The 57,014-nt window shown below is 66.1% G+C and carries 50 protein-coding genes (1 of these 50 running past the window's edge); 25 read left to right on the forward strand and 25 right to left on the reverse strand.

Annotated features, from left to right (window positions below):
* Both ASG87_RS03320 and ASG87_RS03325 read left to right on the forward strand, forming a co-directional pair.
* Window positions 1-1,492: YadA family autotransporter adhesin (locus ASG87_RS03320; protein WP_200948980.1), on the forward strand; the 1,492-nt coding region annotated here is incomplete at its 5' end.
* Window positions 1,493-1,630: 138 nt separating this feature from the next.
* Window positions 1,631-2,464: an OmpA family protein gene (locus ASG87_RS03325; protein WP_056000815.1), complete on the forward strand. Its 834-nt coding sequence runs from the start codon at window positions 1,631-1,633 to the stop codon at window positions 2,462-2,464.
* 328 nt (window positions 2,465-2,792) lie between these two features.
* Here the strand turns inward: ASG87_RS03325 and gap are convergent, their stop codons facing one another.
* Entirely contained in the window at window positions 2,793-3,797 is a 1,005-nt protein-coding gene (gene gap, locus ASG87_RS03330) for a type I glyceraldehyde-3-phosphate dehydrogenase (protein ID WP_056000818.1), read from the reverse strand.
* Between the two features lie 97 nt (window positions 3,798-3,894).
* Window positions 3,895-4,215 carry a metalloregulator ArsR/SmtB family transcription factor gene (locus tag ASG87_RS03335; RefSeq protein WP_056000821.1) on the reverse strand — a complete coding sequence of 107 codons (321 nt, stop codon included), beginning with the start codon at window positions 4,213-4,215 and terminating at the stop codon, window positions 3,895-3,897.
* A 74-nt stretch (window positions 4,216-4,289) separates the two neighbouring features.
* On the opposite strand from ASG87_RS03335, the gene ASG87_RS03340 reads away from it, so the two are divergent.
* From ASG87_RS03340 to ASG87_RS03370, 7 genes are all read left to right on the forward strand, one after another.
* Window positions 4,290-5,168: an MBL fold metallo-hydrolase gene (locus tag ASG87_RS03340; protein ID WP_056000824.1), complete on the forward strand. Its 879-nt coding sequence runs from the start codon at window positions 4,290-4,292 to the stop codon at window positions 5,166-5,168.
* On the forward strand, window positions 5,054-5,590 hold the full coding sequence (locus ASG87_RS03345; protein WP_326937875.1) for a YeeE/YedE thiosulfate transporter family protein: 537 nt from the start codon (window positions 5,054-5,056) through the stop codon (window positions 5,588-5,590). Before ASG87_RS03340 ends, ASG87_RS03345 begins: the two co-directional genes overlap by 115 nt.
* Window positions 5,587-6,000 carry a DUF6691 family protein gene (locus ASG87_RS03350; RefSeq protein WP_056000830.1) on the forward strand — a complete coding sequence of 138 codons (414 nt, stop codon included), beginning with the start codon at window positions 5,587-5,589 and terminating at the stop codon, window positions 5,998-6,000. The genes ASG87_RS03345 and ASG87_RS03350 overlap by 4 nt, the downstream gene beginning before the upstream one ends.
* Window positions 6,001-6,048: 48 nt before the next feature.
* Window positions 6,049-6,876: a S1/P1 nuclease gene (locus ASG87_RS03355; protein WP_056000833.1), complete on the forward strand. Its 828-nt coding sequence runs from the start codon at window positions 6,049-6,051 to the stop codon at window positions 6,874-6,876.
* Window positions 6,877-7,202: 326 nt separating this feature from the next.
* The gene (gene pyk, locus ASG87_RS03360) at window positions 7,203-8,678 is read left to right on the forward strand and encodes a pyruvate kinase (protein ID WP_056000835.1); all 1,476 of its coding nucleotides are present in this window, start codon (window positions 7,203-7,205) and stop codon (window positions 8,676-8,678) included.
* Between the two features lie 75 nt (window positions 8,679-8,753).
* Window positions 8,754-9,197: an energy transducer TonB gene (locus ASG87_RS03365; protein ID WP_056000837.1), complete on the forward strand. Its 444-nt coding sequence runs from the start codon at window positions 8,754-8,756 to the stop codon at window positions 9,195-9,197.
* Window positions 9,198-9,333: 136 nt separating this feature from the next.
* Entirely contained in the window at window positions 9,334-10,338 is a 1,005-nt protein-coding gene (locus ASG87_RS03370; RefSeq protein WP_056000840.1) for a class I fructose-bisphosphate aldolase, read from the forward strand.
* Window positions 10,339-10,466: 128 nt separating this feature from the next.
* Here ASG87_RS03370 and ASG87_RS03375 read toward each other — a convergent pair whose 3' ends face one another.
* From ASG87_RS03375 to ASG87_RS03385, 3 genes are all read right to left on the reverse strand, one after another.
* The gene (locus ASG87_RS03375; RefSeq protein WP_235499556.1) at window positions 10,467-11,051 is read right to left on the reverse strand and encodes a porin family protein; all 585 of its coding nucleotides are present in this window, start codon (window positions 11,049-11,051) and stop codon (window positions 10,467-10,469) included.
* Between the two features lie 188 nt (window positions 11,052-11,239).
* Entirely contained in the window at window positions 11,240-11,833 is a 594-nt protein-coding gene (locus ASG87_RS03380) for a porin family protein (protein WP_056000843.1), read from the reverse strand.
* A gap of 203 nt (window positions 11,834-12,036) precedes the next feature.
* Window positions 12,037-12,798, reverse strand: a complete 762-nt coding sequence (locus ASG87_RS03385) for an outer membrane beta-barrel protein (RefSeq protein ID WP_056000845.1) — start codon at window positions 12,796-12,798, stop codon at window positions 12,037-12,039.
* 292 nt (window positions 12,799-13,090) lie between these two features.
* Here ASG87_RS03385 and tkt point away from each other — a divergent pair, with 292 nt between their 5' ends.
* The gene (gene tkt / locus ASG87_RS03390) at window positions 13,091-15,100 is read left to right on the forward strand and encodes a transketolase (protein WP_056000847.1); all 2,010 of its coding nucleotides are present in this window, start codon (window positions 13,091-13,093) and stop codon (window positions 15,098-15,100) included.
* A gap of 153 nt (window positions 15,101-15,253) precedes the next feature.
* Here tkt and ASG87_RS03395 read toward each other — a convergent pair whose 3' ends face one another.
* Together ASG87_RS03395 and ASG87_RS03400 are read right to left on the reverse strand one after the other, a co-directional pair.
* Entirely contained in the window at window positions 15,254-15,892 is a 639-nt protein-coding gene (locus ASG87_RS03395) for an HAD hydrolase-like protein (RefSeq protein WP_056000850.1), read from the reverse strand.
* Window positions 15,892-17,070 (reverse strand): phosphoglycerate kinase, encoded by a 1,179-nt coding sequence (locus ASG87_RS03400; RefSeq protein ID WP_056000853.1) that lies wholly within the window; start codon window positions 17,068-17,070, stop codon window positions 15,892-15,894. Before ASG87_RS03400 ends, ASG87_RS03395 begins: the two co-directional genes overlap by 1 nt.
* Window positions 17,071-17,213: 143 nt before the next feature.
* On the opposite strand from ASG87_RS03400, the gene maiA reads away from it, so the two are divergent.
* The gene (maiA, locus tag ASG87_RS03405; RefSeq protein WP_056000856.1) at window positions 17,214-17,882 is read left to right on the forward strand and encodes a maleylacetoacetate isomerase; all 669 of its coding nucleotides are present in this window, start codon (window positions 17,214-17,216) and stop codon (window positions 17,880-17,882) included.
* Between the two features lie 82 nt (window positions 17,883-17,964).
* Here the strand turns inward: maiA and ASG87_RS03410 are convergent, their stop codons facing one another.
* Window positions 17,965-19,083, reverse strand: coding sequence for a PilT/PilU family type 4a pilus ATPase (locus ASG87_RS03410; RefSeq protein ID WP_056000859.1), 1,119 nt, complete (start codon window positions 19,081-19,083; stop codon window positions 17,965-17,967).
* A gap of 83 nt (window positions 19,084-19,166) precedes the next feature.
* Between ASG87_RS03410 and ASG87_RS03415 the strand changes: the two genes are divergently transcribed.
* From ASG87_RS03415 to ASG87_RS03440, 6 genes are all read left to right on the forward strand, one after another.
* Window positions 19,167-19,748 carry a DUF4398 domain-containing protein gene (locus ASG87_RS03415; RefSeq protein WP_157510865.1) on the forward strand — a complete coding sequence of 194 codons (582 nt, stop codon included), beginning with the start codon at window positions 19,167-19,169 and terminating at the stop codon, window positions 19,746-19,748.
* Window positions 19,745-20,395, forward strand: coding sequence for a hypothetical protein (locus ASG87_RS03420; protein ID WP_056000862.1), 651 nt, complete (start codon window positions 19,745-19,747; stop codon window positions 20,393-20,395). Before ASG87_RS03415 ends, ASG87_RS03420 begins: the two co-directional genes overlap by 4 nt.
* A gap of 332 nt (window positions 20,396-20,727) precedes the next feature.
* A complete protein-coding gene (locus tag ASG87_RS03425; protein WP_056000865.1) occupies window positions 20,728-20,955 on the forward strand; it encodes a YdcH family protein in 228 nt (75 codons plus the stop codon).
* 164 nt (window positions 20,956-21,119) lie between these two features.
* On the forward strand, window positions 21,120-22,490 hold the full coding sequence (locus ASG87_RS03430) for a pyridoxal-phosphate dependent enzyme (RefSeq protein WP_056000867.1): 1,371 nt from the start codon (window positions 21,120-21,122) through the stop codon (window positions 22,488-22,490).
* A gap of 123 nt (window positions 22,491-22,613) precedes the next feature.
* Window positions 22,614-24,443 (forward strand): glutamine--fructose-6-phosphate transaminase (isomerizing), encoded by a 1,830-nt coding sequence (gene glmS / locus ASG87_RS03435; protein WP_056000870.1) that lies wholly within the window; start codon window positions 22,614-22,616, stop codon window positions 24,441-24,443.
* A 248-nt stretch (window positions 24,444-24,691) separates the two neighbouring features.
* Complete coding sequence (locus ASG87_RS03440; RefSeq protein WP_056000873.1) at window positions 24,692-25,042, forward strand: hypothetical protein; 351 nt, start codon at window positions 24,692-24,694, stop codon at window positions 25,040-25,042.
* 111 nt (window positions 25,043-25,153) lie between these two features.
* Here the strand turns inward: ASG87_RS03440 and ASG87_RS03445 are convergent, their stop codons facing one another.
* The 5 genes from ASG87_RS03445 to rfbB are packed head-to-tail and all read right to left on the reverse strand — an operon-like array spanning window position 25,154 to window position 29,993.
* Window positions 25,154-26,566 carry a mannose-1-phosphate guanylyltransferase/mannose-6-phosphate isomerase gene (locus tag ASG87_RS03445; RefSeq protein ID WP_056000876.1) on the reverse strand — a complete coding sequence of 471 codons (1,413 nt, stop codon included), beginning with the start codon at window positions 26,564-26,566 and terminating at the stop codon, window positions 25,154-25,156.
* Between the two features lie 4 nt (window positions 26,567-26,570).
* Window positions 26,571-27,506 carry a dTDP-4-dehydrorhamnose reductase gene (gene rfbD / locus ASG87_RS03450; protein WP_056000881.1) on the reverse strand — a complete coding sequence of 312 codons (936 nt, stop codon included), beginning with the start codon at window positions 27,504-27,506 and terminating at the stop codon, window positions 26,571-26,573.
* On the reverse strand, window positions 27,503-28,060 hold the full coding sequence (gene rfbC / locus ASG87_RS03455; RefSeq protein WP_056000885.1) for a dTDP-4-dehydrorhamnose 3,5-epimerase: 558 nt from the start codon (window positions 28,058-28,060) through the stop codon (window positions 27,503-27,505). The genes rfbD and rfbC overlap by 4 nt, the downstream gene beginning before the upstream one ends.
* Complete coding sequence (gene rfbA / locus ASG87_RS03460; RefSeq protein WP_056000888.1) at window positions 28,057-28,947, reverse strand: glucose-1-phosphate thymidylyltransferase RfbA; 891 nt, start codon at window positions 28,945-28,947, stop codon at window positions 28,057-28,059. The genes rfbC and rfbA overlap by 4 nt, the downstream gene beginning before the upstream one ends.
* Window positions 28,944-29,993: a dTDP-glucose 4,6-dehydratase gene (rfbB, locus tag ASG87_RS03465; protein ID WP_056000891.1), complete on the reverse strand. Its 1,050-nt coding sequence runs from the start codon at window positions 29,991-29,993 to the stop codon at window positions 28,944-28,946. Before rfbB ends, rfbA begins: the two co-directional genes overlap by 4 nt.
* A 175-nt stretch (window positions 29,994-30,168) precedes the next feature.
* Between rfbB and ASG87_RS03470 the strand changes: the two genes are divergently transcribed.
* The 5 genes from ASG87_RS03470 to ASG87_RS03490 all read left to right on the forward strand — a co-directional run bounded on the left by ASG87_RS03470 (window position 30,169) and on the right by ASG87_RS03490 (window position 37,550).
* Entirely contained in the window at window positions 30,169-31,341 is a 1,173-nt protein-coding gene (locus ASG87_RS03470) for a cystathionine gamma-synthase (RefSeq protein WP_056000894.1), read from the forward strand.
* Window positions 31,342-31,410: 69 nt separating this feature from the next.
* Window positions 31,411-32,238 carry an ABC transporter permease gene (locus ASG87_RS03475; RefSeq protein WP_056000897.1) on the forward strand — a complete coding sequence of 276 codons (828 nt, stop codon included), beginning with the start codon at window positions 31,411-31,413 and terminating at the stop codon, window positions 32,236-32,238.
* On the forward strand, window positions 32,228-33,556 hold the full coding sequence (locus tag ASG87_RS03480; RefSeq protein WP_056000899.1) for an ABC transporter ATP-binding protein: 1,329 nt from the start codon (window positions 32,228-32,230) through the stop codon (window positions 33,554-33,556). The genes ASG87_RS03475 and ASG87_RS03480 overlap by 11 nt, the downstream gene beginning before the upstream one ends.
* Entirely contained in the window at window positions 33,553-35,691 is a 2,139-nt protein-coding gene (locus ASG87_RS03485) for a glycosyltransferase (RefSeq protein ID WP_056000902.1), read from the forward strand. The genes ASG87_RS03480 and ASG87_RS03485 overlap by 4 nt, the downstream gene beginning before the upstream one ends.
* A 5-nt stretch (window positions 35,692-35,696) precedes the next feature.
* Window positions 35,697-37,550, forward strand: a complete 1,854-nt coding sequence (locus ASG87_RS03490) for a hypothetical protein (protein ID WP_056000905.1) — start codon at window positions 35,697-35,699, stop codon at window positions 37,548-37,550.
* Window positions 37,551-37,594: 44 nt separating this feature from the next.
* Here the strand turns inward: ASG87_RS03490 and ASG87_RS19120 are convergent, their stop codons facing one another.
* From ASG87_RS19120 to galE, 3 genes are read right to left on the reverse strand one after another with little or no spacing between them, the layout of a single operon-like run.
* The gene (locus tag ASG87_RS19120; RefSeq protein WP_162258310.1) at window positions 37,595-39,043 is read right to left on the reverse strand and encodes a glycosyltransferase family 4 protein; all 1,449 of its coding nucleotides are present in this window, start codon (window positions 39,041-39,043) and stop codon (window positions 37,595-37,597) included.
* Window positions 39,040-39,795 (reverse strand): glycosyltransferase, encoded by a 756-nt coding sequence (locus tag ASG87_RS03510; RefSeq protein ID WP_056000917.1) that lies wholly within the window; start codon window positions 39,793-39,795, stop codon window positions 39,040-39,042. The genes ASG87_RS19120 and ASG87_RS03510 overlap by 4 nt, the downstream gene beginning before the upstream one ends.
* Before the next feature lie 5 nt (window positions 39,796-39,800).
* A complete protein-coding gene (gene galE, locus ASG87_RS03515) occupies window positions 39,801-40,820 on the reverse strand; it encodes a UDP-glucose 4-epimerase GalE (protein WP_056000920.1) in 1,020 nt (339 codons plus the stop codon).
* 508 nt (window positions 40,821-41,328) lie between these two features.
* On the opposite strand from galE, the gene ASG87_RS03520 reads away from it, so the two are divergent.
* Window positions 41,329-43,923 (forward strand): LTA synthase family protein, encoded by a 2,595-nt coding sequence (locus ASG87_RS03520; protein WP_157510866.1) that lies wholly within the window; start codon window positions 41,329-41,331, stop codon window positions 43,921-43,923.
* A gap of 190 nt (window positions 43,924-44,113) precedes the next feature.
* On the opposite strand, the gene ASG87_RS19800 is transcribed toward ASG87_RS03520, so the two are convergent.
* The 9 genes from ASG87_RS19800 to ASG87_RS03560 form a co-directional block, all read right to left on the reverse strand.
* Entirely contained in the window at window positions 44,114-45,895 is a 1,782-nt protein-coding gene (locus ASG87_RS19800; protein WP_157510867.1) for a hypothetical protein, read from the reverse strand.
* A gap of 130 nt (window positions 45,896-46,025) precedes the next feature.
* Window positions 46,026-47,156: a dTDP-4-amino-4,6-dideoxygalactose transaminase gene (gene rffA / locus ASG87_RS03525; RefSeq protein WP_056001161.1), complete on the reverse strand. Its 1,131-nt coding sequence runs from the start codon at window positions 47,154-47,156 to the stop codon at window positions 46,026-46,028.
* A 31-nt stretch (window positions 47,157-47,187) separates the two neighbouring features.
* Window positions 47,188-47,562, reverse strand: a complete 375-nt coding sequence (locus ASG87_RS03530) for an EamA family transporter (RefSeq protein ID WP_082582727.1) — start codon at window positions 47,560-47,562, stop codon at window positions 47,188-47,190.
* Window positions 47,559-48,323: a GNAT family N-acetyltransferase gene (locus ASG87_RS03535; protein WP_056000926.1), complete on the reverse strand. Its 765-nt coding sequence runs from the start codon at window positions 48,321-48,323 to the stop codon at window positions 47,559-47,561. Before ASG87_RS03535 ends, ASG87_RS03530 begins: the two co-directional genes overlap by 4 nt.
* 1 nt (window position 48,324) lies before the next feature.
* A complete protein-coding gene (locus tag ASG87_RS03540; RefSeq protein ID WP_082582728.1) occupies window positions 48,325-49,314 on the reverse strand; it encodes a glycosyltransferase family 2 protein in 990 nt (329 codons plus the stop codon).
* On the reverse strand, window positions 49,314-50,255 hold the full coding sequence (locus ASG87_RS03545) for an FAD-binding protein (RefSeq protein WP_056000930.1): 942 nt from the start codon (window positions 50,253-50,255) through the stop codon (window positions 49,314-49,316). Before ASG87_RS03545 ends, ASG87_RS03540 begins: the two co-directional genes overlap by 1 nt.
* A 106-nt stretch (window positions 50,256-50,361) precedes the next feature.
* Window positions 50,362-51,108, reverse strand: coding sequence for an electron transfer flavoprotein subunit beta/FixA family protein (locus ASG87_RS03550; RefSeq protein WP_056000933.1), 747 nt, complete (start codon window positions 51,106-51,108; stop codon window positions 50,362-50,364).
* Window positions 51,109-51,214: 106 nt separating this feature from the next.
* Window positions 51,215-53,284 (reverse strand): glycosyltransferase, encoded by a 2,070-nt coding sequence (locus ASG87_RS03555; RefSeq protein WP_056000936.1) that lies wholly within the window; start codon window positions 53,282-53,284, stop codon window positions 51,215-51,217.
* A 76-nt stretch (window positions 53,285-53,360) separates the two neighbouring features.
* Entirely contained in the window at window positions 53,361-54,962 is a 1,602-nt protein-coding gene (locus tag ASG87_RS03560; protein WP_056000939.1) for an electron transfer flavoprotein-ubiquinone oxidoreductase, read from the reverse strand.
* Between the two features lie 171 nt (window positions 54,963-55,133).
* On the opposite strand from ASG87_RS03560, the gene ASG87_RS03565 reads away from it, so the two are divergent.
* Together ASG87_RS03565 and ASG87_RS03570 are read left to right on the forward strand one after the other, a co-directional pair.
* The gene (locus ASG87_RS03565) at window positions 55,134-56,534 is read left to right on the forward strand and encodes an amidase (RefSeq protein ID WP_056000942.1); all 1,401 of its coding nucleotides are present in this window, start codon (window positions 55,134-55,136) and stop codon (window positions 56,532-56,534) included.
* Between the two features lie 107 nt (window positions 56,535-56,641).
* Window positions 56,642-57,014 carry the 5' portion of a methyltransferase domain-containing protein gene (locus tag ASG87_RS03570; RefSeq protein WP_056000945.1) on the forward strand. The gene runs 209 nt beyond the window's last position, so 373 of the gene's 582 nt are visible here — the first part of the coding sequence; the start codon lies at window positions 56,642-56,644; its stop codon lies beyond the right edge, outside the window.

Below are 57,014 nucleotides of genomic sequence, written 5' to 3' on the forward strand. Positions count from 1 at the left end.
CGACGGCCTGGACAACCTAGCGGTGAAGTACGACGACGCCAGCAAGGGCAAGGTCACCCTGGGCGGTGCCGGCGGCACCGTGGTCACCAACGTCAAGGACGGCGACGTCTCCGACGGCAGCACCGATGCGGTGAACGGCAGCCAGCTTTACGCCGTGCAGGCGCAGGTGAACCAGAACGCCACCAACATCACCCTGCTGGACGGCCGCGTCACCAGCATCGAGGGCAGCATCAGCAACATCAACAACGGCAGCGTGGGCATGTTCCAGGTCAGCCAGGACCACAACACGCCGCCGCCGGCGCCGACCGGGCGCAACTCGGCGGCGGGCGGCGCCGGTGCGCAGGCGTCGGGCGACGACAGCGTGGCCGTCGGCAACGACAGCAAGGCCGCGGGCAAGGGCGGCACCGCGCTGGGCAACGCTGCCGAGGCGCGCAAGGACGGCGACGTGGCGCTCGGCGCCGGCGCGGTGGCCGACCGCGGCGCGGAGAGCTACACCGGCAAGTATTCCGGCGCGCAGAACGACAGCGTCGGCACCGTGTCGGTGGGCAATGCCGGGACCGGCGAGACGCGCACCGTGAGCAACGTGGCCGACGGCAAGGAGGCCACCGACGCGGTGAACCTGCGCCAGCTCGACGGTGCCGTGGCCGAATCGAAGAGCTACACCGACAGCCGCATCGGCGACGTGGTCAACAACATCAACAACGGCGCCACCGGCATGTTCCAGGTGAGCCAGGACCACAACGCCCCGGCGCCGAAGGCTGGCGGCAAGAACTCGGTGGCGGGCGGTTCCGGCGCGGAGGCGTCGGGCGACAACGGCACCGCGCTGGGCAACGACACGCTCGCTTCCGGTACCGGCAGCACGGCGGTGGGCAACGGCGCCCATGCGACCGGCGACAACAGCGTGGCGCTCGGCGCCGGCTCGGTGGCCGACCGCGCGGACAGCGTGTCGGTGGGGTCGGCCGGGCACGAGCGGCAGGTCACCAACGTGGCGGCCGGCACCCAGTCCACCGATGCGGTCAACGTGGGCCAGCTCAAGGCGGCGCAGGCGGGCAGCGTGCAGTACGACACCGGCACCGACGGCAGCGTCGACTACGCCAACGTCACGCTGAACCGCGGCGGCGCGGCCAGCACCCTGCACAACGTCGCCGCCGGTACGGCGCCGACCGACGCGGCCAACGTGGCCCAGTTGCGCGACGGGCTGCAGGAAACCCGCAACTGGGCGCGCGACTACGCCGACCAGCGCTTCCGCCAGGTCGGCCGCAACGCCAACGCGGGCGTGGCCTCGGCGATGGCGATGGCCGGCCTGCCGCAGGCGTACGAGCCGGGCAAGAGCATGGCTTCGGTGGCGGCCAGCAGCTTCCGCGGCGAGTCCAGCCTGGCGGTCGGCGTATCGACCATCTCCGAGAGCGGCCGCTGGGTCTACAAGCTCACCGGCTCGACCAACTCGCGCGGCGACGGCGGCGTGACGGTCGGCGCCGGCATGCAGTGGTAAGCCCGTAGCCAGTCTGTCGCCGTCCGCACGCTGCATGTCACCCCGAGATCGCACGTCGTGCGGGCGGCGGCACCCCCATTGCGGCATGGCAGCGGGCTTGATCGCCCGGCTGCCTGCCTCCGAATCGAGGAGTACGAAATGAAGATTGCCCTTGGAAAGACGATCCTGCTGTCGCTGGGCATGGCCGGCCTCGCCGCCTGCGCCAACGTGAGCCGCGGCATCGCCGCCGACGGCCGCGGCGCGGACGAGCTGCGCTGGCCGGCGCCGGAAGACACCACGCCGATGCACCGCGACGGCACCTGGCCCACACTCGCCAGCGTGCGGCAGGTGCAGGCGGGCCAGAGCAAGGACCAGGTGAGGGCGCTGATCGGTGCGCCGCACTTCAGCGAAGGCGTGTTCGGCGTGCGCGAATGGAACTACCTGTTCCACCTGCGCGACGGGCAGGCCGGCACGGCGACGGTGTGCCAGTTCAAGGTGCTGTTCGACGAGCACCGGCTGGCGCAGAGCTTCCACTGGAAGCCGGAGACCTGCGCCGCGCTGCTGGAGCCGCCGGCGCCCGCAGCACCGGTCGCACCGGCGCCCGCGGCCGGCGTCGAGCGCCGCAGCCTGTCCGCCGATGCGCTGTTCGCGTTCGACCGCTCCGGCCTGGCCGACATCCGCCCGGAAGGCCGCCTCCAGCTCGACCGGCTGGCCCGCGAGCTGCAGTCGCGCGAGGCCGGCGGCACGATCGCGGTGATCGGCCATGCCGACCGGCTCGGCAGCGCCGACTACAACCAGGCGCTGTCGCAGCGGCGCGCCGACACGGTGCGCGCGTACCTGGTGGACAAGGGCGTCGCGGCGGACGCGATCACCGCCGAAGGCCGCGGCAGCAGCGAGCCGGTGGCCGAGTGCGGCATGACCGCCCGCGCCGCGCTGATCGCCTGCCTGGCACCGGACCGGCGGGTGGAGATCGTGGTCGGCCCGCGTTCCTGAGCGGCTTCGCCACGGCAGGGAACCGCTCCCTGCCGTGGTGGTCGTCGGGCTCGATCCGCCGGTAATCGCCGGCGGGCTTTCTCTCTCCTGCTTGCGGGTCGGGCCGTCGCCGCAACATCGCCCCGCTTCCCTTCGTCGCCTTTGCATGCCGACGACAGAAGCGGCGATGCGGGGCGGTGCCGGTTCGCCCGGGCGGGGGCAAGGCGCCTGCTGCACGCAGGAACACCCTGGACCGTTCCGGTCCTCCCGCTCCGCTCCGCAGGCCGGCGGCGGAGCCAAAAAAAACCGCGCCATGGGCGCGGTTTTTTCATCCTGGAAGCGCGACGGCTCAGCCGGCCGCGACCACCCGGACCATCTCCAGGCACTTGTTGGAGTAGCCCCACTCGTTGTCGTACCAGCTCACCAGCTTGACGAAGGTGCCGTCCAGCGCGATGCCGGCATCGGCGTCGAACACCGAGGTGCAGGTCTCGCCGCGGAAGTCGGTGGCCACCACCTTGTCCTCGGTATAGCCGAGGATGCCCTTCAGCGCGCCTTCGCTCTGCGCCTTCATCTCCGCGCAGATCTCGGCGTAGGTCGCGTCCTTCTCCAGCTCGACCGTGAGGTCGACCACGGACACGTCCGAGGTCGGCACGCGGAAGCTCATGCCGGTGAGCTTCTTGTTGAGCTCGGGGATCACCACGCCCACCGCCTTGGCCGCGCCGGTGGAGGAGGGGATGATGTTCTCCAGGATGCCGCGGCCGCCGCGCCAGTCCTTGTTGCTCGGGCCGTCGACGGTCTTCTGCGTCGCGGTGGCGGCGTGCACGGTGGTCATCAGGCCGCGCTTGATGCCCCACTTGTCGTGCATCACCTTGGCGATCGGCGCGAGGCAGTTGGTGGTGCAACTGGCGTTGGAGATGATCGCCTCACCTTTGTAGGTCTTGTCGTTGACACCGTAGACGAACATCGGCGTGTCGTCCTTCGACGGCGCGGACAGGATCACTTTCTTCGCGCCCGCATCGAGGTGCTTCTGCGCGGTGGCCTTGTCCAGGAACAGGCCGGTGGATTCGATCACCACGTCGGCGTTCACTTCGTTCCACTTCAGGTTGGCCGGATCGCGTTCCTGGGTCAGGCGGATGGTCTTGCCGTTGACCACCAGGTGGCCGCCCTCGACCTTCACGTCGCCCTTGAAGCGGCCGTGCACCGAGTCGTAGCGCAGCATGTAGGCCAGGTAGTCCGGCTCCAGCAGGTCGTTGATCGCCACGATCTCGATGTCGTTGCCGAAGTTCTGCACGGCTGCGCGCAGCACGTTGCGGCCGATGCGGCCAAAACCGTTGATGCCGACCTTGATGGTCATGGGACAGCGTCCTCCAAAGCGTTGGGGAAACGGCCGCGGCGCGGCCGGCCAAATCGCGATTTTACAGGCAAACCCGCGGCGCCGCAGGAGCCGCTGCTCAGCGCTTCCGGCGCGGCGCGCAGTAGATGCCGTGCAGCGTATCCATCAGCGCGCGCACCGGGCCGTCGGCCAGCCGGTAGTGGACCGCCTGCGCCTCGCGCCGGGTGGCGACCAGGCCGTGCGCGCGCAGCCGCGCCAGATGCTGCGACAGCGCGGACTGGCCCAGTTCCACGCGCTCCTGCAGCGCGCCCACCGACAGCTCGCCCTCGGCCAGGTGGCACAGGATCAGCAGGCGCTGTTCGTTGGCAAGCGCCTTCAGCAGGGCGGCCGCTTCGCCGGCGTGGGCGCGCATGCGGGCGGGATCGGTCGGGTTCCTCATGCGGACATTATGCCGTAGCTTGCTAAATTAGCAATTTCTAATATAGTGCGCCCATCGTCCAGCGGTGAAACGCCATGCCTGCCGAAGTCGCCTCCTTCTTCCACTCGCCCACCTCGACCTGGACCCATGTGGTCAGCGATCCATCCAGCGGCGCGGCGGCGGTGATCGATCCGGTGCTGGACTTCGATCCCGCCAGCGGGCGGCTGGGCACCGAGGCGGCGCGGCAGGTGCTCGACCACCTGCAGGCGCGGCGGCTGGACCTGCGCTGGATCCTGGAGACGCACGCCCATGCCGACCACCTCACCGCGGCGGCCTGGCTGCGCGAGCAGACCGGCGTGCCGGTGGCGATCGGCCGCGGCATCGTCCAGGTGCAGTCCACTTTCAAGCGTCTGCTCGGGTTGGGCGACGGGTTTCGCGCCGACGGCTCGCCGTTCGACCGCCTGCTCGACGACGGCGAGCGGCTGCCGCTGGGGGCGCTCGAAGTGCAGGCGATGGCAACGCCGGGACACACGCCGGACGGCATGAGCTATCGCGTGGGCGACGCGGTGTTCATCGGCGACACGCTGTTCGCGCCGGCGGCCGGCAGCGCCCGCTGCGACTTCCCCGGCGGCGACGCCGCCATGCTGTATGCCTCGGTGCGCCGACTGTACGCGCTGCCGCCGGAGACCCGCGTGTTCCTCTGCCACGATTACCCGCCGGCCGGCGCCGAGCCGCGCGCGGAGGTGCCGCTGGCCGAGCAGATGCAGGCGAACATCCATCTGGCCGCGGGTGTGGACGAGGCCGGCTTCGTCGCCATGCGCGAGCGCCGCGACGCCACGCTCGCCGCGCCGCGTCTGCTGTGGCCGGCGCTGCAGGTGAACATCCGCGCCGGACAGTTGCCGCCGCCCGACGCCGAGGGCCGGCGCTTCCTCAAGCTGCCGCTGGATGCCGCCGCGCTGGGGCCGCTCGCATGAGCCAGTTCACGCCGTGGAGCGCGCTCGCCGGGGGCGTGCTGATCGGTGCGGCTTCGCTGTGGCTGCTGGCCGCGCTGGGGCGCATCGCCGGGGTCAGCGGCATCGTCGCCGGACTGCTGCCGCCGCGCACCGGCGACTGGGCGTGGCGGCTGGCCTTCGTGCTCGGCCTGCCGCTTGGCGCGGCGTTGTGGCAGTGGTACGGGCCGCTCGACGTGGCCGGCCACGCGCCGGCCTGGCGGCTCGCGCTGGCCGGCCTGCTGGTGGGCTTCGGCACCCGGCTGGGCGGCGGTTGCACCAGTGGGCACGGCGTATGCGGCGTGGCGCGGCTGTCGCCACGCTCGCTGGCGGCGGTGGCGGTGTTCATGGCGACCGCCATGCTCACCGTGGCGCTGCTGCGGCATGGGCCGGGAGCCGTGCCGTGAGGCGCGCGCTTGCCGCGCTGCTGGCCGGTGTGGCGTTCGGGCTTGGCCTGGCAATGTCGGGCATGGCCGATCCTCGCAAGGTGCTCGGCTTCCTCGACGTGGCGGGCGACTGGGATCCGAGCCTGCTGCTGGTGATGGCCGGTGCGGTCGGCGTCTACGCGCTTCTCTGGCGGCGACTGACGCAGCGTCCACGGCCATGGCTGGAGACGCAGTTCCGGCTGCCAGGGGCGCGCCGCATCGATGCGCGCCTGCTCGGCGGCGCGGCGCTGTTCGGCGCCGGCTGGGGCCTCGCCGGCTACTGCCCGGGGCCGGCGCTGGCAGGCCTCGGGCTGGGCAACGCCGACCTGCGCTGGCTGTTGCCGGCCCTGCTGCTCGGCGTGTGGCTGGCCGGACGCGTGCCGGCGCGCTGAGCGGAGCGTGTGGCAGACTGCGTGGCCTTCCCGCACCGGAACCCCGTCATGCTCCCGTTCCGCCGCCTGCTGACCGTCGCGCTCGCCGGCTTCGCCATCGCGCCCGCCGCCCATGCCTGGGGACCGCTCGGCCACAGCATCGTCGCCGAGCTGGCGCAGCGGCACCTGAACCCGGCCGCCGAGGCCGAAGTGGAGCATCTGCTGGCGCCCGAACACACCACGCACCTGGCCGACGTCGCCAGCTGGCCGGACCAGATCCAGGACGATCCGGCGCTGGCGGCGCTGTGGAAGCAGACCCGTGCGCTACACTACATCGACTTCTTGCACGGCGACTGCGACTACGTGCCGCCGCGCGACTGCAGGGGCGGCAAGTGCGTGGTGGCCGGCCTCGACCATTACGTGCAGATCCTCGCCGACCGCGGCCAGCCCGACGCCGCGCGCCGCGAGGCGCTGAAGTTCGTGGTGCACTTCGTCGGCGACGTGCACCAGCCGCTGCACGCGGGCAGCCGCGACGACAAGGGCGGCAACACCTACCAGGTGCAGTTCCGGGGCAAGGGCAGCAACCTGCACAAGGTGTGGGATTCCGGCCTGCTCTCCACCCGCGGCCTGGACTGGCGCGGCTATGCCGCCGAGCTGGATGCGCGCGGTCCCGTGCCGCTGCCGCCGCCGATCGCGCCGCTGGACAACGCCTATGCGCAGTGGGCGGAAGAATCCTGCCGCATCACCGTCGCGCCGGGCTTCTATCCCGACGGCCACGTGATCGGCCAGGCCTACGTCGACGCCGAGCTGCCCGTCGCCGAGCGGCGCCTGCGCGAGGCGGGACGGCGCCTGGCCGAGGTGCTCAACCTCGCGCTGGAGGCACCTCGGCAGCCTTGAGGAATGCGCCGCCGTCCGAATTTATTGCATTGCGGCATGCCAGTCGCAGTGCGGATGGCCCGGTCCGGCGGCGCCGTCCGCCGGCGACGGCGCGGATGCGCCAGTCCATCCTCGGCGCGGCCGTGCAGCAGACCAATATGCGATGTCTGGACTGCCGTCGAACAGACCAGTGCTCCGCCGTATCCCGGCGATGTACGCACGCGGACCATACCACTGCGCCAGTCCGCGACCGTTCCGCGAGCAGTCCACTTGCGCCAGCGGCGGCAGGCGAAACACGCGGGCCCGCTACCCCTGGCGCGGCCGTCCGGTTCTGCTAGTTTGGAAGGATGACTACCGAAACTGTGATGCGCCGCACCAAGATCGTCGCCACCCTGGGCCCCGCTACCGATGCGCCGGGCATGCTCGAGAAGATCCTCGCCGAAGGCGTGGACGTGGTCCGCCTCAACCTGTCGCACGGCCAGCCGGACGACCACCGCGCCCGCGCCAACGCCGTGCGCGACGCGGCGGCCAAGGTCGGCCGCGAGGTCGGCATCCTGGCCGACCTGCAGGGGCCGAAGATCCGCATCGAGAAGTTCGCCAACGGGCCGGTGGAACTGCGCGAGGGCGACGCCTTCGTGCTCGACTGCGCCCCGGGCGCGCCGGCGGGCGACGCCTCGCGGGTCGGGGTGAGCTACCACGACCTGCCGCGCGACGTGGCGGCCGGCGACGTGCTGCTGCTGGACGACGGCCTGGTCGCACTGACCGTGCTGGCCGTGGTCGGCGCCGAGGTGCGCTGCCAGGTGCTGGTCGGCGGACGCCTGTCCGACCGCAAGGGGCTCAACCGGCAGGGCGGCGGCCTGTCCGTTTCCGCGCTGTCGGACAAGGACCGGGCCGACATCCAGCTCGCCGCCGAGATCGGCGCCGACTTCCTGGCGGTGTCGTTCGTGCGCTCGGCCGCAGACATGGACGAGGCGCGCCGGCTGCTGCACGAGGCCGGCGGCAATGCCGCGCTGGTGGCGAAGATCGAGCGCGCCGACGCGATCCCGGTGCTGGGCGAGATCATCGACGCCTCCGACGTGGTGATGGTGGCGCGCGGCGACCTGGGCGTGGAGATCGGCGACGCCGAGCTGCCCGGCCTGCAGAAGAAGATCATCCGCGAGGCGGTGCAGCGCAACCGCGCGGTGATCACCGCCACGCAGATGCTGCAGTCGATGGTGCGCTCGCCGATCCCGACCCGCGCCGAGGTGCTGGACGTGGCCAATGCGGTGATCGACGGCACCGACGCGGTGATGCTGTCGGAGGAATCCGCCGCCGGTGCGCACCCGGACAAGGCGGTGGCGGCGCTGCGCCGCATCTGCCTGGGCGCCGAGCGCCAGTTCGAGCCGAAGGAAGACCTGAGCGCCGGCGCGCACCAGTTCGACCGTACCGACCAGGCGATCGCGCTGGCCGCGATGCTGCTGGCCAGCGAGCTGGGCCTGCGCGCCATCGTGGCGCTGACCGAGTCAGGCGCCACCGCGCAATGGCTGTCGCGCTACCGCAGCGCGGTGCCGATCTACGCGCTGTCGCCGTTCGCCGGCTCGCGCCGGCGCATGCTGCTGCTGCGCGACGTGCAGCCGGTGGCGTTCAGCCACGGCGAGACGCAGAGCATGGCCGCCTCCACGCGCGCGGCGGTGCGGTTGCTGTTCGACCAGGGCCGGCTGGTGGAGGGCGACCGGGTGGTGATCACCTACGGCGACCGGGTCGGCCACGTCGGCGGCACCAACACCCTCAAGCTGCTCTCGGTCGAGGCGGGCGGCATGGTGGAGAGCCTGCGCGACCTGTAGGCGGCGTTTCACCTGCCGGCCGCGCGCGACGGGATTACACTGGCGACCGGTCACCAATACCTGCCGGAGATTCCGATGAACGCCTTCCGCACCGTTCGCATCCCCCTGCTGCTCGGCCTGGGGCTGGCCTGCGCCGTGCCGGCGCTGGCGCAGTCCGCGCACCGCCTCGGCCCGCAGCGGATCAACGGCTACTGGATCCTGATCAACCACAACGTCGCCGTGGACGTGCCCAACGGCGGCCGCAACATGAACAAGCCCGGCTGCGCCTCGGTCAGCTACACCATCGGCTCGGACGGCGTGCCACGCGACATCAAGGTGGAAAAGGTGGTGCCGGCCGGCGACTTCGGCCAGATCGCGGCGAGCGCCGTGGCCAACTTCCGTTACGGTCCCTCGCTCACCAACCGCGCCAGCGAGCCGGTTTCCACGTACTACATCGTGCCGTTCAACTCGCCGGACCAGGGCGAGGGCCAGCAGCAGTTGATGGCCCCATGCAGGCTGCCCGGCTACGACGAGGGCTGAACCGGCCCGCGGCGGCCCCCGGGCGACCCGGGGGGCGATCCGGCTATAATCGCCCGCTTTGAGCCTTGCCGGCCCCGGTTTCCGGGGCGGCGTCATCCTTTGCGCGGCCACGCCGCCCCGACTGCACGGAGTCGTCATGAGCATTGAAGATCTGGAAAGCATCGCCCTGGCGATGGTCGCGCCCGGCAAGGGCATCATCGCGATCGATGAGTCGACCAACACCATCAGGAAGCGCTTCGAGGCGGTCGGCATCGAGAACACCGAGGAGAACCGCCGCGCCTACCGCGAGCTGCTGCTGACCACGCCGGGCCTGAACGAGCACATCTCCGGCGCGATCCTGTTCGACGAAACCCTGCGCCAGTCCACCAAGGACGGCGTGCGCTTCGCCGACTACATGAAGAAGAACGGCATGATCCCGGGCATCAAGGTCGACAAGGGCCCGGTGCCGCTGGCCGGCTTCCCGGGCGACGTGGTCACCGAAGGTTTGGACGGGCTGCGCGAGCGCCTGCAGGAATACGCCAAGCTTGGCGCGCAGTTCGCCAAGTGGCGCGCGGTGATCAACATCTCCGAGGACAACCCCAGCTCCACCGCGATCGAGGCGAACTGCCACGCGCTGGCGCGCTACGCCGCGCTGTGCCAGGAAGCGGGCCTGGTGCCGATGGTCGAGCCGGAAGTGATCATGGACGGCGACCACACCATCGAGGTCAGCTACGAAGTGCACGAGGCCGTGCTGCGCAGCCTGTTCAACGCGCTGTACGAGCAGAACGTGATGCTCGAGGGCACCATCCTGAAGTCCAGCATGGTGATCCCGGGCAAGGACTGCGACGAGCAGGCCGAGGTCGAGGAAGTCGCCGACGCCACCGTGCGCGTGCTCAAGGCCACCGTGCCGGCCTCGCTGCCGGGCATCGTGTTCCTCTCCGGCGGCCAGACCGACGAGCAGAGCACCGCCCACCTCAACGCGATGAACCGCATCGGCCCGCATCCGTGGCCGCTGTCGTTCTCCTACGGCCGCGCCATGCAGCAGGCCGCGCTGAAGCTGTGGTCGAAGGACATGAAGGGCAACGTCGCCGAGGCGCAGAAGACCGTCGCCGCCCGCGCCAAGGACAACGGCCTTGCCGCGCTGGGCCAGTGGAACGGCTGAGTTTCGCGGCATCCGCCTCGGCATGAGGCATGCGAAAACGGGCGCCGCGAGGCGCCCGTTTTTCGTTTCCCGCCGGATGCCGGTGGCATTGCGGTCCCGGCGACCGCCGCGCAGGCTGCACGCGATCGTCAGAAACGGTACTCGGCATTGACGGCGAAGATCCGTGTGCCGATGTCGTAGTCGTCCTTGTCGATTTTGTAGTAGTCGAAGCTGGCGCCCACGCTCCAGTGGCGGTCGATGTCGTAGCCCGTGCCCACGCCGGCGTACCAGCCTATCGATTGTTCGCTGCCTCTGAAGGTTTCGGTGCTGCCGTCGTCGTAGGCGACCCCGGCCTTGGCGCGCAACTTCCATAGGAAGGCTCCGCTGCGGGTGGAGACGTACCAGTGCCGGGTCGGGTTGAAGTGGCCGTTGAGGCCCAGGGTCCAGCCGTCGCCGGAAAGCTTCGCCCGGTCGCCGTAGCCGCCCTTGGCGTCGACGCTGCCCAGGTCGGTATAGCCGACCTCGAAGCCGAGGATGCGCTGGTCGTGGTATCCGGCATTGATCATGTAGGCGGTGCCGGCCTCGGTGCCCGAGCCGTAGCCGTCCACCGAGGCCTTGTAATGGGCGCTGCCGACGCCTGCGTTGACGAACCAGCCGTTTGGCTTCTTTGCCATTGCCGACGTGGTTGCGAGCATGCCGGCTCCGGCCAGCATCAGCGCCGGAAGTGTCTTCATCATCATCTGCTTCCCCTGTGCCCATCTTTTGGAGCGGCTTCCGGCGAGAAGGGAAGCCGTGTGGTCCGCCTTCATGGCGGCGCGCCATTCTACGGGGAGCGATAGCGGCAGGAGACAAAAACGGACGCCTGAAGGCGTCCGTTTTTGTAGGCATATACCCCGACGTCGTGTAGGGGTTCGCTGACTACTTAGAAGCGGTATTCCGCGCTGACCGAGACCATGTCGGTGCTCAGGTCCACCCGGTTCTTCTTGGCGTTGTAGTAGTCGTAGTTCAGGCCGAGGCTGACGTTGTTGCTGAAGTCGTAGCCCACGCCCGCGCCGGCGTACCAGCTGGTGTCGTCCAGGCCCTTGCGGATCGGGTTCTCGTTGTTGCTGAGGCCGTGGCCCTTCCAGCCGTAGATGCCGCCGCGCGCGCTCACGTACCAGTTCGGATCGAGATTGAAGTGGCCGTTCACGCCGGCGGTCCAGCCGTGCAACTGCGACTTGCCCTTGTCCACCACGTCCTTGCTGTTGAAGACGTTCTTGACGTGGATGTTGCCCAGGTCGTTGTAGCCGGCCTCGACGCCCAGCGCGACCGACGGGTTCACCGCCCAGCGGTAGCCGCCGTTGATGCCGTAGCCCGTGTCGTGGCCGTCGTACGGGCCCTTGTCGATCGAGGTGCGGCCGACGTTGCCGTTGATGAACCAGCCGTCGTTGTGGGTCGGCGCGCTCTGCGCGAACGCGGCGGGGACGGCCAGCAGGCTGGCGGAAGCGAAGGCAAGGGCGAGCAAAGACTTCTTCATGGAGTTTCTCCTGTTATGGATGCGGCGGATCTGCCTCGGGGCAGGCGTTGTGATCCGCCAATGGACGCAGGGGGTTTGTGCGTCACGGTTACTCAGATGCTGGCGGGCGGGAAAGGTTTCAATACCGGCCAGTACACCATTAAGCATGCGTTAAAAAACCATGGCGGCGGGTATGCCGCCCATGGCGATGGCGCGGGACGGCCTCAGAAGCGGTATTCGCCCGTGAGCGAGACGATGCCGGTGGAGCGCTTGAAGTCCGCGCGGGTTTCGCCGGTGTCGTCGTTGCGCACCTTGCCGGCGTTGGCGTGGAAGTAGTCGTACTGCACGCCTACGCCGAAGTGCTCGTTGACGTCCCAGCCGGTGCCGATGCCGGCGTACCAGCTGCCGCGACCGGCGCGGCCGCCGCTGCTCAGGTGCAGGTCCTGGCCCACGCTGTTGTTGTAGTTGCGGTTGTTGTCGTTGGCGCGGAAGTAGCCGCCGTGGAAACCCATGTACCACTGCGGCATCAGGTTGATGCGGCCGTTCACGCCGACCAGCCAGCCGCGCAGCGCGTTCTCCTGCTTCCTCTGGTTGACGTCGTTCGAGTTGAAGACGTTCTTGACCCGGAAGTTGCCCAGGTCGGTATAGCCGGCCTCCAGGCCGAGGCCGAGGTCCTGGCCCACTTTCCAGCGATAGCCGCCGATCAGGCCGTAGCCGGTGCGGCGGCCGCGTTCGCCATGCAGGAAATTGAAGCCGCTGGCATTGCTGCCGAAGCCGCCGTTGCTATTGCCGTTGGTGCGGCCGACGTTGGCGCCGATGAACCAGTTGCCGCTGCCGACCGGCTGGCTGGGCTGGAGATTGCCGCCGGCCGCCCGGGTGTCGGACACCGGCGTGGCTGCGGTGGTGTCGGCGAGCGCTGCCTGGGGCTGCTCGGCCGGGGCCGCAGCGGGGGAGGTCGCCTGGCTGTCCTGTGCGAAGGCGGGCACGGAGCACAAACCGGCGGAAGCGAAAGCAAGGGCAAATAGCGTCTTTTTCATGGGGATTCTCCGCTTATGACATCAGACCGGCCGCAGGCTGGGGAGGCACTGCGGCGATCACGCACGGGGAAATGCGCCCGGCCATTGAACGGGGCTGAGCCTGAAGCCTGCCGATATCCCCTTCCGGAAAATTAAGGTCGAATTAATGTCGCTGCCCCGGGCGACATGCCCCCGGAGCGCGACAGCGGGTCGGGGAATCGGCGACAATCAACGCTTTGCCCAGCCTTTCGGAGATGCACCGATGACCACCCGCCGCGAACTCGCCAACGCCGTGCGCGCCCTCGCCATGGACGCCGTGGAGGCGGCCAAGTCCGGCCATCCGGGCATGCCGATGGGCATGGCCGACATCGCCGAAGTGCTGTGGAACGACTTCCTGCGCTTCAATCCGGCCAACCCGAAGTGGTTCAACCGCGACCGCTTCGTGCTCTCCAACGGCCACGGCTCGATGCTGCAGTATGCGCTGCTGCACCTGACCGGCTTCGACCTGCCGATGGAGCAGCTCAAGCGCTTCCGCCAACTGCATTCGAAGACCGCCGGCCACCCGGAAGCCAGCGAGACGCCCGGGGTGGAAACCACCACCGGCCCGCTCGGCCAGGGCCTGGCCAATGCGGTCGGCTTCGCGCTCGCCGAGAAGGTGCTGGCGGCGCATTTCAACCGTCCCGGCCACGACGTGGTCGACCACCACACCTACGTGCTCCTGGGCGACGGCTGCCTGATGGAGGGCATCTCGCACGAAGTCGCCTCGCTGGCCGGCACCTGGCAGCTCGGCAAGCTGGTGGCGATCTACGACGACAACGGCATCTCGATCGACGGCGAGGTGCACGGCTGGTTCACCGACGACACCCCGGCGCGCTTCGAGGCGTACGGCTGGAACGTGATCCGCGGGGTGGACGGGCACGATGCCGACGCCGTGAAGAAGGCGATTGCCGCCGCCACCGCGCAGAACGACAAGCCCACCCTGATCTGCGCCAGGACCATCATCGGCTTCGGCGCGCCGCACAAGCAGGGCAAGGAAGAGAGCCACGGCGCACCGCTGGGCAAGGACGAGATCGCCGCGGCGCGCGAGCGGTTGGGCTGGCACTACCCGCCGTTCGAGATCCCCGCCGACATCTACGCCGGCTGGGACCACAGAAAGGCGGGCGCCGCCGCCGAGCAGGACTGGAACGACGCCTTCGCGGACTACGCCGCCGCGCATCCGGAGCTGGCCGCCGAATTCAAGCGTCGCATCGCCGGCGAGTTGCCGTCCGACTGGGCCGGGAAGTCGCAGGCGTACATCGCCAGGCTGCAGGCCGAAGGGCCGGAAGTGGCTTCGCGCAAGGCTTCGCAGATGACGCTGGACGCGTTCGGCCCGCTGCTGCCGGAACTGATCGGCGGCTCGGCCGACCTGGCCGGCTCCAACCTCACCAAGTGGAAGGGCAGCCTCGACGCCGGCAACGGCAACAGCGCCGACGGCAAGGGCAACTACGTCTACTACGGCGTGCGCGAGTTCGGCATGACCGCGATCGCCAACGGCCTGGCCCTGCACGGCGGCTTCATTCCGTACGACGCCACCTTCCTGGTGTTCTCCGACTATGCGCGCAACGCGGTGCGCATGAGCGCGCTGATCCCGGCCCACGCCATCCACGTCTACACGCACGACTCGATCGGCCTGGGCGAGGACGGCCCGACCCACCAGCCGGTGGAGCACCTGGCCTCGCTGCGCTACATCCCGAACAACCAGGTGTGGCGCCCGTGCGACGCGGTGGAGTCGGCCGTGTCGTGGAAGGCGGCGATCGAGCGCAGGGGCAACCCGGCCTGCCTGGTGTTCTCGCGGCAGAACCTCAAGCACCAGCAGCGCAGCGAACGGCAGGTCGCCGACATCGCGCGCGGCGCCTATGTGCTGTCCGATCCGCTGGACACGAAGTTCCAGGCGATCCTGATCGCCACCGGCTCGGAAGTGGAACTGGCGATGGAAGCGGCGCGCACCCTGGCCCAGCAGGGCATGGCCGTGCGCGTGGTGTCGATGCCGTGCACCGAGGTGTTCGATGCGCAGCCGCTGGAATACCGCGAAGGCGTGCTGCCCGGCTGGTGCCGCGCCCGCGTCGCGGTGGAGGCGGCCACCGCCGACTTCTGGCGCAAGTACGTGGGCCTGGACGGCGAGGTGGTCGGCATGACCGGCTTCGGCGCCTCGGCACCCGCGCCGCAACTGTTCGAGCACTTCGGCTTCACCGTGGCGCACGTGGTCGACGCGGTGAAGCGCGTGGTCGGCTGATTGCCTGTCGCCCGGATGGGAAAGGAGCCGCGGCACGCCGCGGCTCTTTTTTTGCCTGCGCCTGCGTCGCCATGCGCCGACGCTCTCCCGCCGTTCGGAGAAAGTGGCTGGCGCGGCGGGGAACGACAGTCTGACCGATGGCCCGTGGGCGCGTCAGGTAGCGAGCCAGCCTGCCAGTTCGCCAGGGGTGGCGGCGATCGCGCTGGCGCCGGCGCGCTCCAGCTCCTCGCGGCTGCCGAAGCCCCACAGCACGCCGATGCCGCGCACGCGGTTGGCCACCGCGCCGTCGATGTCGAAATGGCGGTCGCCGACCATGACCGCCTGCTCCGGCGCGACGCCGAAATCCGCCAGCGCCGCGGCGATCATCGTGGCCTTCTCGCTGTGCGGGCTGGCCGGGTCGGGGCCGTACAGGCGGCTGAAGGCGCCGCCGAACGGCAGGTGGTCGAGGATCGGCCGGGCGTGCCGCTCGGGCTTGCTGGTGACCACTGCCAGCGTGTGGCCGGCGTCGCCCAGCCGCCCGATCATCGCCTCGATGCCTGGGTAGACGGCGTGCTCGTGCCAGCCGTGGGTGTCGAAGCGCTCGTGGTAGTACGCCACCGCCGCCTCGACCCGGACCGCATCGTGGTCCAGCAGCGGCGCGAAGCTGTGCCGCAGCGGCGGGCCGATCCAGCGCCGCAGTTCCTCGTGCGCCGGCGCCGGCACGTCCAGCCGCGCCAGCGCGTGCGCCACGCAGGCGGTGATGCCGCGCTCGGAGTCGATCAGGGTGCCGTCGAGGTCGAACAGGCAGAGCATTACTTGGCCGCGCGCGCCTTGAGGGCGGTGACGGCCGGCAGTTCCTTGCCCTCGAGGAATTCGAGGAAGGCGCCGCCGCCGGTGGAGATGTAGGAGACGCCGTCGGCGATGCCGTACTTGTCTACCGCAGCCAGGGTGTCGCCGCCGCCGGCGATCGAGAACGCGTCCGAGGCGGCGATCGCGCGGGCCAGCGTCTCGGTGCCCTGGCCGAAGGCGTCGAACTCGAACACGCCGACCGGGCCGTTCCACACCACCGTGCCGGCCCTGGCGATCAGCTCGGCGTAGTGCTTGGCCGTCTCCGGCCCGATGTCCAGGATCATCTCGCCGTCCTTGACCTGGTCGACCGGCTTTACCGTGGCCGGCGCGTGCGCGGAGAACTCCGGCGCGACCACCACGTCCACCGGCACCGGCACTTCGGCGCCGCGGCGCCGGGCCTCGGCCATCACCTTTTTCGCGGCCTCGACCAGGTCCGGCTCGTACAGCGAATTGCCCACCGAGTGGCCCATTGCCGCGATGAAGGTGTTGGCGATGCCGCCGCCCACGATCAGCTGGTCCACCTTGCCGATCAGGTTGTCGAGCAGGGTCAGCTTGGTGGAGACCTTGGAGCCGGCCACGATCGCCAGCAGCGGATGCGCCGGATGCTCCAGCGCCTTGCCCAGCGCGTCCAGCTCGTTGCACAGCAGCGGGCCGGCCGCGGCCACCGGAGCGTACTTGATCACGCCGTGGGTGGACGCCTGCGCGCGGTGCGCGGTGCCGAAGGCGTCCATCACGAAGATGTCGCACAGCGCGGCGTACCGCTTCGCCAGCGCCTCGTCGTCCTTGCCCTCGCCGACGTTCATGCGGCAGTTTTCCAGCACCACCACCTCGCCGTCGGCCACCTCGACGCCGCCGAGGTAGTCGGCCACCAGCCGCACCGGCTTGCCCAGCTTGTCGCCCAGCCACTGCGCCACCGGCGCCAGCGAGGATTCGGCGTCGAACTGGCCTTCCTTCGGGCGGCCCAGGTGCGACAGCACCATCACCCGGGCGCCGGCGTCGCGCGCGGCCCGGATCGTGGGCAGCGCGGCGTCCAGGCGCTGGGTGGAGGTGATGTGGCCGTTCTCGATCGGCACGTTCAGGTCTTCGCGGATCAGCACGCGCTTGCCGCGCAGGTCGAGATCGCTCATGCGGATGACGGACACGACGGAACTCCTAGGTTTCATGGGTGCGGGCGCCCGATGGCGCGAACCGCGCATTGTCCCGCCCGCCCGACGGCGATGCAAACCGCGGCGACGGGTATCCTAGGCGGCCACGTTCCGGTTTCCCCGCATGAGGACCTAAGGTCATGGCCCAGGATCTGGTGTTGTACGGCTACTGGCGATCCAGCGCCGCCTATCGCGTGCGCATCGCCCTGAACCTGAAAGGGCTGGCCTACGAATCGCGCCCGGTGCACCTTGTCCGCGACGGCGGCGAGCAGCATGCGCCGGGCTATCGGGCGCTGAATCCGCAGGAGCTGGTGCCCTGCCTGGTCGATGGCGGGCAGGCGCTGACCCAGTCCCTGGCGATCATGGAGTACCTGGACGAGACGCGGCCCGCGCCCTCGCTGCTGCCCGGCGACGCGGCCGGACGCGCCCGCGTCCGTGCGCTGGCGCAGCTCGTCGCGTGCGACGTCCATCCCTTGGGCAACCTGCGCGTGCTGCAGTACATCGGTGCGACGTTCCAGGCCGACGATGCCGCCAAGGGCGCCTGGTCGCGGCATTGGATCGCCGAAGGCTTCAAGGCGCTGGAGGCGATGCTGGCCGGCCACCCGGCGACGGGGCGGTTCTGCCACGGCGACACGCCTACCCTGGCCGATGCCTGCCTGGTACCGCAGGCCTACAACGCGGTGCGCTGGAAGCTGCCGATGGACGACTATCCGACGATCCGGCGCATCCTGGCCGCCTGCGACGAGCTGGAAGCCTTCCGCCGGGCCGCGCCGGAAGCGCAGCCGGACGCTCCGGCCGCGGAAGCGTAGGGTCTCTGGCGGAGCCTGCCGCTCGGCGGCTCCGCCTCGTTGTCCGGTCGGGATCGAAAGGTTCGGGGATCGAAACGCCGGATCAGAAGCCCAGGCCGTACGGGTCGTTGCCCGCCAGCTCGGCGCTGTCGGCGTTCGAGCCGCCCTCGGACAGGCGGATCTTCAGGGCCAGGCCGTCGCGCGAGTCGGCCTTGCTCAGCGCCTCCTCCAGCTCGATGCGGCCTTCCTTGTAGAGCCGGTACAGCGACTGGTCGAAGGTGCGCATGCCTTCCTGCAGGCTGCGGTCCATCGCCTCCTTCACCTCGTGGATCTGGCCGCGGCGGATCATGTCGCGGATCAGCGGCGTGTTCAGCAGCACTTCGGTCGCCGGCAGGCGGCGGCCGTCCTTGCCGATCACCAGGCGCTGGCTGATCACCGCGCGCAGGTTCAGCGCGAGGTTCATCAGCACGTTCTTGTGCGCCGACTCGGGGAAGAAGTTGAGGATGCGCTCCAGCGTCTGGTCGGCGTTGTTGGAGTGCAGGGTGGCCAGGCACAGGTGGCCGGTCTCGGAGAAGGCGATCGCCGCCTCCATCGTGTCGGTGTCGCGGATCTCGCCGATCATGATCACGTCCGGCGCCTCGCGCATCGCGTTCTTCAGCGCCTCGTGGTAGCTGTGGGTGTCCAGGCCCACCTCGCGCTGGTTGACGATCGACTTCTTGTGGCGGTGCAGGTACTCGATCGGGTCCTCGATGGTGAGGATGTGGCCGGGCGAGTTGGAGTTGCGCTGGTCGAGCATCGCCGCCAGCGTGGTCGACTTGCCCGAGCCGGTGGCGCCGACCACCAGGATCAGCCCGCGCGGCTCCATGATCAGCTCGCGGAAGATCGGCGGCAACTGCAACTGCTCGATGCTGGGGATCTCGCTCTTGATCGCGCGGATCACCATGCCCACCTCGCCGCGCTGCTTGAACACGTTGATGCGGAAGCGGCCGGCCTCCTTCACCGCCAGCGCCATGTTCAGCTCCAGGTCGCGCTCGAACTGCGGCACCTGGCCCTCGTCCATCAGGGAATACGCGATCTTCTTGACCATGCCGCCGGGCAGGCCGGTGTTGCCCAGCGGGTAGAGCTTGCCCTCGACCTTGATGTTCACCGGGGCGCCGGTGGTCAGGAACATGTCCGACGCGCCCTTGTCTACCATCAGCTTGAGGAAGTAACCGATATCCACGTAAGACCCCTGAATCTAAGCGCGTTGCAATCCTGGATTATGCCCGCCCACAATACGCGGTGACACTCCGTGAGGAATGAGTGATGGTGCACATCTTTTCCCCGTCGGCCGGGCGCTTCCCGCGTATCGGCACGGCGGTTCATGGCTTGACCCTGGGCACGCTGCTGGCGTTGGCCGGCTGCGCCAGCGTGCCGCCGCCGGATGGCGCGATGAACCAGGCCCAGGCCCAGTTGCAGGCGGCCCGCGACGCGGGTGCGGCCGACTATGCCCCGGTCGACCTGGGCTTCGCGCAGAACAAGTTCCAACTGGCGCAGGCGGCGATGGCCAGCCGCAAGTACGAGGACGCGGCGAACTTCGCCGAGGAGGCGCGCGCGGACGCCGAGCTGGCGCGCGCCAAGGCGCGGCTTGGCAGCGCGCGGGCGCAGATCCAGTCCAAGGTCGAGGAAAACTCGCGCCTGCGCGCGCAGCTCGAACAGCCCGTCGACGACGGCAGCCAGGCGCCGGCGCAGCAGCCGGCCGCGCCCACTTCGATCGAGGACATGCCGGCGCCGTCTTCGTCGGTGCTGTCGGCGCCGCTGCCGCAGTCCGGGCAGGACGGCCAGGGCTTCCAGTCGATGCCCGATCCCGCATCCGATTCCAGCCAGCAGCCGGGAGGCCAGCCATGAAGCGTTCCCGCGTGATCTTCGCCGGCGTGGCGCTGGCGCTGACCGTCGCCACGGCGCAAGCCGCCCGCGACGACATCGACGTGAGCCGGCTCAGCTCCAGCCTCGACCAGTTGGCGAACGACCCGACCCTGGGCGTGTACGCGCAGGCCGAGCAGGCGCGCGCGCGCGACGCCATCGCACGGCTGGCGCAGGCCCGTTCGAGCGACCGCGCGCACGACCTGTACCTGGCCGAGCGCAGGGTCGACCTTGCCAAGGCGGCGGCGCAATACCAGGACGCGCAGAACAAGCTGACCCAGCTCGACCGGGAGCACGACCAGATCCTGCTCGAAGGCAGCCGCCGCGAGGCCGAGGCCGCCCGGCGCGAGCTGGAACGCCAGCGGATGCAGTACCAGATGGCGCAGGAGGAAGCGGCGCGCCTGCAGCAGCAGGGCCTGGAAGCCTCGCAGGCCGCCGAGCAGGCCCGTGCCGAGGCGGAGCAGGCGCGCAAGCTGGCCGCCGCTCAGAGCCGCGTCGCGCATGCCGCCCGGCGCCAGGCCGAGCTGGCCGCGCAGGCGGCGAAGGCCATGCGTTCGCAGATGCAGGGCGATACGCCGGACGTGACCCCCGCCGAGACGCCGAAAAAGAAGAAATCCAGCAAGGGAGGCTGACGGGAAGGCCGGCTCCCGCCGGCGCTGCGTCGGCAGTCAGAGTTTCGATTTAACGAATATAAAAGCCTGTTTCGACAGGCTTTTTTCTTGACTTTCGCATGGCGCCGCGGTTTGCGCGAAGCCGCTTGCATGCCCCTGGGGCGGGGAGTAGGGTCGAAGTCCCATGGGGCACTCATGCGCCATGGGTCACTGACCTGAATCATGCGCCCACCGATCCCTTTGTCCGCCAACCATGTTCCGCCTGCCGGCCATGGTGCGTGGGTGCGCGCGTGGTTCTTCCGTCCGCGGGCGCACCGATCACGCGCCCGCCTTACTCGCGAGGAGGTCGGATCATGTTCGAAAACCAGCAGCGTGACGATGTCGAGGCATTGATGAAGGCCGATGCGGAGTTCCGCCGGCTCTACCAGCACCACAAGGAACTCGACAGCAAGGTGCACGACGCCGAGATCGGCGTGCTCCCCATCGACGACGTCACCCTGGCAGGGATGAAGAAGGAAAAACTCCACGCCAAGGAACGACTGCAACGCATGTGGGATGGCCGGATGCACCGGATCAACTGAACCTGCGTGGTTTCACATGACAACGCGGCCCCGGGCTTCCGCCATGGAACCCGGGGCCGCTGCCTTTCGGGCGTCGCCTCGGGCGCCTCGGGTATCATCGGCGGCCAGCCAGGCCGCACGGGACCGTGCACCGGCTGCCTGATCCCTTTCGCCACGGAGCCCCCATGACGGTCCAGCACAGTGTCCTCGAACTGATCGGACGTACCCCGATGGTGCGCGCGCAGCGCCTGGACACCGGGCCGTGCGAGCTGTTCCTGAAGCTGGAAAGCGCCAACCCCGGGGGCTCGATCAAGGACCGCATCGGCCTGTCGATGATCGAAGGCGCCGAGCGGGCCGGCAAGATCAAGCCCGGCGCCACCCTGGTCGAGGGCACCGCGGGCAATACCGGCATCGGCCTGGCCCTGGTGGCGCAGCAGAAGGGCTACCGCCTGATCCTGGTGGTGCCGGACAAGATGAGCCGGGAGAAGATCTTCAACCTCAAGGCGATGGGCGCCGAGGTGGTGCTGACCCGTTCCGACGTCGCCAAGGGCCATCCGGAGTACTACCAGGACATGGCCGAGCGGATCGCCCGCGAGACGCCCGGCGCCTATTTCATCAACCAGTTCGGCAATCCGGACAACCCGGCCGCGCACGTCGCCACCACCGGCCCGGAGATCCTCGAGCAGATGGACGGCCGGGTCGATGCGGTCGTGCTCGGCTGCGGCTCGTCCGGCACGCTGAGCGGCCTGTCGAAGTTTTTCGCCGAGCATTCGCCGCGGACCGAGCTGATCCTGGCCGACCCGGTCGGCTCGATCCTGGCGCAGTACATCAACGAGGGCGTGCTCTCGACCAAGTCCGGCAGTTGGATGGTGGAGGGCATCGGCGAGGATTTCCTGCCCACGATCAGCGACTTCACGCGCGTGAAGAAGGCCTATGCGATCTCCGACAAGGAAAGCTTCCTCGCTGCGCGCGAGCTGCTCGGCAAGGAGGGCGTGCTGGGCGGCTCGTCCACCGGCACGCTGCTGGCCGCGGCGCTGAAGTACTGCCGCGAGCAGACGCAGCCCAGGCGCGTGGTGACCCTGGTCTGCGACACCGGCAACAAGTACCTGTCGAAGATGTACAACGACTACTGGATGCTCGACAACGGCTTCCTGGAGCGCGAGCAGCACGGCGACCTGCGCGACCTGCTGCTGCGCCCGTTCGCCCAGCGCGACACCGTGGTGGTGGGCCCGGGCGAACTGCTGATGACCGCCTACACGCGCATGAAGCTGTACGACGTGTCGCAGTTGCCGGTGATGGACGGCGAGCGGCTGGTCGGCATCCTCGACGAGTCGGACGTGCTGATGCACGTGCACGCCGACGAATCGCGCTTCCGCGACACGGTGTCCACCGCGATGATCACCAGCCTGCAGATGCTCGACGTGCGCTCGCCGATCGAGTCGCTGCTGCCGGTGTTCGAGCGCGGCCACGTGGCGATCGTGGTCGACGGCGAGCAGTTCCTCGGTCTGATCACGCGGATCGACCTGCTCAACTATCTACGCCGAAAGGTGCACTGAACTTAAGCCTTACGGCCGGTATGCCCGGCGCCCAAGCGGCCGTGAAAGTCTGCTGAAATAACCGGCCTCCAAAGTCGCCACCCGCGGGGCCGCCGGCCTCGCCCATCGAAGGAATGAAGCTCCATGTGTGGAATCGTTGCCGCCGCCGCCCAGCGTGATGTCGCGCCCTTGCTGATCGCCGGCCTGAAGGCGCTGGAATACCGCGGCTACGACTCTGCCGGCATGGCCGTGCTCGGTCCGGAGGCGATCCAGCGCGTGCGCGCCAAGGGCAAGGTGCGCGAGATGGAAGCGCGCTACCAGGCCGATCCGCTGCTTGGCGGCACCGGCATCGCGCACACCCGCTGGGCCACCCACGGCGTGCCGAGCGAGTCGAACGCGCACCCGCACGTCTCCGGCGGCGTGGCGCTGGTGCACAACGGCATCATCGAGAACCACGCCACGCTGCGCCAGGAGCTGCAGGCACGCGGCCACGTGTTCACCTCCGAGACCGACACCGAAGTGATGGTGGCGCTGATCGACGAGCGCATGCGCGGCGGGATGGGGCTGCGCGAGGCGGTGCTCGCCACCGTGCGCGAGCTCGAAGGCGCCTATGCGATCGCGGTGATCAGCAGCGACGAGCCCGGCCACGTGGTCGGCGCGCGGCGCGGCGCGCCGTTGCTGGTGGGCGTGGGCATCGGCGAGCATTTCCTGGGCTCCGACGCGCAGGCGCTGATCCAGGTCACCAACCGCATGATCTACCTCGACGAGGACGACGTCGTCGAGATCACCCGCGACAGCGTCCAGGTCTACGGCCTCGACGGCGAGCCGGTCGAGCGCGCCGTGCACGACAGCGAGCTGTCCGCCGACGCTGTGGAGCGCGGCGAATACCGCCACTACATGCAGAAGGAAATCTTCGAGCAGCCGCGCGCGGTGGCCGACACGCTGGAGGCGCGCATCGGTCAGCACGGCGTGCTGCCGAACATCTTCGGCGTCGGCGGGGATGTCCTGCTGGAGAAGGTGAAGGGGCTGCACATCATCGCCTGCGGCACCAGCTACCACGCCGGCCTGGTCGCCAAGTACTGGATCGAGGAGCACGCGCGCCTGCCGGTCAGCGTGGAAGTGGCCAGCGAATACCGCTACCGCGACGCCGTGGTGCCGCCCGACACGCTGTTCGTCGCCATCTCGCAGTCGGGCGAAACCGCCGACACCCTCGCGGCGATGCGCGAATCGCGCCGCCGCGGCTACCTGGGCACCCTGGCGATCTGCAACGTGCCCGAGTCGTCGGTGGTGCGCGAGGCGGACCTCAAGCTGATGACCCGTGCCGGCCCGGAGATCGGCGTCGCCTCGACCAAGGCATTCACCACCCAGCTCGCCGCGCTGGCCCTGCTGACGCTCGAACTGGCTCACAAGCGCGGGCTGGGGAAGGAGCGCTACCTCGACCTGTGCGCGCAACTGCAGCACCTGCCGCGCGCGATCGAGACGGCGCTGCAACTGGAGCCGCAGATCGTCGCGCTGGCGGAGCGCTTCATCCCGCGCCAGCACGCGCTGTTCCTCGGCCGCGGCGCGCAATACCCGGTGGCGCTGGAAGGCGCGCTGAAGCTCAAGGAAATCTCCTACATCCACGCCGAAGCCTACCCGGCCGGCGAGCTGAAGCACGGCCCGCTGGCGCTGGTCGACGAGGACATGCCGGTGGTCGCGGTCGCGCCCAGCGGCCCGCTGCTGGACAAGCTCAAGTCCAACCTGCAGGAAGTGCGCGCCCGCGGCGGCGAGCTGGTGGTGTTCGCCGACGGCGAGGCGAGCATGGAAGACAAGGCGATGCGCGGCTCGGTGACCCAGATCGCCGGCGGCGGCGATTTCATCGCGCCGGCCGTGTTCACCGTGCCGCTGCAACTGCTGGCCTACCACGTGGCGGTGCTGCGCGGCACCGACGTCGACCAGCCGCGCAACCTGGCCAAGTCGGTGACGGTGGAATAACGGCCGGCTGCGGGCTTGCCGGCGTGCCGCCCGCATCCACGTCGGGCGGTGCGTAGTCATCCATCCAGCAGAACAAGCCTAGAACCGAGAGGCGCGGTGCCGGCTGCTCTGCGATTCAGGTCGATGACGATTTCGCAACCCGCGTGCGGGCCGGCTGTGGCGGAGGGGCGACCTTCGGGACGAGTCGTAAGCCTGTACTAAGCCAGCCGGTCCAGTCTCCCGGGAGACTGCAATGAAGAAAGGCCGTGATGAGCAGGCAACGGTACGCGGTACGGTTCGAGAGCGATCGCTATGTGGTGGCGCAAAGGCTGCCGCTGGGCATCGGGAGCTGGGCGTGGAGTTCGATCTGCGTGGCGATCAAGGCCGAGGGCCGGCTCGTCGAGGCGTCGCTCCGGGAAAGGCTCTTTCTCGGTGCCGTGATGCGCAGCCTGTCCAGGCTCGGCATGGCCGGTCCGGACGAGGTCCATGAGCATCTGTTCGAGCATTTTGCCGCGTCGGTGGGCGCGCGCGGCACGCCGGCCTGGCAGGCCTTCTTCCGCGAAAGGACGCCGCAGGCGGTGGCCCGGTCGCTTGCCGGCGGCGGGCTGCTTCCGGCATAGCCGAAGGCCGGCGCCGGTTTCCCGTCGTGGGCGCTCGATGCCGCCCCGGCAGCACGGGGGCGGCGAAACGCAATGGGCGGGAAGTCGCCTGCGGACCGGCGCGCCGACCGCTCAGGCGCGCCCGTAGACGTCGTCGAAGCGCACGATGTCGTCCTCGCCCAGGTAGCTGCCGGACTGCACCTCGATCAGCTCCAGCGGCACCTTGCCGGGATTGCGCAAGCGGTGCTTGCTGCCGAGCGGGATGTAGGTGCTCTGGTTTTCGCCCAGCAGGAACACCTTGTCGTCGCAGGTGACTTCGGCGGTGCCGGAGACCACGATCCAGTGTTCGGCGCGGTGATGGTGCTTCTGCAGGCTCAGCGCGGCGCCCGGCTTGACCTGGATGCGCTTGACCTGGAAGCGCTCGCCCGCCTCCAGCGAGTCGTAGCTGCCCCATGGGCGGTGCACCACACGGTGCAGCGAATGCTCGCTGCGCCCGGCCGACTTCAGCTGGTCGACGACCTTCTTCACGTCCTGCGCGGCGTCGCGGTGCGCGACCAGGGTGGCGTCCGGCGTGGTGACCACGATCAGGTCGTCGACGCCCACGGTGGCGAGCAGGTGGCGGTCGTGCGAGCGCAACAGGGAGTTGCGCGTCCCGATCGCCAGCGTATCGCCGTCGCGCACGTTGCCCTGCGCATCCTTGGCGCCGGTCAGCCACAGCGCCGACCACGAGCCGATGTCGCTCCACGCGCAACTTACCGGCACCACGGCGGCGCGGCGGGTCTTTTCCATCACGGCGTAGTCGATCGAATCGTCCGGCACCCGGGCGAAGCGCTCCGCGTCGAGACGGATGAAGTCGAGGTCCGCCTTGGCCGAGGCCTGGGCTTCCCGCACTGCGGCCAGCATCGCCGGCGCGTGCTCGGCCAGCTCTTCCAGGTAGCGCGAGGCGCGGAACAGGAACATGCCGGCGTTCCAGTCGTAGCCGCCGTCGGCGAGATAGCGCTCTGCAGTAGTCTGGTCGGGCTTTTCCACGAACTGCTCGACCCGGAAGGCGTCGCCGTCGATGGCTTCGGCGCGGCGAATGTAGCCGAACCCGGTTTCCGCGCGATCCGGACGCACCCCGAAGGTGACCAGCCAGCCCTGCGCGGCGGCGGGCAGCGCGCGCTGCACCGCCTCGGCAAAGCTTGCCGTGTCACCGATCAGGTGGTCGGCCGGCAGCACCAGCACGATCGCCTCCGGATCTTGCGCGACCGCCTGCAGCGCGCCCAGGGCGATCGCCGGCGCGGTGTTGCGCGCCAGGGGTTCGAGCACGATGGTGGCGTCGTCGATGCCGGCTTCCAGCAACTGCTCGGCGGCGAGGAAACGGTGGTCTTCGCTGGCCACCACGATCGGCGCGGCGATGCCGGGCAGGGCGCGGGTGCGGGCGATCGTCTGCTGGAACAGGGTGCCCTGGCCGGCCAGGCTCAGGAATTGCTTGGGCAGGTTCTTGCGCGATACCGGCCAGAGCCGGGTGCCGCTGCCGCCGCTGAGGATGAGGGGGATCAACATGGGCTCAGGATACCTTGCCAGCCAGCTCGCCGATAACCTCGCGTAGGCCTTCGCGCCAATCGGGCAGCGGAAAGCCGAATGCGTCCGTAAAGCCCGAATTGTCCAGCACCGACCGGGCCGGCCGGCGCGCCGGCGTCGGGAAGTCGGCGGTGGCGATCGGGACCACGCGCGGCTTGCGCGCGACCAGGCCGGCTTCGGCGGCCTCGTCGAAAATCGCCGAAGCGAAGCCGTGCCAGGTGGTGGCACCGCTGGCGACCAGGTGGTGCGTGCCGTTGAGTTGCCGCCGCCGTTCGGGGGCGGCGTGCAGCCAGCCGTCCAGCGCGGCGAGGCTGGCGCGGACGATCAGCCGCGTGGCGGTCGGCGCGCCGTGCTGGTCGGCGACCACGCGCAGTTCGTCGCGCTCGGCGCCCAGCCGCAGCATGGTGCGCAGGAAGTTGTGCCCGTGCGCGGCATAGACCCAGGCGGTGCGGAACAGCAGATGATCGGCGCCGCTCGCGCGCAGGGCCTGTTCGCCGGCGAGCTTGCTGCGGCCGTAGGCGCCCAGCGGCGCCGTCGCCGCATCGGTGGCATAGGGCCGTGCCTGCGTGCCGTCGAACACGTAGTCGGTGGAGTAGTGCATCACCAGCGCACGGTTCGCCGCGGCCCACCGGCCCAGCACGCCCACCGCTTCACCATTGACGCGGGTGGCCAGCGCCTCTTCCTGCTCCGCCCGATCGACCGCCGTATAGGCGGCGGCATTGACGATCAGTTGCGGCTGCAGACGGTCGAGCAGGGCGGGCAGCGTGTCCGGCGCGGCGAGGTCGGCGGTTTCGGCAGGGCCCGCATCGAAACGCCGGCCGTCGCGGCTGGCCGCAACCAGCGTGCCGCGCGCCGCCAGGCCGCCGTCCTCGACGAAGCTGCGGCCGAGCTGGCCGTTCGCGCCGAGCAGCAGGATCCTCATGCGGTGAAGACGGGCAGGCGCTCGACTGGCACCTCGGCCAGCAAAGGCGCCTTGCCGTCCTTGTCGGACAGCAGCGGCTCGGCGACCGGCCAATCGATGCCCAGCGCCGCATCGTTCCAGCGGATGCCGGCATCGGCCTTCGGGTCGTACAGCGCGGTGCACTGGTAGGCGAAGGTGGCGAACTCGGAGACCACGCAGAAACCGTGCGCGAAGCCCTCTGGTATCCAGAAATGGCGCTTGTTCTCGGAGGTCAGCATGACCTCGGCCGACTGGCCGAAGGTAGGTGAGCCGCGGCGGATATCCACCACCACGTCGTAGACCTCGCCTTCCAGCACGCTGACCAGCTTGCCCTGCGGATTCGGCCACTGGTAATGCAGTCCACGCAGGACGCCGCGGGCGGAACGCGATACATTGGATTGCACGAAATGGCAGGCCATGCCGGCTTCGCGGTATTTCGTCTCGTTGTAGCTCTCGTAGAAGAAACCGCGGGCGTCGCCGAACACCTGCGGCTCGATCACCACGGCACCGGGCAGGTGCGTCTGGATCACCTTCACCGTGCCGTGCCTTTCTGGGACAGTTGCTTGAGGTATTGGCCGTAGCCGGTCTTGGCCAGCGGCGCGGCCAGCGCCAGCAATTGCTCGGCGTCGATCCAGCCGTTGAGGTAGGCGATCTCCTCCGGACAGCACACCTTCAGGCCCTGGCGGTTCTCGATGGTCTGGATGTAGTTGCCCGCTTCCATCAGCGACTCGTGCGTACCGGTATCCAGCCAGGCGAAGCCGCGGCCGAGCTGTTCGAGGTGCAGCGAGTGGTCGTCGAGGTAGCAGCGGTTGAGATCGGTGATCTCCAGCTCGCCGCGCGGGGACGGCTTCAGCGCGGCGGCGTAGTCGCAGGCGCGGCCGTCGTAGAAATACAGCCCGGTGACGGCGTAGTGCGACTTCGGCTGCGCGGGCTTCTCTTCCAGGCCGACCACCTTGCCGGCGGCGTCGAACTCGGCCACGCCGTAGCGCTCCGGGTCGCGCACCCAGTAGCCGAACACGGTGGCGCCGTGGTCGCGGGCGGCGGCACGCTTCAGCCGCTCGGTGAGGCCGTGGCCGTAGAAGATGTTGTCGCCCAGCACCAGGCAACTGGGCTGGCCGGCGATGAAGTCGCGGCCGATGGTGAAGGCCTGCGCCAGGCCGTCGGGCGAGGGCTGCACCGCGTAGCGGATGTCCAGGCCCCACTGCGAGCCGTCGCCCAGCAGGCGCTGGAACAGTGCCTGCTCGTGCGGGGTGTTGATCACCAGCACCTCGCGGATGCCGGCCAGCATCAGGGTGGCCAGCGGGTAGAAGATCATCGGCTTGTCGTACACCGGCAGCAGTTGCTTGCTCACCGCCTGGGTGATCGGGTACAGCCGGGTGCCGGAGCCGCCGGCGAGGATGAGGCCCTTGCGTGCCGCGGTCATTGGCCGAGCCGCTCCATGCGATAGCTGCCGTCGAGCACGCGCTGCACCCACGGCTGGTTGGCGAGGTACCAGTCGACCGTGGCCGCGATGCCGCTCTCGAAGGTCTGCGAGGGCTTCCAGCCCAGTTCGCGCTGCAGCTTGCTGGAATCGATGGCGTAGCGGCGATCGTGGCCGGGGCGGTCCTTCACGTAGGCGATCAGCGATTCGCGGGGGCGGCCATCGGCCAGCGGATGGCGCTGGTCGAGCAGGGTGCAGATCGCCTTCACCACGGTGATATTGGTGCGCTCGGCGTTGCCGCCCACGTTGTAGGTTTCGCCCACGCGGCCGGCCTCCAGCACGCGGCGGATCGCGCTGCAGTGGTCGCCCACGAACAGCCAGTCGCGGATGTTCAGCCCGTCGCCGTAGACCGGCAGCGCCTCGCCGGCCAGCGCCTTCTGGATCACCAGCGGAATCAGCTTCTCGGGAAACTGGAACGGCCCGTAGTTGTTCGAGCAGTTGGTGGTCAGGACCGGCAGGCCGTAGGTGTGGTGGAAGGCGCGCACCAGGTGGTCCGACGCGGCCTTCGAGGCCGAGTACGGCGAGTTGGGCGCGTAGGGCGTCTGCTCGGTGAACTGGCCTTCCGCGCCCAGCGAGCCGTAGACCTCGTCGGTCGACACGTGCAGGAAACGGAAGGCGTCGCGGGCCTCGCCCTCCAGGTCGCGCCAGTAGTCGCGCGCGCACTCCAGCAGTCCCAGTGTGCCCACGACATTGGTTTCGACGAACGCGGCCGGGCCGTCGATCGAGCGGTCCACGTGCGACTCGGCGGCGAAGTTCACGATCGCGTCGGGGCGATGCTCGGCGAGCAGGCGGGCCACCAGCGCGCGGTCGCCGATGTCGCCCTGCACGAACACGTGGCGGTCGTTGCCTTCGAGCGAGGCCAGCGTGTCCGGATTCCCGGCGTAGGTGAGCTTGTCCAGGTTGACCACGCGCAGGCCGTCGGCTACCGCCTGCAGCACGAAATTGGCGCCGATGAAGCCGGCTCCGCCGGTGACTAAGAGAAGGGGCATCGTTTGAGATACGCTCCGGGACTAAGACTTTGCATTGTGGCATGGCGGCCGCGTGGAGAGTCTGCCGGCGTTCATGGTCCGCAGGGCGAATGTTAAGGCTGGGCGGGGTTTCGGGGTTAGAATGGCCGGTCCCCCATGCGGCCAGGGTCTCGTGCCGCCTTCGTTCGGTATCGCCATGAGCAAGCAGCCAACCCTATCCCGACTCGGCCTTGGAACCCGCGCCATCCACGCCGGCCAGCATCCGGATCCGTCTACCGGCGCGATCATGACGCCGATCTACGCGACTTCCACCTACGTGCAGGAGAGCCCCGGTAGGCATAAGGGGTACGAATACTCGCGCACGCAGAATCCAACGCGCATGGCCTATGAACGCTGCGTGGCGGACCTGGAGGGCGGCGTTTCCGGTTTCGCGTTCGCGTCTGGCATGGCTGCGTCTTCGACCGTGCTCGAATTGCTCGACGGTGGCGATCATGTGATCGCGATGGACGATCTTTACGGCGGCAGCTATCGGTTGTTCGAGCGCGTGCGCCGGCGCAGCGCCGGCCTGGATTTCAGTTTCGTCGACCTGTGCGACCTTGCCGCCTTCGAGGGCGCAATCGGATCAAGGACCAGGATGGTGTGGATCGAGACGCCCACCAACCCGTTGCTCAAGATCGTTGATATAGCCGCCGTCGCAGAGATCGCCTGCCGCCATGGGCTGATTGTCGTGGTGGACAACACTTTTGCATCGCCGGTGCTGCAGCGTCCGCTGGAGCTGGGAGCACAGGTCGTCGTCCATTCGGCGACCAAGTACCTCAACGGCCATTCCGACATGGTGGGTGGAATGGCTGTCGCTGGCGACGAAGCCTTGGCGGAGAAGCTGGCCTTCCTGCAGAACTCCATCGGGGCTGTACAGGGGCCATTCGATAGCTTTCTTGCCTTGCGCGGACTCAAGACCTTGCACTTGCGCATGAAGACGCATTGTGAGAACGCTCTTGCCCTGGCCGAATGGCTCGATTCCCATCCCGCGGTCGAGCGTGTGGCTTATCCTGGACTGAAGTCGCACCCCCAGCACGCCTTGGCAAAGCGGCAGATGCATGGCTTCGGCGGGATGGTGTCCATCTGGCTGAAAGGCGGTGCGGAAGCTGCCACGAGCCTGTGCGAACGGACCGAACTGTTCGCGCTGGCCGAGTCGCTTGGTGGGGTGGAAAGCCTGATCAACCACCCGGCGATCATGACGCATGCCTCGGTGCCGCCGACGCGCCGTGCCGAGCTTGGCATCGACGACAACCTGGTGAGGCTCAGCGTGGGCGTGGAGGATGTCGGCGATCTGCGCAGCGAGCTGGATGGCATCCTGTCGGCGCTTTGAAGCGGCGGACAGGGAAACAATAATCGAATAAGGCCGGCAAAGCGCCAGTCGCTTCCGGGATGGAAGACCGTGAATCCATATGCCACTCACCGATTGAGCCCGCTGTTCGCCCTGCGTTCCCTGGCAGGGCATCGGCGGCTGATTTTCGAAATGGTCAAGCGCGAAGTCATCGGCCGGTACCGCGGAGCGATGATGGGGCTGCTCTGGTCGTTCTTCACGCCGGTATTGATGCTGATCGTCTATACGTTCGTTTTCAGTGTGGTCTTCAAGGCGCGCTGGGGCGGTGGGACCGGTTCGCGCGCGGAATTCGCGATTGTCCTTTTCGCGGGAATGATCGTTTTCAATCTTTTTTCGGAGTGCATCAATCGGGCGCCGAGCCTTGTGATAGCCAATCCGAACTACGTCAAGAAGGTCATCTTTCCGCTTGAGATATTGCCAGTCGTCGCCTTTGGCTCGGCACTCTTCCATTTCTTCGTGAGCGTGCTCGTCTGGCTTTTGTTCTACGTTATCATTTTCGGGATACCGCATATCGGTATCCTGTGGCTTCCGGTCGTCCTGTTGCCGCTGGCGTTGTTCAGCGTGGGGATTTCATGGTGCCTGGCCTCACTTGGAGTCTTCCTGCGGGACGTTGGACAGGTGATCGGGGTGATCACGACGATATTGATGTTCATGTCGCCGATTTTCTATTCGATAGAATCGCTGCCGGAGAAGTTTCGCGGATTCATGTACCTGAGCCCGGTTACTTATTTCGTGGAGCAGACCCGGGACGTGCTGTTCTGGAACAAGGGCGTGCATTGGGAGCCTTGGTGCAAGATGATGCTGCTATCGATGGCCATTGCCGCGCTGGGCTTTGCATGGTTCCAGAAGACCAGGAAGGGTTTTGCCGATGTCATCTGAAAATGTCATCGAGATCGGCGGCCTCGGCAAGTGCTACCAGGTGTACGACAAACCTCGCGATAGGCTCTTGCAGATGCTTTTCGGCCGGAATGGGAAAAGCTATTACAAGGAGTTCTGGGCGCTTCGCGACATAAGTTTCGCTATTCCCAAGGGGAAGGTGTACGGCATTCTGGGGAAAAACGGCGCTGGCAAGTCGACCCTCCTCCAGGTCATCTGCGGGACGCTGGCGCCTACGACGGGCACCGTGGCGGTCAAGGGCAAGGTCGCGGCATTGCTCGAGCTGGGATCAGGGTTCAATCCGGAGTTCACCGGCATCGAGAACATCTACATGAACGCCCAGTTGCTCGGCCTCAGGCGCGAACAGGTGGATGCGAAACTGGAACAGATCATCGCCTTCGCTGATATCGGCGACTACGTGCACCAGCCGGTGAAGACGTATTCCAGCGGTATGTTCGCCCGTCTGGCATTTTCGGTAACGATCCACGTTGAGCCGGACATCCTCATTGTCGACGAGGCGCTGAGCGTGGGCGATGCGTGGTTCCAGCACAAGAGCATGGCCCGGATGCGCAAGCTGATGGAAAGCGGATGCACGGTGCTCTTCGTCAGCCACTCGATCGATGCGGTGCGTGCGTTGTGCGACCACGCCATCTGGATCGAGTCCGGAAAAGTGAAGATGCAGGGCGGAGTGACGGAGGTCACCAACGCCTACATGAACGACGTGTTCATCGAGCATAACCGTATCGTGCTGGAGTCGATGGCCAGCGATGTACTGACATTGCCGGAAGTCGGCGACAAGTCTGCAGAGTCGGGGCCCATGCCTGGCGGCGAAGTTTGCGAGGCAGTGGAATCCGAGGCACCAGCCCCCGCACCGAATGATGGCTCCGTATTGCAGATCGAATCCCTGCAGATACTGGACGCGCAAGGCAAGCCGACGAGCAAGGTCGAGCAAGGCGAGAATTTCTCGCTTGCGCTCGACGTGATGTTCCACAAGAGCCTGAGAAATGTAAGCGCCGGCTTTCTGATCAAGGACCAGTTCGGACAGGAACTCACGGGCGAGAGCATCTTCAACACCTATCGCCGGAGCATGGACGTTCGGGCCGGACAGCGGGTCCGTATCCGTTTCTCGTCGAGCATGCTGCTACGCGGTGGACAGTCGTACAGCGTTGCCATCCGAATCAATCAGGTCAGCAAATGGGACCGAAGCGACAATATGGTCATCTACGCCGATGAGCTTGCGCTGGTCTTCGACGTGCTGGCCGATAGCAACGACCCCATGTGGTTCAAGTTCCGCATGCCCTTCCAGGTGACATACCAATGAATGGTGCCGACGTAAGCGTCGTCCTCAACCTGCATCGCGAAGCGCTGCTTCTAGCGCCGACTTTGCGTTCGTTGCATGCCTGTGCGCAGGAGGCTGGCAGAAACGGCATTACCGTAGAAATGGTGGTGGTTTTCGATCGCTCGGACGATGCGACCCGCGAAGTGTTCCGCTCGATCCCGCTGCCTGCCTTTTGCCGGGTGGAAGAAGTGGAGGCCGATGTCGGTTCGCTTGGGCTTGCCAGGAACGTCGGCATCGAGCGGGCTCGCGGTGAATTCGTCTGGACGGCGGATGCCGACGACCTGCTTTCGTCCAACTGCATCGTCGCGCTGCTCGATAAGGCACGTCAGCACCCTCGCCCCGAGGTGGCGGTTTTCATGGAATACCTGTGCGCCTTCGGCGACCAGTACCATGTTTGCCGTTATGTCGGGTCGGAATACCTGACGGCTGCCGATTACGCTTTTCAGCATCCTTACGGATCGAGGATCTTCGTCCGGCGCGCTGCCTTCGATTTGGTCCGGTACGACGATTTGCGTGTGACCTCGGGATTCGCCTACGAAGACTGGTTCATGAACTGCGAACTGCGCGCCATCGGCTACGACATGGCCGTGGCTCCGGACACGGTTTTCTTCTACCGGCAGCGGGCAGGCAGCCTGCTCAGACAGGCAGATGCTGCCTCGGTGCGACTCATTCCGCACAGCCGGCTTTTCGACGTCGAAACCTTCCTGGCTGATATGCAGGCCTGCCGCGAGCGGGTCGGTAGCTGGGATCGCTTCATGAAGAAGCGGAACGAAATTTTCGAAAGCAACAACACCCGCAGTTTCATGGCATCGGAAAAACTCGTAGGTTTCATGCGCGACGCAATGCGCCTCGAGCCCGAGATCGAACCAAACCGGGTGGAGGTGGCGGACAGCTATGGTCCAATACCCTGGAATCCCCGGCATTGGGGCATGCAGCTGGAAAATCTCTACAGGATGGTGGGCAAAGAAAAGTTCACCGATGTAGTGCTATTGCCGTGGCTGAAGCCTGGCGGAGCGGAAAAGTTCATACTGCAGGTACTCGAGGAAATCGGGGCCAAGGACCCGGGGGCCAGATTCCTGGTGATTACCGGGGAGTCAGCCAAGGTCCATGAATGGGCGAAGAAGCTGCCCAGGAACGCAGTCTTCATCGATGCCCACAATGCGTTCCCGCTCCTGGACGAGAAAGAGTGCCGCCAGATGCTGCTGCGGGCGATGCTGGCAGTGAGCGAGGATGGTGCCCGGCTGCATCTGAAATCGTCGGTGTTCGCCCATCGGATGCTGGACGCTTATGCTCCCGTGCTGGCCGGCAAGTTCCGCACCGTCTACTATCGTTTCAGTGATGGAACATATGCCTGGCGTGGTGAGCGGCTGCGCGGCCCATGGGGTATCAACCACATGCGGCGCCATCTCGGCGGATTCTGGAAAGTCGTGTGCGATTGCAATGCGATTGCGGACTATGACCGTACTTTCCTGGGCATCCTGGGTTCCAAGTACGAGACGATTTACGCCAGGTGCGATCCCAAGCCGGCGGGAGACAAATCGTCACAGCCGAAGCGGCGCCTGCTCTGGGCATCGCGGGTTGCCCCCGAGAAGCGGCCGGAATTGCTCGTGCGGATCGCTGCAGCCTTGAAGGACGCGGGAATCGATGTGGTGATCGACGCCTATGGAGCGACATGCGACGGGCTCCATCCACGGGATCTGTTCGATCGGCAGTCTGGCATCGTTTATTACGGTTCGTTCTCGTCGTTCTCGGCCTTGCCCATCGAGTCGTACGATGCTTTCCTGTACACGAGTGCCTATGACGGCCTGCCCAACGTCCTGCTCGAAGCCCTGGCGGCGGGTCTGCCCGTCATTGCGCCGGACGTGGGCGGCGTCAAGGAAGCGGTCGTCAGCGGTACCACCGGATGGTTGGTCCAGGCGGAAGACGACGATACCCTGGTCCGCCATTATGTCGATGCCATCCGGGAGCTTTACGCGGATTGGTCCGTGGCCGCGGAAATGGCGTCCAACGGGCGGCATTTGATCGCTCATCGCCACGGCGTCGAAGCGTTCACGCAACGCGTGGCCGAAGCTTTCGACCTCGGCCTCGACTGCGACGAAACGAAGAAGGTGGCCTGAAGCCCATGCACTTGTATTTGTATGCGGACGACGAAAGCATCGAGGTCCTTGGTGCGCAGCGTCCCAAGGCCCTGTTGATCGGCAGCGACTTTGGCTACGGGAATTTCGGCGACGTCCTGCAGCACAAAGGAGCGATATCGCGCGTCAAGGCCGCTTCAGGACTTGCCGCGGTTTCGATATTGACGCTGGATGCCATTTCCAGATACGTCGATACCGGGGCGCTCCGCAAGGACTATGGGGCGGATGCCCTCGCGTTTGTCTCCGAAATGCCGATCGCGTCCGAAACGGCCGCGCAATTGCAGCTGCGCGAAGTCGCGGTCCTACGCAACGTTTCGTACATTCAGCTTTATGGCGGGGGTTTTCTGAACGAGATGTGGGGCGACTTCGTTCTCGGGGTCGCCGAGTATTTCCTCGAGCGCTTGCCCGGCGCTGCTTACGTCATATCCGGACAGCAAATTGCTGGCGCCTATGCGTCGCGGGTTCGCGACCATGTAGCCAGGTTCAAGCCGCAGATGCTGGGGGTCAGGGACCGGAATTCCGCCGGTCTCATGGCCGACCAGGGCATGCGTGCGGACTTCTCTTTCGACGACGCCGTAGAGCCGCTTCTGGAGTTGCACCACAAGCTGGGTCTGCAAGCGGGTGAAGGTGCCTTCGTCCATCTGAACACGTCGGGCTACACCGGCAACGACGGCGCGATGGACGAAATGGTTGCCCATTTGCGCCTGGTTGCCGACCGCGTCGGCTCCGAAAAGCCGACCCTTCTCCACGCATTCCAGGATGCCAGGGAGGAAGTGGTGGATTCGATCGAGACGGTGAAGCGGCTCGAATCGGGATTCCCTTTCACCGACGTCGAGACCGTGATGCTTGTTGCCGCGATCATGGAAAGCGGGCATCCAGGAAACATGCGTGTGCTGACTGGGCGATTCGGGTACTCGAGTTCCTATCATGTGACGCTTTGGCTCCAGCTTGCCGGCATTCCCTGCTGGTTGCGAGGCAGCAACGAATACTACCGGCAGAAGAGGGCAGCTCTGGGCATCGAGGGGAGGTTCGAGGACTTCCTGGAACAGATGCATTGCCCCGACCACCGCGAGAACCTGCACGAGAGATCGCAATGGGTCGCGCGGCTCGAGCATATCCTCGGTCGCGCGGAACTGATGGAGAACAGGATCGCCTGGGAGAGAAGCAACCGTGCCACGCCGGAGCGCACCTTCAACTTCAAGGGCGAACCGAGGATGGAGGAGCGTCTGAACCAGGCATGGCAGGCCGCCGAAGGCAACCGCCAGGAAAACGAGCGGTTACGAGCGCTATTGGAAGGCGACACGGATGGGACTGGTGCGCAGGATCCGGTCAGGCAGAGTCGCCATGAAGGCGGATTGGACGTGCTCTTCGCGCGGTTCGAGAAAGCGGTGATGGCCAGCGCCAAGCTCGAAATCGAATTGCTCCATAGTGCCGAGAAAATCGGGGAACTGGAGCAGGGGCTGGCCCGGGAGCGCGCGCTGGCGGAAGCCTTGAAGAGCCGACTGGAAGAGACCGAGTTGCGCATGCAGGCATGCAATAGGCAACTGACCGAGGTCGGCACGGACGCGAGGTACTACCGCGAGCAGTACCTGTCGATGCAGTCCGGACTGCAGCAGGCGGCAGTCTGTGCCGAGCAATTGCGGCAGATCACGAGCAGCCGTTCGTGGCGTATCACGCGCCCGCTCCGGGTCGCCAATCGCTTCCTTGCCACCAGGCGCTTCGACCCCGCGGGCGAGGTCGGCGTGTACGCCATGCTGCGAATCGTTGCAGAGAAGCTGCCGATCAAGGCGAGGTGGAGATCCGCGGCTGGGCGCACATTGCGACGGTTCCGCCGGCGCTGACGCGGAAAGGGCCTCGCGGGGCGGCGGCGAGTGCTGCGCGAGGATCAGGACGAATAGCCCGGGATCCCGCGCAAACTTGCGACGAAGGCTTCGGTGGTGAATCCGGGCAGTCGCTCCTGCTGGATGTTCAGCCAGGCTTCGCGTGCGACCGGGTCTTCCAGTGCTCGGATAGCGCGTACGTATCGGTCTGCGTCGTCGGCGGGATGGATCAGGTGCTGAGCGGGAATCAGGTCGCGAATGCCGCCAATGTCGGGCGCAACGACAGGCAAATGCGAGCTGGCGGCTTCCAGCAGGACGTTCGGCAAGCCATCCCATGCCGTGGTGTAGATGAAGGCCGCATGGTCCGGGCGTACGATCTTGGCGAAATCGTCGTAGCCGCCGTGCAACGTCACATTATCCGCTTTCTGCAAGGCGCCGATGTCACCCCCGTGGCCAGGGACGACCTGGATGCCATAGACGTCCCAGTGATAGTCCGGCAACGCGGCGACGAGGCGGGCCAGGAGGTCGGGGCGTTTCTGGCGATCCAGGCGGCTTGCCCAGAGCAGTCGCTTGCCGGATCGTGATGCTTCAGCAGGACGTGTTGGCGGTGCGGGGAAATGCACGACATGGAAAAGATCGTCGGCCACGCCAAGGTCGCGACGCCAGCCTTCGGGAGAAACTGAATTGTCGGTAATCACCGCATCCAGGCAGGAGGCGGCATCTGCCAGGTAGCGGACGGCCAGTCCATCGCGGTAACCGCGCTCGTCGCGGTCATCGCAATAGAGCGACGCATAGAGCCGGCTTGCCTGCCTAATGGCCAGGCCATGGCGGACGACGGTACGCCAACCCAGATGCGAGCCGATGAGGTGGACGCGGCGGGGAGCCAACTGGATCAGCAGGCGTGCCAACACTATCTCCTGCTCGGCATGCGGCGTGCTGAGTTTGGCCAATTCCAGGCCGGCTTCCAGGAACCGTACTCCACCAGGCAAGCGCGTGGCCCATGGCGAATCGTGCGGTTCCGTGGCGATCACCAGAATTCGATGGCCGAAGGCCTCGTGGCACGCGCGGATGTGGTGGAGTGCGCCGAGGTCAGCGCCGCCGCGCTTGAGCCACGGGACCAGGAATACCGTGTCGTAGTCGCCTTGACCAAGTTGCGAACGCAGGTGCCCGTAGACGATTCCCGCTTCCTGCCAATGGATCGGCGGCGCGTAGAAGCCAGGGTGGGCAGCGACGAATTTGTCGGGTGAGAGCATGGGGTCGACGGTACGCGCGAGGCCATCCATGTCCTTTCTTGCCCAGTCCGGAAGCCTGCGCTGCGGGCCAGGCGGGATGCGGGGCCGCCGCCGGACCAGCAAGGGATCGACCGAGGCTGGCCAGGCGTGTGCGGGAAACAGGGCGCGGGCCATACGCAATGCGGCGCTGGCGGTCGATTTCTGCCAACGCATGGGAAGACGAGAGAACACCTGCTCGTCCACGAGCCGGTAGATCCGGATGAGTGCGCGGCGCAGTGTCATGGAGCGAAGCCGAAAAGCCGGGTACGGTGGATCAGGGCATGATGGCGTTCGTGTGCCGCATTGAGCGAACCGTGCGCCTTCCTTCGAACATAGTGCACGGTACCCTCGGCAATTCGATGGGGGTGGCCGAGAGAGAGCGTTTCGCAGTTCCAGTGCCAATCTTCGAACCCAAACCCGCTTTCCCCGGGGCGCGCCCGCACATAGGGAACATCGATATACAAATCGCGTCGCGCAAAGCTGCATGAGTTCCAGGGGTTGCAGACCAACAGGCAAGCCGGATCAAAGGCGGGATCATCGTCGCCGACCTGCCAACTGATGGCGTTCCATCCGTCGAACAGAACCACCAACTGAGCGTGAAGAATGGCCTTCCCGCCGAATTCCGAGGCGGCTTGCATGCAGCAGCAGATGAAGTTCTCCGACAGGTAGTCGTCGCCGTCACAGACCAGCACCCAGCGGCCGGATGCCTCCCGGATTGCCTTGTTGCGGGCAAGCCCAAGATCGCCGATGTCGAGTGGCAGCAGCACGTCAGGTTTGCCGGGACCATCGTAGCCGCGCACAACGCGTTCGGTTTCCGCATCCGGGCGGTCCAGGGTCGCGACGATCTCCACGCGGATGCCCGCTTTTTCCGCCGCGATGCGGCAACGGCTCAACGACAGCAGGCTCTTGTGCGCCAACAGCCCTTCCTGGTGGAAAGTGATGACGACCGAGACATCGGGCTGCATGATGTGGGATTGCACGAGCGCCTCTGTCATGCGGGCTAGCCGGATGCCGCTTCCGCACCTGCATGGCGAAGCTGCCAATTCCAGGCGTCCGCGCACATCCTGGCCAGGTCAAGACGGGCACGCCAGCCGAGCAGACGCTGGGCTTGCGCGGGATCTGCATAGCAACTGGCGACATCGCCTTGCCGACGACCAACGATACGTATGGGCACGGCGCGCCCGCTGGCTGCCTCGAAGGCGTGCACGACTTCGAGCACGCTGTATCCCTGTCCAGTGCCGAGATTGACGGTGAGGCTTTCTTTCCGGCGAGCCAGGAAGTCGAGGGCGTCAACGTGGGCGGCTGCCAAGTCGAGTACGTGGATGTAGTCGCGCAGGCCGGTGCCGTCGGGCGTCGGATAATCATTGCCGAAGACCTGCAGGTATTCGCGCTGGCCGCTCGCGACCTGCGCGATGTATGGCATCAAGTTGTTTGGTATTCCATGGGGGTCTTCGCCGATCAACCCGGATGGATGGGCGCCCACGGGGTTGAAGTAGCGCAGTACCGCGGCGTGAAACCGTGGCTGTGCCTGCACCAGGTCGGAAATCAGCTGCTCGCAGACCAGTTTCGTCCTGCCGTACGGATTGGTGATGCGGGTGGCCGCAGTCTCGGGAATGGGGCATGCGTCGGGTTCACCGTAGACCGTGGCCGACGAACTGAAGACAAACAGGTCTACTCCGCTGGCTTTCATCGCCTGCAGAAGGCTGATGGTTCCGCCGATGTTGTTGTCGAAATAGCGCAGCGGCTGCTGCCAGGATTCGCCGACCGCCTTCAGTGCCGCGAAGTGGATGACCGCATCGACATTCCACTCTTCGAGCAGCTTGCGGACCAATGGCTGATCGCGGACATCGCCGACAGCGAGGACGGGCCGGCGACCCGCAATGCTGGCGATGCGATCGATTACCTCGGCCTTGCTGTTGGACAGGTTGTCCAGTACGAAGACATCGTGACCGCGCTCGAGCAACTCGGTGCAGGTGTGCGAGCCGATGAAGCCGGTACCCCCGGTGACCATCACTCTCATTGATTCCTCCAGAAAGCAAGCTGGCCCGACGAGCCGGTTTCCAAATGTGCCGCGACGTTGTCAACGGAACGGTCAAGTATGCGTTTTACGCCCTGGGAGAACAATGCGAGACCGAAACGTGGCGGTCGGGTACGCCCAGTGGGGACTGGCGATGGCCTGCGTCGAGCTTGGCGGAAGGCCCCGCTCGGAGATCACATGTTATGGTCCGGATGACTCTTGGTCTGCTGAATAGGCTGACTTGGTGGGGGCCGACATGATATTTCATGTACAAAAGGCGGTTACCGGGTGAGCCTCTACCATTGAGGCGTTTCTGATGAATCGATCCTTCGTGCTTCATGTGGCCCGTCTGATGGCCATCATGATTCTGTCTTGCATCATTGCGATATGAGCCGATCCATATATTGGGTGGAGCAGTTCCTGGGCAGCCATTGCAATCAATGCAGCGCTTCCCGTATTGCTCGTTCTGCTGCTGTGCGGGTTGACGGGGCGGGTATGGCTTGCGTTGTTGATGGAATTCCTACTGCTCTGGCTGCTCCGCTATGCGGACCACACTAAGATCGTTTACCTCGGCATCAACGTGGTATATGCCGATCTTACGGTGCTCGGCGGGATCCTGGAGAACCCTCGTCTCGTCGTTGGCTTCATCCATCCCACCGGAGCGAAAATCGTCGGTGTGCTTGCCGCGATCGTAGGCATTGCCGTCCTATACCTTTTCTTCCGGAAATGGCTGAATCGACTCCCCGCACTGATCGACAGGTACGTGCGGATATCTTGCCTTTTCCTGGCCGTGGCTGGTTTGGCCGTTGTGAATTTCTGTCGCGTGCCCGACGTGATCGCGCCGCTCGGATGGGAAGTCTTTTCGCAGATTCACGGTGCATATGCGGCCGGCATAACAGGCAACTTGCTTCTCGGCAAGATGACCGAGAGAAGCGTCCAGCGAAAGCCCGACAAGGCTGCGATCCGTGCCTTCTGGCAGGAGCCGGCAGTGAAGTCGGTAGTGGCGGGCCTGGAGGGGGTAAAGAGCGTATCCCGCCCAGACATCGTGGTCATCCAGAGCGAGTCCCTTTTCGAGCCTTCCCAGCTTTGCGGCTTTCCCGACGAGCCGGTGCTGAAGCATGTTGCCCAGCAGCGGCCACGCGGAGCGGGAAATCTGCATGTGCCCGTATTCGGTGGACGGACCTTGCAGACCGAATTCGAGGTTCATACCGGGGTTCCGGTCGATTTCTATCCGGGCTCGATGTTCGCTTACTACGAACTGGTCAAGCATCCTTTCAATGCGCTGCCAGGGTTGCTTGCCCAGCAGGGATACAAAACGCTGGCGATCCATCCAGGCAATCGGGGTTTCTGGCGGCGCGATGTGGCGATGCCTGACATGGGCTTCGATGCCTTCGAAGCGATTGGAAGCTTTCTATATCCGCGGGATTTCTCCGATCGCGGGCACGTGCGCGATGCCGCATTGATGCGGGCGATACTTGCCGAGCTGGATGCGGCGAGCGGACCTACCTTCATTACCGGCATCACCATAGACAATCATTTTCCGTACGGGGCGGGCGCACCACCCATGGATGCGGGCCTGGGAATGCCGGACAGCCTTCAAGGCCAGGCTCGCAGGGAAATGTCGGATTATCTGGTTCATGCCATCGATGCCGACAACGCCTATGGCTTCCTGCTCGATGCATTGAAAAGGCGGGAGCGCCCGACGGTCGTGCTGTTCTATGGCGACCACTTGCCGCCTTTGGGTTCCGTCTACCAGGAGCTGTGTTTCAAGGATGGCAAGCGTCCCGAGGAACATTTCCCGCCGTTCCGCATCTGGGCGAATTTTCCGTTGCCCAACATTCCCGATACGACCTATTCCTATCTTTTGCCCGGCATGCTGATGCATGCCGCCGGGTTGCCTTTGGAAGAAGTCATGCTAGCCAACGCCGTGGCCGGCATCGTGGCGAACAACCCTGCGACGGGTCCAGACGAGCGTCAGCGCATCCTGGATGAATACGCCAACATTGCAGCGGCCGACACGGCACGTCGCGTGTCGCCGGATCCCGGACGAGGTCCGGTCTTCGTCAGCAGGGCACATGGCCTAAAGTTGCTCATGGCGCTGTCCGAAAAGGGCAAGGACGTTGCCGGCATATCGCCCGAGCACAGCGACCTTTATTTCCCACGGCCGGACGGGGGGGAAGTGGATTTCAAACTTGATGGCGGTATCGGTTCGATGACGCTGCGTCCGTATCTGGGAGCCCCGACACTGGCATGCATGCATGCCGATACGGACAAGCGGGCGGAGTTTGGTATCGAAGGCGATGGCAAGCTGCTTTACCGAGTGTCGGTGACAGCGCAGTCCGTCCGGCTGGTAACGCTGGATCTGAAAGGCGTCAGGCATCTGAAGTTATGGACGACCGGAAGCGGCAGCTCGAGAGCCTGTTCGCAGTTGTTTGTCAGAGTCGCCCGCATGCGCTGCTATTCGGCCAAATGTGCAGGGACGCAGCAGGAGGTAGCTCATGTCGAAGCCTCTGCCGATGAATCTAGGATTCTCAAGGCTGATCCGGAAGCTGGTGATATTGCCGAACTGGCCTCGGTCACGCCCGAAAGCGTTCGCCTTTCGGGCGAGGAAAAACCTGGCCTGTTCTGGCTGATGGATCGTGAAACCGGGCGCGCCGATGGATATTCGCCAATTTCGGTGGAGCCTGGCGGGCGCCTGTTCATGCCGCCTGCCGACGATCACTCCGCCTGGATCGATTTCGACGTGGATGCGTTGGACGAGGTGACATTTGACCCTCATATCAATCAGCTCACGCCCGAATGCGCGCTCAACAACGAATCAGGCAAGGAGTCCGGCCTGGTGAAGTTGGCGTTCCTGCTGGATGGCAAGCCCGTGGCCGCACCGCGCATAGTGGATCGAAACTATAGAGGGGCTGTCTCGGTCAAGACGGACGGGGAGCGCACTCTGCGTATCGTCGTGGACAAGGGGAACCAGGTGTCATGGTGCGACTGGTTTTCGATCGGAGTGGATAAGCTGAAACCCAAGAATCCTGGTGCAGGCGGAAATGCGCGGCTACCGGACGTCACCGCCTCATATCGCGCCGTGCCTCCTCCCATCGATCAATGACTGGGGCTAACGAGACATATGCGCCCAGATGATTAAAACATAGTGGGCGAGTGACTTGCGTTCTGAAGCGACTCAAGTTGAAATCCGGTGATCGCAGGAGAGGGGCGGGGCGAAAAGTACAAGGGTTGAGTCGACTGCTTCGGCTGGCTGGAATGCGTATGTTAGAGCCGCAGCATTGGCTGGCAGCGAGTTATTTAATTTTTGTGATCACAATATTGCATCCGTAATTGTTTTTCGAGCCCTCAGCCATGCTGACTGCTAGTATAGCGCTACCTATATTTTTACCCCAGCCATTCAGCACTATGGGTGTAGATCCACTATAAATCCCACTGGCAAGTTGCTGGCCCGTGAGACTCTTCAAATTGAAAAATAGCGGGTACGTGCAGGTGCTTTTTCCTTTCCTGATCAAATATCCCTTCTGTACTGGCTCGAGCATGACGGAAACTGGTCTTTTGCTGCTGCCTGGAAAGAATGGAGTGATTTGCGCCGAGTCGGAGCTGTAACGCAGAAATATGCGATACCCAAGTTTGAGTTCGGTTTCCTCGAATTCGCCCGGATAATCTCGCTGAATGACATTTAGTTGGTGGATGGATTTGTTATTGATATCAAATATGAGAGCTAACTTTCCATTTAATGCTAGAAGGGGTGATACTTGATTTTCATGTGTAGCGAGATATTGTTGGACTTCATTGCAAAAGCTTGCCGTGCACTCTTCGAGTTTGATGTCATACCTCTTTAGCATGGACATGGTTAGTGCTGGCATTACATTTGGAGCGTCCATTGACCGAAGTTCGGCAGTGCGTCGTGGATCTCCTACAACCTCTACATAAGGGATGCCGGTTATTGCCTGGTATTGATGGATCCAAATGGCAAGTTCCTCCTGGTACGCGGCGATTGGTTGCTTTTGTCTGTAAAGATTCCACCAGCTATGCATCCCATATATAGAAAGTAGTGATAGTAAGATGAGTCCGGTGGTTTTGCATAACGTATGATCAGACATCGCCGTCTGCGCGCAGAGTGCGCAGATCGCAAGCCATAGCCATACGTAAGAGCGAGAAGGTATTGGCGTCCCTGTAATCAGGACTATGCCAAGTTCGATGCCACATATTAGTAGTGCGGCCAGAAGGATTGAGGTTGCCATGCGGCGGGTTTCTGGCCTTCCGATTGCGGCTATTGACGCAACGACTCCACACACAATGGGTATGGCATGAAGTCGCAGCAGTGTGCTCCATGAGCCAAAGTAAAGTGCGATATTGGCAACTGCATCAGTAATGCTGCGTAGTGGGTGAGGGTGGCGCCAAGTGTCGATCTTGACTCCAAAGTGTCCGTGTTCAAAATAATTCAAAAAGTAAATGGCAAGCGAGCCGATGGCAAATGCGAAGACATAAGTAAAGGCTAGGGCGGCCTTAAATTTTATTTGCGACTCTGCTGTTTTTATAGTGGCTGCAAGTAGAACTATTGAGGCGATAGGAGGATACGTGAGGATCAATAGAGATGTGGAAATGAAAATGACTGGCAATATATGACTTTTTTTGGCCAGAAGAATCGCCAGCGTTGATAAGCTTCCGATAGCGACACTAATAAACATACCCGTTGGCCATAGTGAGAGATCGCCAAACATGGGCGAGAAGAACAGGGCCAAACCGCAAAGAAGAAACGTTCTCGGGGCGGATATGTGGTGCGCCACTGCGCATGACATAACAAAGTATGCCGTGATATAGAGCAAGTAAGAGCTCTTAGGTGTGAGGTGCTGGCTAGCCCCGTACCATAAATAGCTTATCCAGCGACCCTCGGTTAGCGTCTTTTCCCATGGAGTGGAATAGCCTCCATTCCATCCTTTTGGCATCAAGAAATCGAAATCGTCATGCCTTATGTAGGGGGTGCTTAGCTGAGATGTTGCGTACAGAAAGAAAAATACAATAAAAGCAAATCCCAGGATTTGCCAAGATAAGCCATGATGGTTGTCTTGCATGGGGTTTTCTGTGCGCATATCACATTGTTTTGACAGTGGTGGGTCGTTCGATCTGCATGTCAGGCTTCGGATGGCTGAGATTTTTTTGTAAATCACGCAAATCAAACGAAACAACCAGCTTCTTATTTTGTTAGAGGGTGGCGATTGCTTCGTCGACTGCCTGTAATACCTGTTCCAGATGGGGCTCCAGACCTAGCCAGAGCGGCAGTCGGACCAGACGGTCGCTGATGTCGTCAGTCACGCCCATGTCCGAAGCCACTCGGCCAAGCCGCTGGCCGGCTGGCGCGGAGTGCAGTGGTATGTAATGGAATACGCATTGCACCCCCTGTTCACGCATATTGGTGATGAACCGCGTCCGGGCTTCTAGGCTTGGCAGTAGCGCATAGTACATGTGCGCATTGTGTCGGCAATGAGACGGCACGATGGGGCGGCGTAAAGATCCGTTGTCCTCATGCTTTTTCGCCCAGGCATGGTAGCGATCCCACAGCGCCAGCCGCTGCGCGGTGATGCTGTCGGCCATTTCGACCTGCGCCGCGAGGAATGCGGCTGTGATTTCGCCCGGCAGGAACGAGGAGCCGAGATCGACCCATGTGTACTTGTCTACCTGGCCGCGGAAGAAGCGGCTGCGGTTGGTGCCCTTTTCACGAACGATTTCGGCTTGCTCGGCGAAGTCCTGGTCGCGACAGAGCAGGGCTCCACCTTCGCCGGCAATGACGTTCTTGGTTTCGTGGAAGCTGTAAGCGCCCAGGTCGCCGATGGCGCCGAGCGGCTTGCCCTTGTAAGTGGACAGGATGCCTTGGGCCGCGTCCTCCACCACGCGCAAACCGTGCTTTGCCGCGATGGCAAGTATGGCGTCCATTTCGCAGGCCACGCCGGCATAGTGGACCACGCATATGGCCTTGGTGCGCGGCGTGATGGCGGCTTCGATCAGTGTTTCGTCGATGTTGAGCGTGTCGGGTCGCACATCCACGAACACCGGCACCGCGCCGCGCAATGCGAAGGCGCTGGCCGTGGTCACGAACGTATAGGACGGCACGATGACTTCGTCGCCCGGCTCCAGTCGCAGCAACAGGGCCGCCATTTCGAGCGCGGCGGTACAAGAGTGGGTAAGCAGTGCCATGTGCGCGCCGCTTTGCTCGCGCAGCCACTGGTGGCACTTCCTGGTAAAGGGGCCGTCGCCTGACAGGTGTCCATTCGCATGGGCCTGGGCGATGTACGACAGTTCGCGCCCGGTCATGTAGGGGCGGTTGAATGGGATCATGTCCATTGTCCGTGGATGGATATGTGAAAGATCAGGCCTGGCTCATGATGACCAAGCCTGCGACTACCGTGAGCAAGCCGACCGCCTTGGCCGTCGAGAAGGATTCACCGAAAAGCGGCACGGCAATCAGGCAGACGATCAGAAAGTTCAGGGCCATGAACGGATAAGCCTTGCTCAGCTCGAGCTTGGAGACGGCGAGCATCCAGCATAGCGAAGCGCCGAAGGCTGCGATGAAGGCCGAGATGATCCATGGCTGGAACAACAGTTGCACCAATGGCGGCAGGCGCGAGAGGAGGCCGACGGTAGATGCCTTGAACGTGCCGACTTGCCACTTGATGACAAGCTGGCCGTAACAGGTGAGCAGGATGGTCATGGCGACCATGAGCCAGGAGAAGGCGGCGTTCACAGCAATGTCTCCCGTACGCGGAGCCGGCGGTCGATGTGATAGGTATCGTAGGCCCGCTCCAGGGATAACCCGGCTCGCGCCCACTGGCGCTGCACGGTGTAGTTCCACAGCTGGGTCGAGATGGCGAGGCGCCGATACGACCGGGCGGAATAATGGTGCAGGATGCCCTTGAGCAAGCGCCCGTACAGCCCTCGCTGCGAAAACCGCGGGTGAACGGCATTGAGCACGATCTCGGCCTTGCTTCCGTCGGCGGAAAGATCGCAGGTTGCGAAGCCGGCAGCGCGTCCTTCCGCAGTTACTACCCAGGTGCAGCTTCCGGGATTCGACGGCGCCAACCGGCTCTTGGCCCATTCGACGTAGCCGGCGAGGATCTTGTCCTGAGGCAGCAGGGGGTTGGCGGAGTAATGCGCACGGTAGCCCTTGAAGCTGCTTTCGGCGATCTCGTGGATGGCATCCTGGTCGGCGCTGGTCGCAAGCCGGACCTCTTCGGGCAACGGTTCGTGAGTCAATGCGGTCAGATCGATGCCGTAGTAGACGAGCGTATCCGCGTGGATCACCGGCCATCCCTGACGCTGCAGTTGGACGATGGCGCTGGAATCTCCTGCGTCGGTACGCAGGATGATCAGGTCGGCATCGCAGTTCGTGACTTCGTCGACGATGTCGGCGCAGGAGGTACTCGCCGGCACCTGGCCGCGCACGACCTTGATACCGAACCGGGCGGAGTCGAGCGCGGAATCACTCAGTACGCGGGAACTGCCCATCTTATGGATTCCGTGTGTCTTGCCAGACGATGTATTGGGGGCGCCCCTTGGTTTCGTCGTGCAAGCGTCCAAGGTAGAGGCCCAGTACGCCGAGGCAGAACGTGATGCCGCTGCCGATGAGCCAGATGGAGGCCACAATGCTCGTGAAGCCCGCGACCCGAATGTTGCCGGCCACGTACTGATACACGGAAAAACCGGCGATGCAGATAGACACGGCGGCCAGCAGCAGGGCGCCCTTCATGACCAGGCGCAGGGGCTTGTCGGAGAACGACAAGGCCACCCGTGTGGCCAGCCTTACCAGGGTCCTGAAGTTGTAGCTGCTTTTGCCTTCGCTGCGTTGTCCATGGGAAACCGCGACATAGGCCGCCCTGAAGCCGGTCCACCGCACCAGCAGCGGAAAAAAACGGTCCTGTTCGGGCATGCGGTTGACCGTATCGATGACTCGGCGACTGTAGGCGCCGAAATTGGCGGTGGTATGGTCGTAGCGCGTGTCCGTCAGCCATCCCAGGGCCTGGTAGAAGAGCTTGGAACCCAGTTTCTTGAACCAGCTGTCCTGCCTGTCGATGCGTTGGCCAAGGGCGACTTCTACATCCTTCTGCTCCATGGCGGCCAATAGGGCCGGTATCTCTTCCGGAATGTCCTGCAGGTCGCAATCCATGACGACGACCACTTCGCCGGCTGTGTGCAAGAGGCCGGCGGATATGGCCGCATGCTGCCCGAAGTTCCTCGACAGTCGTAATCCCCGGACTTGCGGGTACAGGCCGGCAAGTTCGGTAATGCGGGGCCATGCGTCATCGGGACTGCTGTCGTCGACGAGAATGATCTCGAACGATTGATCGATGCTTTCCAGGGAGCGGGAGACGCGTTGAACCAGATCCTCGAGACAGTTTTTGCAGCCGTAGACGGGGACCACGACCGAAACGCGAGCCACGCGCGGCTGTTCGCGGTCGTCTTGCCACGGCAACACTGTCTCGGCACCTGCGGCGTTCATCAAATGGCGGCTTCCAGCTCGGGAATCAGCTTGAACAGATCGCCCACCAGCCCGATGTCCGCCACTTCGAAGATCGGCGCCTCGGCGTCCTTGTTGATCGCCACGATGGTGCCGGCGTCCTTGATGCCGGTGAGGTGCTGGATGGCGCCGGAGATGCCGATCGCCATGTAGAGCTCCGGGGCGATGATCTTGCCGGTCTGGCCGACCTGCATTTCGTTGGGCACGTAGCCGGCGTCCACCGCAGCGCGCGAGGCGCCGACGGCCGCGCCGATCCGGTCGGCGAACTTGTAGATGATCTCGAAGTTTTCCTTCGAACCGACGCCGCGCCCGCCGGAGACGACCTTGCTCGCGCTCTGCAGGTCGGGGCGGTCGCTCTTGCCCTGCTTCAATTCGACGAAGCGGGTGTGCGACGGCAGCGCCGCGTCGGTCGTCACCGCTTCGATCGGGGCGCTGTTCGCGCCGGTGGCCGCTGCCGGCCACGAGGCCGTGCGGATGGTGGCGACGACCGCATGTTCCGCAGGCGCCTCTACCGTGACGATGGCATTGCCGGCGTAGATCGGGCGCTTGAACGTGTGGCTGCCCTCGACGCTCATCACGTCGCTGACCTGCGCCACGCCGAGCAGGGCGGCCACGCGCGGGGCGACGTCCTTGCCGAAGGTGGTGGATGGCGCGAACACGTGGCTGTAGCCCGCGGCGGCCTTGGCGATCTGCGGCGCCAGCACGGCGGCCAGCGGGTGCGCGTTCTCGGCGCGGGCGATGGTGAGCACGCGGCTCACGCCGTCGATCTTCGCCGCCTCGGCGGCGACTGCGTCGACGCTGTCGGCGAGCACCAGCACGTCGATGGCGTCGGCCTTGACGGCGGCCGCCGCGCTGACGGCGCGCGCGGTGGAGGGGTTCAGCTTGCCGCCCAGGTGCTCGGCGATGATCAGGACTTTGGACATGTTCGATTCCTCGTGCCGTCGTTCCGGCAGGCGCCGGAACCCAGTGTCTTTGGCTTGATGTGGACGAAAGTCGCTGGATCCCCGCGTTCGCGGGGATGACGAGCGATTACAGCAGGCCCTTCTGCTTCAGCGCCGCGACCAGCTCGGCCGCATCCTTCACCATCACCCCCTTGCTGCGCTTGGGCGGCGCGGCGTAGTGTGTGGTCTTCAGGTGGTCGTGCGACTCGACGCCGAGCGAGGCGAACTCGATCGCGTCGATCGGCTTGGACTTGGCCTTCATGATGTCCGGCAGCTTGATGAAGCGCGGCTCGTTGAGGCGCAGGTCGGTGGTGATGACGGCCGGCAGCTCGGCCTCGATCACTTCCAGGCCGGCGTCGACCTCGCGGGTGACCGCGGCCTTGCCGTCGGCGATCTCGACCTTGCTGGCGAACGTGGCCTGCGGGCGGTCCCACAGCGCGGCCAGCATCTGGCCGGTCTGGTTGGCGTCGTCGTCGATGGCCTGCTTGCCCAGGATCACCAGGCCCGGCTGCTCCTTCTCGACCAGCTTGAGCAGGGTGCGCGCGGCGGTCAGCGGCTGCACGGCTTCGTCGGTGACCACGTGGATGGCGCGGTTGGCGCCCATGGCGAGGCCGTTGCGCAGGTGGGCGGTGAGGTCGGCCGGGCCGATGCCGACCACCACCACCTCGTCGGCGGCGCCCTTCTCGCGCAGGCGCAGCGCCTCTTCCAGCGCGATGTCGTCGAACGGGTTGGCGGAGAGCTTGACGCCGTCGGTCACCACGCCGGTGCCGTCGGGCTTCACCTGGATGCGCACGTTGTAGTCCACGACGCGCTTGTAGCCGACCAGAATCTTCATACGCGGTTCCTTACTGTGTGGGCAGCCCTGGCGGGTGCTCGAAAGCCGCCATTCTAACCCGGCGGCAAACACATGTATGAAATACCGCGGACGGCGCCGGGGCCGGTCAGCCGAGCACCCGGCGCAGCACGGCCCGCGCGGCGTCGAAGGAGAAGTGCCGGCGCACGTTGTCGAGCCCGCCCTCGGAGAGGCGCAGCCACAGTTCCTCGTCCTCGTGCAGCCGCAGCACGGCCTCGGCGAACGCCGGCGCGTCGGGGCCGAGCAGCACGCTTTCGCCATCGACCAGGTTCATGCCTTCGGCCGCGATGGGCGTCGCCACCACGGGCAGGCCGTGGCTCATCGCCATGTTGACCTTGCCCTTGACGCCGGCGCCGTAGCGCAGCGGGGCCAGCGCGACCCGGCAGCCCTCCATCCAGGGGCCGAGGTCGTCCACGCGGCCGTGGATCTGCACGCCGGGCCGCATGAACTGCTGCCGGGCCGCATCGGGGATGTCGCCGATCAGGTGCAGCGTCATGCCGGGCAGCCGCTCGCGTATCGAGGGGTAGATGTCCTCGACCAGCCACTTGACCGCATCGACGTTGGGCGGATGGGCGAAGCCGCCGACGAAGACCAGCCCGTGCCGCTGCGCGAACGGCTTGCTGCGCCCGAAGACCTCGTGCACGTTGGACAGCAGCTCGACACGCGCCTCGGGCACCTCCGCGGCAAGCAGTCCGTATTCGACCGGGCTCACCACGAAACTGGCGTCGCTGGCGCGGATCAGGCCCAGCTCGCACTGGCGCGAAGCTTCGGCCTGCCGGGCCAGGGCCGCGTTGCCGGTATGCGAAGCCGCGCGTTGCTCGCGCAGGAAGTGCAGGTCCACGGTGTCGAACAGGAGCTTCGCGTCGGGCGCGAGCCTGCGCACCAGGGACAGGTGCGGCTGCGCGACGTAGTGGCGGCACAGCATAGCCGCGTCCAGGCCGGCGCCCTCGCGCTTCAGCCAGGCCGGCAGCGGCGGCGCCCACGGCTTGCACAGCACGTGGACGCCCAGGCGGCCGAGCAGGGCGATCTCGTCCTTGCTGGCGCGGCGGTTGTCCGCCATGAAGCTGATCCGCCAGCCCTGCTCGCGCAGCAGCCGCATGATGTTGACCAGCCGCAGCGAGCCCGAATCCCTGGCCGGGTCGGGCGTGAGCGCGTCCACGATCAGGATGTGGCGAAGCCCGGGGCGGTGGATCGCCCGCTCGACCGGCGTGCGGGGCGCCGGCTGCCGCTTCAGCGCGTCCTGCCATTTGTCGACGAATTTCCCGCGGTTGACCGTCTGGTAGCGCTTGACGCCGGCGAACGGGTCGAGCCCCGAACTGATGCCCTCGCAGTGCACCACCAGGCTGGCCGGCTGGTAGATCACCCGGCGCCCCGCGGCGCGCACCGCGAAGGCCAGGTCCATGTCCTCGCAATAGGCCGGTGCGTAGCGTGCGTCGAAGCCGCCCACCTGGCGGAACAGGGCGGCCTCGATCATCAGCGCGGCGCCAGACACGTAGTCGGCGTCGCGCCGGTACAGGAAGCGCGGGTCGTCGCGCGACTCGAACCGGCCGTAGTTCCATGCCTCGCCGTCGGCGTACACGATGCCGCCGGCTTCCTGCAGCCGGCCGTCGGGATAGGCCAGGCGGCTGCCGGCGATGCCGCAGCCGGTTTCCTCGGCGAAGCAGTCGAGCAGGCGGTCGAGCCAGCCCGGCGTGACCTGGGTGTCGTTGTTGAGGAACAGCAGGAATCTGCCTGCGGCCTGTGCCGCGCCGGCGTTGCAACTGCCGATGAAGCCCAGGTTGGCCGGATTGCGCAGCAGGCGCAGGCCCCCGACCCGCGCCAGGGTGGCGGCGCTGTCGTCGGGCGATGCGTCGTCGACCACGATCACTTCGAAGGGCGCGTCCGCGCCGTGGCGCGCGATCGAGCGCAGGCAGGCCAGCGTATAGGCGAGCTTGCCGTGGATCGGGACGATCACCGAGACCAGCGGCTCGCTTGCGCGCGGCAGGGCGAACGGCATGAACGGCGTGTCCAGCGGCACCAGCTCCCATGCAGGGTCCGCTTCGGAGCGCGGGCGCAGCTCCTGGACGATGCGCGAGATCGTGCCGCGAAGGCCGCGCTGGGCCACGCTGCCGCCGATCCGCTGCAGCAGGTAGTGCAGGCGCCGGAGCTGCCATCGCATCGTGCTGGTCAGAATGAGTTCCTCAAGGATGGTTGCTGCGCCCGGACGCGCGGGCGGCGCCGCGCCCCGCCGTGCGCTAGAGATTCTGGTAGTTCGGCCCCGATCCGCCTTCCGGCGTGACCCAGTTGATGATCTGGTAGGGGTCCTTGATGTCGCAGGTCTTGCAGTGCACGCAGTTGGCGGCGTTGATCTGCAGGCGCTTGCCGGCCTCGTCCTGCACGATCTCGTAGACGCTGGCGGGACAGAAGCGGGTGCAGGGGTTGCCGTATTCCTCGGCGCACTTGGTGACGCAGATGGTGGTGTCGGCCACGTGCAGGTGGACGGGCTGGTCCTCGTCGTGCTCGGTGGCGGCGAAGTACACGCCGGCGAGGCGGTCGCGCGGGGGCAGGCTGCGCTGCACGTAGTCGCGCCTGGGTTCTTCCTGCTGGCCGAGCTTGTGCAGCGCGGACCAGTCGGGCTTGTTCTTCAGCGTCCACGGCGAGGCGCCGCCGGTGACGGTTTCCCAGGCGGCGTTGAGCATGCCGAACCACAGGCCCTTCTTGAAGGCGGGCTTGATGTTGCGCACCTTCTTCAGTTCGGCCATGGCCGCCGAATCGCGCAGCCGGGCGTCGAAGCCGGCCGGGTCGAGGCCGCTCGCGGCGAGGTGCTCGGCGGCGAGCATGCCGGAGCGGATCGCCTGGTGGGTGCCCTTCACCTTGGGCACGTTGAGCAGGCCGGCAGTGTCGCCGATCAGCAGGGCGCCGGGCATCTCCACCTTCGGCAGCGACTGGTAGCCGCCGGTGACGATGGCGCGCGCGCCGGCGGACAGGATGTTGCCGCCTTCGAGCAGCGACTTCACCATCGGGTGGTTCTTCCATTGCTGGAAGGCCTCCCAGGGCTGGTAGTCGGGGTCGCTGTAGTCGAGGCCGCTGACGTAGCCGAGCGCGACGCGGTCCTTGTCCAGGTGGTACAGGAAGCTGCCGCCGTAGGTATGGCTGTCCGCCGGCCAGCCGAAGCTGTGCACGATCTTGCCCGGCGTGACGCGCCCGGCCGGAAGCTGCCACAGCTCCTTGATGCCGATCGAGTAGCCCTGCGGATCGCTGTCGCGGTCCAGCGCGAAGCGCTTGATCAATTGCTTGGTCAGGCTGCCGCGCGCGCCCTCGGCCAGCACGGTGACCTTGGCCCTGATGTCGATGCCCTGGGTGTAGCCGGCCTTGTGCGAGCCGTCCTTCGCCACGCCCATGTCGCCGATGCGCACGCCGGCGACCGAGCCGTCCTCGTTGTAGATGTTGTCGGCGGCGGCGAAGCCGGGGAACACGTCCACGCCCAGCGCCTCGGCCTGCGGCGCGAGCCACGCGCACATCGCGCCGAGGGAGACGATGAAGTTGCCGTGGTTCTTCATGCCCGGCGGCACCGGCAGCTTGCGGCCGCCGGTCTTGGACAGCAGCCAGAACTCGTCCTGGCCGGCCGGCACGCAGATCGGCGGCGGGTTGTCGCGCCAGCCGGGAAGCAGCGCGTCCAGAGGCTGCGGCTCGATCACCGCGCCGGAGAGGATCTGCGCGCCGATGGTCGAGGCCTTCTCGATCACGCACACGCTCACGTCGGGCTTGAGCTGCTTCAGGCGGATCGCGAACGACAGCCCGGCCGGGCCGGCGCCGACCACGACCACGTCGTATTCCATCGTTTCGCGTTCGCTCATGGCGGGCTCCCTCGGGGCTATGCGCTGGGTCGGGCCGGAGCGGCGCGGACCAAGCCGCCATTGTCCGGATTCGTGCGCCGCGCGGCAAACCGTGTCGGGAGTGCTGCATCACCGCTTGCAATCGTTTCCCCGCTGCCGGCCATAATCGGGCGACCTTGCGAAGGAGTACGCATGAATCCATTGCCGCCGATCGCCGACCACGACCTGCGCCGCGCATCCCTGTGCCAGTTGCTGCACTGGCTGGCGATCGGACGGGTGCAGCCGCAGGCGCTGGCCGACGTCTATCAGCAGGCGATCGAGCGGCTCGACCCGGAACTCAATGCCTATGTCGACCTGCGCCCCGGGTTGCTGCAGGAACAGGCGCGAACCGCCGAACGCCGGCGGCGCGACGGGGTGATCGGCCGGCTCGACGGCATCCCGATCGCGCTGAAGGACAATTTCGACATGGCCGGCTGGCCGACCCGGGCAGGGCTGCCCGGGCGCAATGTCCCGGCGGCGGAGGATGCCCACGTGGTGGCCCGCCTGCGCGCCTCGGGAGCGGTGCTGGTCGGTCGCACCAACATGGATGAAGGCGCCCTGGGCGCGACGACCGACAACCCGCATACCGGCGCCACCCATAATCCGCATCGGCGCGGCTATACCGCCGGCGGTTCGTCCGGCGGCGCGGCGGCGGCGGTCGCCGCCGGCCTGGCGGTGGCGGCGGTCGGCTCGGACAGCCTCGGCTCGATCCGCATTCCCGCCAGCTATTGCGGCGTGTACGCGCTCAAGCCCACCCACGGCGAGGTCTCGGCGCGCGGCATGGTGCCGGCGGCGCGGCGCCTGGATGCCGTGGGCCTGCTGGCGCGCAGCGTCGACGACCTCACTGTGCTGCTGCGGGTGCTGGCCGGCTACGACGCCGACGACGCGCGTTCGCGCCGCCGCCGCGTCGCGCTGTCGCCGCCGGACTGGGAGCCGGGCAACCTGCGCGCAGGCCTGCTGCCCGATCTGGCGGCGGTCGGCGTGCAGCCGGAGGTTGCCGCCGTGTTCGACGCCGCGATCGCCCGGCTGGGCCATGCGCTGGCCGACCGCCGCACCGTCGATTTCGACGACTGGAACTTCGCGCGCACCCGCCGCGCCGGCCTGTTGCTGATGGAGGCGGAAATGCTGAGCACCTTCGCCGGCGACCTCGCCGATACCGCACATCCCGTCTCCGAGCGCTTCCGCCGGATGCTCGGCTACGCGGCCGGCAAGAGCGCCGCCGACTACGCGGTGGCCGACCGGGTGCTGGATGCCGCCACGCTCAAGATGCGCCGGCTGTTCGCCCAGGTCGACGTGCTGGTGCTGCCGACCACGCCGCAGGGCGCGTTCCCGCTGGATGGCCCGGTTCCCGATTCGCAGGCCGACCTCACCAGCTTCGCCAGCCTTGCCGGCTGCCCGGCGGTGAGCCTCCCGATGGGCACCTTGCCCGACGGGATGCCGGTCGGGCTGCAACTGGTGGGCGCGCGCGGCTCCGACCTGCGCCTGCTCGAACTGGCGGCGGTGTGCGCGGCGACATTGGATGCCGAGCCCAGCTACCCGGTGGAGCCCGCCTGAACGGTCCACCTGGCCGGCACGACCCACGTGCCATACTTGGATGCGTTGCCCGGTCATCGGCGGGCGCCCGGGAGAACACGGTGGGTGACATCGATACAGGCGCGATCATGCCGGCCTACCTGCAATGGTTGGCCTTCTTCAGGCAGTGGATGCGGCATCCGTTGCGCATGGCGTCGGTGGCACCTTCCGGACGTCAGCTCGTGCGGCTGATGCTGTCGGCATTGCCGCGCGACGCGCATCGCGTGGTCGAGCTCGGGGCCGGCACCGGAGTCATCACCGAGGCGTTGCTCCGGCACGGCATACAGCCCTCCCGGTTGCTGGCAGTGGAGATGGACGAGACGCTGCACGGCATGTTGCACCGGCGCTTTCCGGCCGTGCGCCTGGTCTGCGCCGACGCACGGCATCTCAACGACCTGGTGGCGCGCAGCGGGGCGTTCGCACCGGGCCAGGCCGATGCCGTGCTGAGCAGCCTCGGGTTGC

The organism is Frateuria sp. Soil773 (assembly GCF_001428405.1).
In the GTDB taxonomy this organism is placed as follows: Bacteria; Pseudomonadota; Gammaproteobacteria; order Xanthomonadales; family Rhodanobacteraceae; genus LMSL01.

Excerpts from the sequence above, each read along its gene's own strand:
- ASG87_RS03325 (WP_056000815.1), top strand. The coding sequence starts at position 1,631 with ATGAAGATTGCCCTTGGAAAGACGATCCTGCTGTCGCTGGGCATGGCC.
- gap (WP_056000818.1), bottom strand. The coding sequence starts at position 3,797 with ATGACCATCAAGGTCGGCATCAACGGTTTTGGCCGCATCGGCCGCAAC.
- ASG87_RS03335 (WP_056000821.1), bottom strand. The coding sequence starts at position 4,215 with ATGAGGAACCCGACCGATCCCGCCCGCATGCGCGCCCACGCCGGCGAA.
- ASG87_RS03340 (WP_056000824.1), top strand. The coding sequence starts at position 4,290 with ATGCCTGCCGAAGTCGCCTCCTTCTTCCACTCGCCCACCTCGACCTGG.
- ASG87_RS03355 (WP_056000833.1), top strand. The coding sequence starts at position 6,049 with ATGCTCCCGTTCCGCCGCCTGCTGACCGTCGCGCTCGCCGGCTTCGCC.
- pyk (WP_056000835.1), top strand. The coding sequence starts at position 7,203 with ATGACTACCGAAACTGTGATGCGCCGCACCAAGATCGTCGCCACCCTG.
- ASG87_RS03365 (WP_056000837.1), top strand. The coding sequence starts at position 8,754 with ATGAACGCCTTCCGCACCGTTCGCATCCCCCTGCTGCTCGGCCTGGGG.
- ASG87_RS03370 (WP_056000840.1), top strand. The coding sequence starts at position 9,334 with ATGAGCATTGAAGATCTGGAAAGCATCGCCCTGGCGATGGTCGCGCCC.
- ASG87_RS03375 (WP_235499556.1), bottom strand. The coding sequence starts at position 11,051 with ATGAAGACACTTCCGGCGCTGATGCTGGCCGGAGCCGGCATGCTCGCA.
- ASG87_RS03380 (WP_056000843.1), bottom strand. The coding sequence starts at position 11,833 with ATGAAGAAGTCTTTGCTCGCCCTTGCCTTCGCTTCCGCCAGCCTGCTG.
- tkt (WP_056000847.1), top strand. The coding sequence starts at position 13,091 with ATGACCACCCGCCGCGAACTCGCCAACGCCGTGCGCGCCCTCGCCATG.
- ASG87_RS03395 (WP_056000850.1), bottom strand. The coding sequence starts at position 15,892 with ATGCTCTGCCTGTTCGACCTCGACGGCACCCTGATCGACTCCGAGCGC.
- maiA (WP_056000856.1), top strand. The coding sequence starts at position 17,214 with ATGGCCCAGGATCTGGTGTTGTACGGCTACTGGCGATCCAGCGCCGCC.
- ASG87_RS03415 (WP_157510865.1), top strand. The coding sequence starts at position 19,167 with ATGGTGCACATCTTTTCCCCGTCGGCCGGGCGCTTCCCGCGTATCGGC.
- ASG87_RS03420 (WP_056000862.1), top strand. The coding sequence starts at position 19,745 with ATGAAGCGTTCCCGCGTGATCTTCGCCGGCGTGGCGCTGGCGCTGACC.
- ASG87_RS03425 (WP_056000865.1), top strand. The coding sequence starts at position 20,728 with ATGTTCGAAAACCAGCAGCGTGACGATGTCGAGGCATTGATGAAGGCC.
- ASG87_RS03430 (WP_056000867.1), top strand. The coding sequence starts at position 21,120 with ATGACGGTCCAGCACAGTGTCCTCGAACTGATCGGACGTACCCCGATG.
- glmS (WP_056000870.1), top strand. The coding sequence starts at position 22,614 with ATGTGTGGAATCGTTGCCGCCGCCGCCCAGCGTGATGTCGCGCCCTTG.
- ASG87_RS03440 (WP_056000873.1), top strand. The coding sequence starts at position 24,692 with ATGAGCAGGCAACGGTACGCGGTACGGTTCGAGAGCGATCGCTATGTG.
- ASG87_RS03445 (WP_056000876.1), bottom strand. The coding sequence starts at position 26,566 with ATGTTGATCCCCCTCATCCTCAGCGGCGGCAGCGGCACCCGGCTCTGG.
- rfbD (WP_056000881.1), bottom strand. The coding sequence starts at position 27,506 with ATGAGGATCCTGCTGCTCGGCGCGAACGGCCAGCTCGGCCGCAGCTTC.
- rfbA (WP_056000888.1), bottom strand. The coding sequence starts at position 28,947 with ATGACCGCGGCACGCAAGGGCCTCATCCTCGCCGGCGGCTCCGGCACC.
- rfbB (WP_056000891.1), bottom strand. The coding sequence starts at position 29,993 with ATGCCCCTTCTCTTAGTCACCGGCGGAGCCGGCTTCATCGGCGCCAAT.
- ASG87_RS03470 (WP_056000894.1), top strand. The coding sequence starts at position 30,169 with ATGAGCAAGCAGCCAACCCTATCCCGACTCGGCCTTGGAACCCGCGCC.
- ASG87_RS03480 (WP_056000899.1), top strand. The coding sequence starts at position 32,228 with ATGTCATCTGAAAATGTCATCGAGATCGGCGGCCTCGGCAAGTGCTAC.
- ASG87_RS03485 (WP_056000902.1), top strand. The coding sequence starts at position 33,553 with ATGAATGGTGCCGACGTAAGCGTCGTCCTCAACCTGCATCGCGAAGCG.
- ASG87_RS03490 (WP_056000905.1), top strand. The coding sequence starts at position 35,697 with ATGCACTTGTATTTGTATGCGGACGACGAAAGCATCGAGGTCCTTGGT.
- ASG87_RS19120 (WP_162258310.1), bottom strand. The coding sequence starts at position 39,043 with ATGACACTGCGCCGCGCACTCATCCGGATCTACCGGCTCGTGGACGAG.
- ASG87_RS03510 (WP_056000917.1), bottom strand. The coding sequence starts at position 39,795 with ATGACAGAGGCGCTCGTGCAATCCCACATCATGCAGCCCGATGTCTCG.
- galE (WP_056000920.1), bottom strand. The coding sequence starts at position 40,820 with ATGAGAGTGATGGTCACCGGGGGTACCGGCTTCATCGGCTCGCACACC.
- ASG87_RS03520 (WP_157510866.1), top strand. The coding sequence starts at position 41,329 with ATGGAATTCCTACTGCTCTGGCTGCTCCGCTATGCGGACCACACTAAG.
- ASG87_RS19800 (WP_157510867.1), bottom strand. The coding sequence starts at position 45,895 with ATGCAAGACAACCATCATGGCTTATCTTGGCAAATCCTGGGATTTGCT.
- rffA (WP_056001161.1), bottom strand. The coding sequence starts at position 47,156 with ATGATCCCATTCAACCGCCCCTACATGACCGGGCGCGAACTGTCGTAC.
- ASG87_RS03535 (WP_056000926.1), bottom strand. The coding sequence starts at position 48,323 with ATGGGCAGTTCCCGCGTACTGAGTGATTCCGCGCTCGACTCCGCCCGG.
- ASG87_RS03540 (WP_082582728.1), bottom strand. The coding sequence starts at position 49,314 with ATGAACGCCGCAGGTGCCGAGACAGTGTTGCCGTGGCAAGACGACCGC.
- ASG87_RS03545 (WP_056000930.1), bottom strand. The coding sequence starts at position 50,255 with ATGTCCAAAGTCCTGATCATCGCCGAGCACCTGGGCGGCAAGCTGAAC.
- ASG87_RS03550 (WP_056000933.1), bottom strand. The coding sequence starts at position 51,108 with ATGAAGATTCTGGTCGGCTACAAGCGCGTCGTGGACTACAACGTGCGC.
- ASG87_RS03555 (WP_056000936.1), bottom strand. The coding sequence starts at position 53,284 with ATGCGATGGCAGCTCCGGCGCCTGCACTACCTGCTGCAGCGGATCGGC.
- ASG87_RS03560 (WP_056000939.1), bottom strand. The coding sequence starts at position 54,962 with ATGAGCGAACGCGAAACGATGGAATACGACGTGGTCGTGGTCGGCGCC.
- ASG87_RS03565 (WP_056000942.1), top strand. The coding sequence starts at position 55,134 with ATGAATCCATTGCCGCCGATCGCCGACCACGACCTGCGCCGCGCATCC.